This window comes from Halodurantibacterium flavum (genome assembly GCF_042681825.1).
Classification (GTDB): Bacteria; Pseudomonadota; Alphaproteobacteria; order Rhodobacterales; family Rhodobacteraceae; genus Halodurantibacterium; species Halodurantibacterium flavum.
On sequence record NZ_JBHUGH010000003.1, the window covers coordinates 329002 to 384811 of the forward strand.

The 55810-nt window shown below is 66.1% G+C and carries 53 protein-coding genes (2 of these 53 running past the window's edge); 30 read left to right on the forward strand and 23 right to left on the reverse strand.

All coding sequences use genetic code 11. From position 1 onward, the window contains the following. From rpoD to ACFSGJ_RS05460, 7 genes are all read right to left on the reverse strand, one after another. Nucleotides 1-1004 carry the 5' portion of an RNA polymerase sigma factor RpoD gene (gene rpoD / locus ACFSGJ_RS05430; RefSeq protein ID WP_390259973.1) on the reverse strand. The gene continues 979 nt to the left of window position 1, outside the view, so 1004 of the gene's 1983 nt are visible here — the first part of the coding sequence; its start codon is at nt 1002-1004; its stop codon lies beyond the left edge, outside the window. Between the two features lie 84 nt (nt 1005-1088). Continuing rightward, nucleotides 1089-3044 carry a DNA primase gene (gene dnaG, locus ACFSGJ_RS05435; protein WP_390259974.1) on the reverse strand — a complete coding sequence of 652 codons (1956 nt, stop codon included), beginning with the start codon at nt 3042-3044 and terminating at the stop codon, nt 1089-1091. A 61-nt stretch (nt 3045-3105) separates the two neighbouring features. Next, nucleotides 3106-3654 carry a sarcosine oxidase subunit gamma gene (locus ACFSGJ_RS05440; RefSeq protein WP_390259975.1) on the reverse strand — a complete coding sequence of 183 codons (549 nt, stop codon included), beginning with the start codon at nt 3652-3654 and terminating at the stop codon, nt 3106-3108. Then, a complete protein-coding gene (locus ACFSGJ_RS05445) occupies nt 3647-6556 on the reverse strand; it encodes a sarcosine oxidase subunit alpha family protein (protein ID WP_390259976.1) in 2910 nt (969 codons plus the stop codon). Before ACFSGJ_RS05445 ends, ACFSGJ_RS05440 begins: the two co-directional genes overlap by 8 nt. Then, complete coding sequence (locus ACFSGJ_RS05450) at nt 6553-6816, reverse strand: sarcosine oxidase subunit delta (RefSeq protein WP_390259977.1); 264 nt, start codon at nt 6814-6816, stop codon at nt 6553-6555. The genes ACFSGJ_RS05445 and ACFSGJ_RS05450 overlap by 4 nt, the downstream gene beginning before the upstream one ends. A 9-nt stretch (nt 6817-6825) precedes the next feature. Next, nucleotides 6826-8076 carry a sarcosine oxidase subunit beta family protein gene (locus ACFSGJ_RS05455; RefSeq protein ID WP_390259978.1) on the reverse strand — a complete coding sequence of 417 codons (1251 nt, stop codon included), beginning with the start codon at nt 8074-8076 and terminating at the stop codon, nt 6826-6828. Nucleotides 8077-8190: 114 nt separating this feature from the next. Then, entirely contained in the window at nt 8191-8619 is a 429-nt protein-coding gene (locus ACFSGJ_RS05460) for an FKBP-type peptidyl-prolyl cis-trans isomerase (protein WP_390259979.1), read from the reverse strand. Between the two features lie 158 nt (nt 8620-8777). On the opposite strand from ACFSGJ_RS05460, the gene ACFSGJ_RS05465 reads away from it, so the two are divergent. From ACFSGJ_RS05465 to ACFSGJ_RS05520, 12 genes are all read left to right on the forward strand, one after another. Next, the gene (locus tag ACFSGJ_RS05465; protein WP_390259980.1) at nt 8778-9596 is read left to right on the forward strand and encodes an alpha/beta fold hydrolase; all 819 of its coding nucleotides are present in this window, start codon (nt 8778-8780) and stop codon (nt 9594-9596) included. Continuing rightward, nucleotides 9593-10570 (forward strand): threonine ammonia-lyase, encoded by a 978-nt coding sequence (locus tag ACFSGJ_RS05470; protein ID WP_390259981.1) that lies wholly within the window; start codon nt 9593-9595, stop codon nt 10568-10570. The genes ACFSGJ_RS05465 and ACFSGJ_RS05470 overlap by 4 nt, the downstream gene beginning before the upstream one ends. Before the next feature lie 52 nt (nt 10571-10622). Continuing rightward, nucleotides 10623-11792: a 4-hydroxybenzoate 3-monooxygenase gene (pobA, locus tag ACFSGJ_RS05475; RefSeq protein ID WP_390259982.1), complete on the forward strand. Its 1170-nt coding sequence runs from the start codon at nt 10623-10625 to the stop codon at nt 11790-11792. Nucleotides 11793-11815: 23 nt separating this feature from the next. Beyond that, complete coding sequence (pcaD, locus tag ACFSGJ_RS05480) at nt 11816-12604, forward strand: 3-oxoadipate enol-lactonase (protein WP_390259983.1); 789 nt, start codon at nt 11816-11818, stop codon at nt 12602-12604. Further along, nucleotides 12597-13001 (forward strand): 4-carboxymuconolactone decarboxylase, encoded by a 405-nt coding sequence (gene pcaC, locus ACFSGJ_RS05485; protein ID WP_377405188.1) that lies wholly within the window; start codon nt 12597-12599, stop codon nt 12999-13001. Before pcaD ends, pcaC begins: the two co-directional genes overlap by 8 nt. After that, nucleotides 12994-13728: a protocatechuate 3,4-dioxygenase subunit beta gene (gene pcaH, locus ACFSGJ_RS05490; RefSeq protein WP_390259984.1), complete on the forward strand. Its 735-nt coding sequence runs from the start codon at nt 12994-12996 to the stop codon at nt 13726-13728. Before pcaC ends, pcaH begins: the two co-directional genes overlap by 8 nt. A gap of 1 nt (nt 13729) precedes the next feature. After that, nucleotides 13730-14344: a protocatechuate 3,4-dioxygenase subunit alpha gene (gene pcaG, locus ACFSGJ_RS05495; RefSeq protein WP_390259985.1), complete on the forward strand. Its 615-nt coding sequence runs from the start codon at nt 13730-13732 to the stop codon at nt 14342-14344. Next, nucleotides 14344-15081, forward strand: coding sequence for an alpha/beta fold hydrolase (locus ACFSGJ_RS05500; RefSeq protein WP_390259986.1), 738 nt, complete (start codon nt 14344-14346; stop codon nt 15079-15081). The genes pcaG and ACFSGJ_RS05500 overlap by 1 nt, the downstream gene beginning before the upstream one ends. After that, nucleotides 15078-15908, forward strand: coding sequence for a 3-oxoadipate:acetyl-CoA acetyltransferase (locus ACFSGJ_RS05505; RefSeq protein ID WP_390259987.1), 831 nt, complete (start codon nt 15078-15080; stop codon nt 15906-15908). Before ACFSGJ_RS05500 ends, ACFSGJ_RS05505 begins: the two co-directional genes overlap by 4 nt. Further along, nucleotides 15866-17245, forward strand: a complete 1380-nt coding sequence (locus ACFSGJ_RS05510; protein ID WP_390259988.1) for a lyase family protein — start codon at nt 15866-15868, stop codon at nt 17243-17245. The genes ACFSGJ_RS05505 and ACFSGJ_RS05510 overlap by 43 nt, the downstream gene beginning before the upstream one ends. 131 nt (nt 17246-17376) lie before the next feature. Further along, a complete protein-coding gene (locus ACFSGJ_RS05515; RefSeq protein WP_390259989.1) occupies nt 17377-18459 on the forward strand; it encodes a Zn-dependent alcohol dehydrogenase in 1083 nt (360 codons plus the stop codon). A gap of 95 nt (nt 18460-18554) precedes the next feature. Beyond that, nucleotides 18555-18986: a DUF1489 family protein gene (locus ACFSGJ_RS05520; RefSeq protein ID WP_390259990.1), complete on the forward strand. Its 432-nt coding sequence runs from the start codon at nt 18555-18557 to the stop codon at nt 18984-18986. Here ACFSGJ_RS05520 and hisG read toward each other — a convergent pair. Genes hisG through hisS form a run of 3 tightly spaced genes read right to left on the reverse strand, consistent with a single transcriptional unit; the run spans nt 18983 to nt 22319 of the window. Next, a complete protein-coding gene (gene hisG / locus ACFSGJ_RS05525; RefSeq protein ID WP_390259991.1) occupies nt 18983-19705 on the reverse strand; it encodes an ATP phosphoribosyltransferase in 723 nt (240 codons plus the stop codon). The genes ACFSGJ_RS05520 and hisG overlap by 4 nt on opposite strands. Then, nucleotides 19702-20820 carry an ATP phosphoribosyltransferase regulatory subunit gene (locus tag ACFSGJ_RS05530; RefSeq protein WP_390259992.1) on the reverse strand — a complete coding sequence of 373 codons (1119 nt, stop codon included), beginning with the start codon at nt 20818-20820 and terminating at the stop codon, nt 19702-19704. Before ACFSGJ_RS05530 ends, hisG begins: the two co-directional genes overlap by 4 nt. Before the next feature lie 5 nt (nt 20821-20825). After that, nucleotides 20826-22319, reverse strand: a complete 1494-nt coding sequence (gene hisS, locus ACFSGJ_RS05535; protein ID WP_390259993.1) for a histidine--tRNA ligase — start codon at nt 22317-22319, stop codon at nt 20826-20828. A 112-nt stretch (nt 22320-22431) separates the two neighbouring features. On the opposite strand from hisS, the gene ACFSGJ_RS05540 reads away from it, so the two are divergent. Further along, entirely contained in the window at nt 22432-22638 is a 207-nt protein-coding gene (locus ACFSGJ_RS05540) for a SlyX family protein (RefSeq protein WP_390259994.1), read from the forward strand. 103 nt (nt 22639-22741) lie between these two features. Then, nucleotides 22742-23818 (forward strand): AbrB family transcriptional regulator, encoded by a 1077-nt coding sequence (locus ACFSGJ_RS05545; RefSeq protein ID WP_390259995.1) that lies wholly within the window; start codon nt 22742-22744, stop codon nt 23816-23818. Here the strand turns inward: ACFSGJ_RS05545 and dnaE are convergent. Further along, nucleotides 23815-27255: a DNA polymerase III subunit alpha gene (gene dnaE / locus ACFSGJ_RS05550; protein WP_390259996.1), complete on the reverse strand. Its 3441-nt coding sequence runs from the start codon at nt 27253-27255 to the stop codon at nt 23815-23817. The two genes, ACFSGJ_RS05545 and dnaE, sit on opposite strands and share 4 nt — an antisense overlap. A gap of 160 nt (nt 27256-27415) precedes the next feature. Here dnaE and ACFSGJ_RS05555 point away from each other — a divergent pair, with 160 nt between their 5' ends. The 7 genes from ACFSGJ_RS05555 to ACFSGJ_RS05585 are packed head-to-tail and all read left to right on the forward strand — an operon-like array spanning nt 27416 to nt 36678. After that, nucleotides 27416-28762 carry a xanthine dehydrogenase small subunit gene (locus ACFSGJ_RS05555; RefSeq protein ID WP_390259997.1) on the forward strand — a complete coding sequence of 449 codons (1347 nt, stop codon included), beginning with the start codon at nt 27416-27418 and terminating at the stop codon, nt 28760-28762. Next, nucleotides 28759-31044 (forward strand): xanthine dehydrogenase molybdopterin binding subunit, encoded by a 2286-nt coding sequence (gene xdhB, locus ACFSGJ_RS05560; RefSeq protein ID WP_390259998.1) that lies wholly within the window; start codon nt 28759-28761, stop codon nt 31042-31044. The genes ACFSGJ_RS05555 and xdhB overlap by 4 nt, the downstream gene beginning before the upstream one ends. Then, the gene (gene xdhC / locus ACFSGJ_RS05565; RefSeq protein ID WP_390259999.1) at nt 31034-31978 is read left to right on the forward strand and encodes a xanthine dehydrogenase accessory protein XdhC; all 945 of its coding nucleotides are present in this window, start codon (nt 31034-31036) and stop codon (nt 31976-31978) included. The genes xdhB and xdhC overlap by 11 nt, the downstream gene beginning before the upstream one ends. After that, nucleotides 31975-33498 (forward strand): ABC transporter ATP-binding protein, encoded by a 1524-nt coding sequence (locus tag ACFSGJ_RS05570; RefSeq protein ID WP_390260000.1) that lies wholly within the window; start codon nt 31975-31977, stop codon nt 33496-33498. The genes xdhC and ACFSGJ_RS05570 overlap by 4 nt, the downstream gene beginning before the upstream one ends. A gap of 33 nt (nt 33499-33531) precedes the next feature. Further along, complete coding sequence (locus ACFSGJ_RS05575; protein ID WP_390260001.1) at nt 33532-34617, forward strand: ABC transporter permease; 1086 nt, start codon at nt 33532-33534, stop codon at nt 34615-34617. Continuing rightward, the gene (locus tag ACFSGJ_RS05580; RefSeq protein WP_390260130.1) at nt 34617-35549 is read left to right on the forward strand and encodes an ABC transporter permease; all 933 of its coding nucleotides are present in this window, start codon (nt 34617-34619) and stop codon (nt 35547-35549) included. The genes ACFSGJ_RS05575 and ACFSGJ_RS05580 overlap by 1 nt, the downstream gene beginning before the upstream one ends. Before the next feature lie 52 nt (nt 35550-35601). Beyond that, nucleotides 35602-36678, forward strand: coding sequence for a BMP family ABC transporter substrate-binding protein (locus ACFSGJ_RS05585; protein ID WP_390260002.1), 1077 nt, complete (start codon nt 35602-35604; stop codon nt 36676-36678). Between the two features lie 74 nt (nt 36679-36752). Here ACFSGJ_RS05585 and ACFSGJ_RS05590 read toward each other — a convergent pair whose 3' ends face one another. From ACFSGJ_RS05590 to groES, 3 genes are all read right to left on the reverse strand, one after another. Next, on the reverse strand, nt 36753-37178 hold the full coding sequence (locus tag ACFSGJ_RS05590; RefSeq protein WP_390260003.1) for a GFA family protein: 426 nt from the start codon (nt 37176-37178) through the stop codon (nt 36753-36755). Between the two features lie 115 nt (nt 37179-37293). Beyond that, complete coding sequence (gene groL / locus ACFSGJ_RS05595) at nt 37294-38934, reverse strand: chaperonin GroEL (RefSeq protein WP_390260004.1); 1641 nt, start codon at nt 38932-38934, stop codon at nt 37294-37296. Nucleotides 38935-38975: 41 nt separating this feature from the next. Continuing rightward, nucleotides 38976-39263, reverse strand: a complete 288-nt coding sequence (gene groES, locus ACFSGJ_RS05600; protein ID WP_390260005.1) for a co-chaperone GroES — start codon at nt 39261-39263, stop codon at nt 38976-38978. A gap of 200 nt (nt 39264-39463) precedes the next feature. On the opposite strand from groES, the gene ACFSGJ_RS05605 reads away from it, so the two are divergent. The 6 genes from ACFSGJ_RS05605 to ACFSGJ_RS05630 all read left to right on the forward strand — a co-directional run bounded on the left by ACFSGJ_RS05605 (nt 39464) and on the right by ACFSGJ_RS05630 (nt 44418). Then, nucleotides 39464-40381, forward strand: coding sequence for a manganese-dependent inorganic pyrophosphatase (locus ACFSGJ_RS05605; protein ID WP_390260006.1), 918 nt, complete (start codon nt 39464-39466; stop codon nt 40379-40381). A gap of 51 nt (nt 40382-40432) precedes the next feature. Then, entirely contained in the window at nt 40433-41314 is an 882-nt protein-coding gene (locus tag ACFSGJ_RS05610; RefSeq protein ID WP_390260007.1) for a TIGR01459 family HAD-type hydrolase, read from the forward strand. Nucleotides 41315-41424: 110 nt separating this feature from the next. Continuing rightward, entirely contained in the window at nt 41425-41883 is a 459-nt protein-coding gene (locus ACFSGJ_RS05615) for a MaoC family dehydratase (RefSeq protein ID WP_390260008.1), read from the forward strand. Between the two features lie 39 nt (nt 41884-41922). Further along, the gene (locus ACFSGJ_RS05620; RefSeq protein ID WP_390260009.1) at nt 41923-42849 is read left to right on the forward strand and encodes a bifunctional riboflavin kinase/FAD synthetase; all 927 of its coding nucleotides are present in this window, start codon (nt 41923-41925) and stop codon (nt 42847-42849) included. Nucleotides 42850-42907: 58 nt separating this feature from the next. After that, nucleotides 42908-43366, forward strand: coding sequence for a YcgN family cysteine cluster protein (locus ACFSGJ_RS05625; protein WP_390260010.1), 459 nt, complete (start codon nt 42908-42910; stop codon nt 43364-43366). Further along, complete coding sequence (locus ACFSGJ_RS05630) at nt 43366-44418, forward strand: threonine aldolase family protein (protein ID WP_390260011.1); 1053 nt, start codon at nt 43366-43368, stop codon at nt 44416-44418. The genes ACFSGJ_RS05625 and ACFSGJ_RS05630 overlap by 1 nt, the downstream gene beginning before the upstream one ends. Here the strand turns inward: ACFSGJ_RS05630 and ACFSGJ_RS05635 are convergent. Then, nucleotides 44415-45011 (reverse strand): 2-hydroxychromene-2-carboxylate isomerase, encoded by a 597-nt coding sequence (locus tag ACFSGJ_RS05635; protein WP_390260012.1) that lies wholly within the window; start codon nt 45009-45011, stop codon nt 44415-44417. The genes ACFSGJ_RS05630 and ACFSGJ_RS05635 overlap by 4 nt on opposite strands. A gap of 102 nt (nt 45012-45113) precedes the next feature. Here ACFSGJ_RS05635 and ACFSGJ_RS05640 point away from each other — a divergent pair, with 102 nt between their 5' ends. Continuing rightward, nucleotides 45114-46130 carry a ribose-phosphate pyrophosphokinase gene (locus tag ACFSGJ_RS05640; RefSeq protein ID WP_390260013.1) on the forward strand — a complete coding sequence of 339 codons (1017 nt, stop codon included), beginning with the start codon at nt 45114-45116 and terminating at the stop codon, nt 46128-46130. A 19-nt stretch (nt 46131-46149) separates the two neighbouring features. Here ACFSGJ_RS05640 and map read toward each other — a convergent pair whose 3' ends face one another. The 8 genes from map to ACFSGJ_RS05680 form a co-directional block, all read right to left on the reverse strand. Then, complete coding sequence (gene map, locus ACFSGJ_RS05645) at nt 46150-46902, reverse strand: type I methionyl aminopeptidase (RefSeq protein WP_390260014.1); 753 nt, start codon at nt 46900-46902, stop codon at nt 46150-46152. 147 nt (nt 46903-47049) lie between these two features. Beyond that, entirely contained in the window at nt 47050-47448 is a 399-nt protein-coding gene (locus ACFSGJ_RS05650; protein ID WP_390260015.1) for a F0F1 ATP synthase subunit epsilon, read from the reverse strand. Between the two features lie 10 nt (nt 47449-47458). Then, on the reverse strand, nt 47459-48883 hold the full coding sequence (atpD, locus tag ACFSGJ_RS05655; RefSeq protein ID WP_390260016.1) for a F0F1 ATP synthase subunit beta: 1425 nt from the start codon (nt 48881-48883) through the stop codon (nt 47459-47461). Nucleotides 48884-48904: 21 nt separating this feature from the next. Next, nucleotides 48905-49315: an organic hydroperoxide resistance protein gene (locus tag ACFSGJ_RS05660; RefSeq protein ID WP_390260017.1), complete on the reverse strand. Its 411-nt coding sequence runs from the start codon at nt 49313-49315 to the stop codon at nt 48905-48907. Between the two features lie 15 nt (nt 49316-49330). Beyond that, nucleotides 49331-50206 (reverse strand): F0F1 ATP synthase subunit gamma, encoded by an 876-nt coding sequence (locus ACFSGJ_RS05665; protein WP_390260018.1) that lies wholly within the window; start codon nt 50204-50206, stop codon nt 49331-49333. A 24-nt stretch (nt 50207-50230) separates the two neighbouring features. Beyond that, nucleotides 50231-51769 carry a F0F1 ATP synthase subunit alpha gene (atpA, locus tag ACFSGJ_RS05670; protein ID WP_390260019.1) on the reverse strand — a complete coding sequence of 513 codons (1539 nt, stop codon included), beginning with the start codon at nt 51767-51769 and terminating at the stop codon, nt 50231-50233. After that, a complete protein-coding gene (locus tag ACFSGJ_RS05675) occupies nt 51769-52329 on the reverse strand; it encodes a F0F1 ATP synthase subunit delta (protein ID WP_390260020.1) in 561 nt (186 codons plus the stop codon). The genes atpA and ACFSGJ_RS05675 overlap by 1 nt, the downstream gene beginning before the upstream one ends. A 265-nt stretch (nt 52330-52594) precedes the next feature. Continuing rightward, a complete protein-coding gene (locus ACFSGJ_RS05680) occupies nt 52595-53341 on the reverse strand; it encodes a class I SAM-dependent methyltransferase (RefSeq protein ID WP_390260131.1) in 747 nt (248 codons plus the stop codon). 61 nt (nt 53342-53402) lie between these two features. Between ACFSGJ_RS05680 and gloB the strand changes: the two genes are divergently transcribed. Together gloB and clpA are read left to right on the forward strand one after the other, a co-directional pair. Then, on the forward strand, nt 53403-54170 hold the full coding sequence (gloB, locus tag ACFSGJ_RS05685; RefSeq protein ID WP_390260021.1) for a hydroxyacylglutathione hydrolase: 768 nt from the start codon (nt 53403-53405) through the stop codon (nt 54168-54170). A 190-nt stretch (nt 54171-54360) separates the two neighbouring features. Further along, nucleotides 54361-55810 carry the 5' portion of an ATP-dependent Clp protease ATP-binding subunit ClpA gene (gene clpA, locus ACFSGJ_RS05690; protein WP_390260022.1) on the forward strand. Its footprint extends 872 nt past the window's final position, so 1450 of the gene's 2322 nt are visible here — the first part of the coding sequence; the start codon lies at nt 54361-54363; the stop codon falls past the right edge of the window.

Consider the following 55810-nt stretch of genomic DNA (forward strand, 5'->3'; position numbering starts at 1 on the left):
ACCATGCCGCTGTTGATCGACATGATCTTGCGGTTGATCCCGTAAAGCTGGTCGATCAGCGCCTCGATCCGGTTGTTGTGCAGGTGAAGCGAGTTCACCAGCTCTACGATTTCCGACCGCAGCTTCTGATAGGCGGCCTCATCCACGACGGAAAAGCTGCCGACCTCGTTCAGGGTCGCCGACATCCGCTGGTCCTGCATCTCGGCCAGTGAGGAATAGTCGCGCGCGATCCTGTCCAGCGTCTCGAGCACACGCGGCTTGAGCGCGGTTTCCATCGCCGCCAGCGACATGTTCGACTGGTCGTCGTCCTCATCCTCTTCGTCGCCGCGCGACAGCGGGTTGCCATCCGCGTCAAGCTCGGGCTCCGACGACTTGCGGGACTGCGAGGCGCCCGCGTCGAGCCCGTCCACGACGGGTTCGTCCATATCGTCGTCGTCGTCCATCGAGCGGCCAAAGGTCGCCTCCAGGTCGATCACGTCGCGCAGAAGGATATCCTCGCTCAGCAGCTCGTCGCGCCAGATCGTGATCGCCTGAAAGGTCAGCGGGCTTTCGCAAAGCCCTGCGATCATCGTGTTCCGGCCCGCCTCGATCCGCTTGGCGATGGCGATCTCGCCCTCGCGCGACAAAAGCTCGACCGAGCCCATTTCGCGCAGGTACATCCGCACCGGGTCATCGGTCCGATCCAGCGTCTCGGATTGCGTGGTCGCAACAGCGATCTCGCGCGAGCCGGAGGTCTCGACCACGGCGCCGCCCGTTTCGCCTTCCTCGGCCTCTTCGTCCTCGATCACGTTGATGCCCATTTCCGAGAGCATCGACATCACATCCTCGATCTGCTCCGACGACACCTGATCGGGCGGCAGAACCTGATTGAGCTGATCATAGGTGATGTAGCCCCTCTCCCGGGCATCCGCGATCATCTTCTTGACGGCCGTCTGGCTCATATCAAGTGTGATCTCGGTTTCCTGGTCTTCAGGTTTGCCGTCATCGGTATCTTTGGCAGCCATGGATGCTCCTTCGGAAGGGACAGAATCCGAATCGTTTCCCGTGTTTAGCGACTCATTAGCGCGAATCACAGATGCGGAAACCCCTCAGCGGGTTTTCTTTACCCAGATCTGCCCATCGATCAGGCTTTGAAGGTGGCGCGAAAGGGCCGCGCGATCTTCTCCCAGATCGGTTGCGTCGTTAAGGGCAGATCGTTCCGCGCAATGCCGGGCCTGGGCCGCCTGCGACAGGCGCCAGGTCAGGCCCTCGTCTGCAAGTCCGTCCATATCCTCGACAGCGTCGCTGATCTCGCGCTGTGCGCCGCGCCGTGCCTCCAGTTTCGCGAACTCTTCGGCGACGCACATGCGGGCCAGATCGGTATCGCCGGTGTTGCGGACGGGCGGTGCGATCTGCACATGGCCGAGCGCCATCAGTTTTTCAAGGGCGGGGCCCGCATCCTCCCGGATTTTTTGCCGCGCTTTTGCCGGATCCGTTACCGGCCCGAGCGACAGGAGCGTGTGCCGCAGCGCCTCATGATCGGGGTCGTGCAGCTCCACCAGCTCCAGCGGGCCCTCGAATTGCGCGACAAGCTGCGGGTGAACGCACAGCGTCGCGAGGACGATCGCCTCGCGCAGCATATCCTCCACCTGCGCGCCCTGCGCTGCCGCCAGAAGCGAGCTCCGCGTGCTGGCCAGCGGCAGCGCGGGTGCGATCCAGCGCCGCCCGTTGAACCGGCTGCCCGGCGGAAATCCCTGCTCGGACCGCGCCGACTTGCGCCGGTTCCCGAACAGCTCCCACCGCAGGCGGTTGATCTCCTGGCCGTAATGCTCGCGGATGGAACGGTCGCGGATCTGGCCGATCACCTCCCGCAGCCTTTTGTCCAGCGCCGCCTTGCGTTCCGGGCTGTCGAATACCTGCCCTTCGGTCTCGCGCTGCCACAGAAGGCTGACCATCGGCTGCGCCTGATCCAGCAGCCGTTGCATCGCCCCCGGCCCCTGTGCGCGGATCAGATCGTCCGGATCCATATCCTGCGGCAGGATGCAGAAGCGGAGCGATTGCCCCGCCTCCAGCAGCGGCAACGCCAGATCAACCAGCCGCATCGCGGCCCGCAGCCCCGCCTTGTCGCCATCCAGCGTCACGACGGGTTCGGGCGCGATCCGCCACAACATGCGCAATTGATCCTCGGTGATCGCGGTGCCAAGCGGGGCGACCGCGCCCCCGAACCCGGCCTCGACCAGCGCGATCACATCCATATAGCCTTCCGCGACGATCAGCGGCTGGCCCTTGCCCGCCGCCTCGCGCGCGGGGCCGTGGTTGTAAAGGCTGCGGCCCTTGTCGAACAGCTCGGTCTCGGGGCTGTTAAGGTACTTGGCCCGCGCATTCGCATCCATCGCCCGTCCGCCAAGGCCGATGCAGCGGCCGCGCGCATCGCGAATGGGGTAGATGATGCGCCCCCGGAACCGATCAAAGGGCGCGCCGCCATCGTCGGGGCGCGCGGCAAGCCCAGCCTCCACGATCAGGTCTGCCGCGATACCCTTGCCGGTCAGATGATTGAACAGCCCCTGCCGGGCATCCGGCGCAAAGCCGATCTCGAACCGCGCCCGGGCATCCTCGCTCAGCCGCCGGCGGTCCAGATAGTCCCGCGCGGCCGATCCGGCGGCGGTTCCAAGCTGCAGCCGGTAATGGCGCACGGCCTGTTCCATCACCTCGGCCAGCTGGCTGCGGCGGTCGGCCTTTTCGGTGGCACGCGGGTCGCGGGCGGGCATCTGCATGCCGGCCTCGCGCGCCAAAAGCTCCACCGCCTCCATGAAGCCCATGTTCTCCGTCTCGCGCACGAAGGTCAGCGCGTCGCCCTTGGCGTGGCAGCCAAAGCAGTAATAGAACCCCTTGCGGTCATCGACGTGGAACGAGGCCGACTTTTCCTGATGGAACGGACATGGCGCCCACATGTCGCCCTTGCCCTGGTTCGACTTGCGCATGTCCCACATGACCTTGCGGCCGACGACCTGGGCAAGGCTCGTACGGTTGCGCAATTCATCAAGGAAGCCGGGCGGCAGACTCATGCCGCCAATATCCGCCCTGCGGACGCTGCTGTCCAGTCAAGCTCTCGGGCAACCTCTCGCGTCAGGGGTAGGCCGCGACCCGCGCCATCGCCGACAGGATCTCATGCACCGCCGTGCGGGCCATGGATCGCATGACGTAGAATTCCAGCCCCGCCTCGTCCCGCCGGACCACCGTCACCGACATATGGCCCAACAACGTCCGTGCCGCTTGGCCGGGGGCAAAGACCCCCACGCGCAGATCGACGGGCACCAGCCGTGCCAGAACGTCGACATGCGCGCCCCCTTCCAGACGAAAGCCGCGCCAGCCATCGGTCTGGTCCGTCACGGCTGCGGGCATGTCGCGCGGGGCGTCGGTGCCAATCAACATCGCGGCCTCGCGCCCCCACCAGACGATCCGTTCGCCCGCCCGCCCGCCCGGCCCCTCGATCACCCGGTTCGGCGCCGGAAAGCCGAGATCGCAGGACCGCAGCGCCAGATCCACCTCTTCGCGCCGCCCCTGATAGGGCGCGATCAGTGTCAGCCGGTCCTGCGGCAAAAGCGCCAGCCGGCAGCCGCCGATCGTTTCCGGCAACAGCGTCTCCAGCGGCTCGGACGGCAGAAGTTCAGCCACGGGCGCGCCCTCCTTCCGGGTCAAAGAATACAGGGGCCGTGACGTCGCAGATCACGTCGATCCCGCGCATATGGTCCACCAGCCGCACCTCTTGCCCGTGCCGCGCGCGCCCGTCCCGCAGGAAGGCCAGCGCCAGATGCGTCCCCAGTGTCGGCGAGAAACAGGCCGAGGTGACATAGCCCTGATCGTTTTCGCGCCCGACCGGATCGCCGGGGGTGAAAAGATGCGCCCCCGCAGTCAGCACGTCACCGGCCTGCCGCGCCCTGAGGCCGACGAGCTGTTCCCGATCCGGCCCGGTCAGACCGGGGCGCTGGCTGGCCGCCTTGCCGATACAGTCCTTGCGCGCGCTGACCATGCCCTGCAGCCCGACATCGAAGGCCGTCACCCGGCCATGGATTTCCGCATGGGTCAGGAACCCCTTTTCGATCCGCAGGACGTTCAGCGCCTCCATCCCGTAGGGGCCGCCGCCCAGCGTTTCCGCCCGCGCCACCAGATCGCGCCACAGCGCCGCGCCGAACCGCGCCGGCACCGCGATCTCATAGCCCTCCTCGCCCGAGAAAGAGATGCGGAAGAGCCGCCCCTCGACCCCCATGACCCGGACCGGCGCGCACCCCATGAAGGAAAGCGCGCCCATCGGATCGTCAAGCAAGGAGGAGACCAGCCGCCGCGCCAGCGGGCCTGCGACGGCGAACTGCGCCCAGTGGTCGGTGACCGAGGCGATCCGGACCTGCCAGTCGGGCCGCAGCGCCTGCAGCACGAAATCGAGATGGCGCATCACCTGCCCCGCCGCCGCCGTCGTCGTGGTCATCAGGTAATGATGCGGGCCAAGACGCGCCGTGGTGCCGTCATCCATCACATGCCCGTCCTCGCGCAGCATGAGGCCGTAGCGGACCCGCCCCTCGGGCAGGTTGGAGAAGGTATTTGTATATACGAAATCGAGGAAGGCCCCGGCATCCGGCCCCTGAATGTCGATCTTGCCAAGGGTCGAGACATCGCAGACGCCCACCGCCTGCCGGACCATCCGCACCTCCCGGTCGCAGGAGTCTCGCCAGGTCGACTCGCCGGGCTGCGGAAAATAGGACGGCCGATACCAGAGGCCCGCCTCGATCATTGGCGCGCCACGCGCCACCGTGGCCTCGTGCGAGGTCAGGAACCGTTCCGGCGCAAAGCCCTTGCCACGCGCCCCCGCGCCCAAGGCCGCGATCGACACCGGCGAATAGGGCGGGCGGAACGTGGTCGTGCCCGTCTCCGCGATATCGCGCCCCGTCGCGTCCGCCAGAACCGCAAGCGCCGCGACGTTGGAGCTTTTTCCCTGGTCCGGCGCCATGCCCTGCGTCGTGTAGCGTTTCATGTGCTCGACGCTGGCAAAGTTTTCCCGCGCGGCAAGGCGCACATCCTTGACCGTCACGTCATTTGCGAAATCGAGAAAGGCACGGCCCTTGCCCGGCACGGACCAGAGCGGGGCGATTGCGGTTTCTTCCTGCGGCACGTCAGGCACGGCAACCTCGGGCATCGGCCGGCCCAGCGCATCCAGCGCGCGTCCCGCCGCCCGCAGGCCGTCGGCCAGACATTCCGCCGTCGTTTGCGCCCCTGCCGCGGCCCCCGCTGGATGCAGGCCCGGAACAGCATCAGGCGCAGGCAGGAACGCTGCGCGCGCCGCATCCCAGACCGGCCGCGCCCCCAGATGGCAGGTCAGGTGCACCGACGGGTTCCACCCGCCCGAGACGGCAAGGCAATCCGCCTCGACAACTTCTTCGCGTCCGCCATGGCGGATCGTGATATGCGAAAGCCCGCGCCGGCCGCGCGTCGCCACGACCGCACCGCCCGGCCAGCGCCCGATGCCGTCGGGCCGCGCATCGACAACCGCCGTCACATCGACCCCCGCCGCGCGCAGATCGTCCGCCGTCCGCAGCCCGTCGGCATTGTTGGTAAAGACCGCGACCTTGCGCCCCGGTGCCACCCCCCAGCGATTGAGATAGGCCCGCACTGCCCCGGCCAGCATCACCCCCGGCCTGTCGTTGCCGGCAAAGGCCACGGGGCGTTCCAGCGCCCCGGCCGCCAGCACCGCCTGCCGCGCAACGATGCGCCAGAAACATTCCCGCGGGCGTTCCGGCACGGGCGCAAGATGCAGCCCCACACGTTCCAGCGCGCCATAGGTCCCGTGGTCATAGGCGCCGGTGACCGTGGTGCGCGGCATCAGCCGGACGTTGGGCATCGCGCCCAGTTCCGCCAGAACGCCCGCGACCCAGCCCGGCCCGTCGGTGCCGTCCAGCACCACACGCTCCGCCAGAAGGCGGCCGCCCATCCGCGCATCCTCGTCGCACAGGATCACGTCGGCCCCGGCCCGCCCGGCGGCCAGTGCGGCCATCAGACCGGCAGGCCCGGCGCCGATCACCAGGAGATCGCAAAAGGCAAAGGCCTTGTCGTAACAGCTTTCGTCATGCCGCCCCGACAGCCGCCCAAGGCCCGCGGCGCGCCGGATCACCGGCTCATAAAGCCGTTCCCAGAAGGCGCGCGGCCACATGAAGGTCTTGTAATAGAACCCCGCGCCCAGAAAGGGCGCAAAGGCATCGTTCACCGCCAGCAGGTCGAAACCCACCGAGGGCCAGCAGTTCTGGCTGCGCGCGGCAAGGCCGTCGTAAAGCTCTTGCACGGTGGCGCGGGTGTTGGGCGTGACCTGCCCGTCCTCCAGCATCTCGACCAGTGCGTTGGGTTCGGCGGACCCTGCGGTCAGGATGCCGCGCGGACGGTGATACTTGAAGCTGCGGCCGACGAGCCGGACGTCATTCGCCAAAAGCGCCGAGGCGAGCGTATCGCCGGCATAGCCGCCATAGGTCCTGCCGTTGAAGTCGAACCGCAGCGGCTGGCTGCGGTCGATCAGCCCGCGTCCCTCGAGCCTCATGCGACCTCTCCGCCATTGGCAAGGGCGGCGGCGGCCACCTCATGCGTCATGGTGTTGCGGGTGACGACCAGCCATGCGCCGCACCCCCCGTCGTGATACCACAGATCGCGGGTCTCGCCCGCCGGGTTGTCGCGGTTGTGCAGGTAATCGTCCCAGGCTTCGGGCGCATCCTCGGGCGGGCGGGCCAGATAGTCCGCGGCACCGTAATAGGTGAATTCGCGCCGGTCACGAAGGCCGCACAGGGGACAGGGAAGACGCATCGGAAACCCCTAATGCAGGTTGTGCTGACTGCCCGTGCCTTCTTCGTCCAGAAGATGGCCGGTGGCGAAACGATCGAGCCGGAAACGGCGCGCGACCTCATGCGGCTGGTCGGTCGCCATCAGATGCGCCATGCACCAGCCCGAGGCCGGCACGGCCTTGAAGCCGCCGTAGTTCCAGCCGCAGTTGAGATAGAGCCCCTCGATATGGGTGCGGTCGATGATCGGGCTGCCATCGGGCGTCATGTCCATGATCCCGCCCCAGCTGCGCAGCACCCGCGCCCGGCCGATCATCGGCATGAGCGTCATGCCCGCCTCCATCACATGCTCGACCATGGGCAGGTTCCCCCGCGCGGCGTAAGAGGCGTAGAAATCCAGATCGCCGCCGAAGACAAGGCCGCCCTTGTCCGACTGGCTGATATAGAAATGCCCCATGCCAAAGCTGATCACATGGTCGATGCAGGGCTTCAGCCCCTCGGTCACAAAGGCCTGCAGGACATGGCTTTCGACCGGCAGGCGCATTCCGGCCATTGCCGCGACCTGCCCCGACCGCCCGGCGGCGATCATCGCGACCTTGCCCGCGCGGATCGCGCCGCGCGTGGTCTGCACCCCGGTGACGCGGCCGTTTTCCACGTCGATGCCCGTGACCTCGCAGTTCTGGATCAGGTCCACCCCCAGCCGGTCCGCGCCGCGCGCGTAACCCCAGGCAACGGCATCGTGGCGCGCCGTTCCGCCCCGGGGATGGAACAGGCCGCCATAGATCGGAAACCGCGTCTGTTCGTAATCGAGATAGGGCAGCAGTTCGCGCACGCCCTCGCGGTCCAGCAGGATCGCATCATCACCCTGGTTGACCATCGCATTCCCGCGCCGGGCAAAGGCGTCGCGCTGCCCGTCCGAATGGAACAGGTTGATCAGCCCGCGCTGGCTGTGCATGACGTTGTAGTTGAGATCGCTTTCCAGGCCCTCCCACAGCTTCAGGGAGTGGCTGTAGAATTCGGAATTGCCCGGCAGGAAGTAGTTCGCGCGCACGATCGTCGTGTTGCGCCCCACATTGCCGCCGCCCAGATAGCCCTTTTCCAGCACCGCGATGTTGCGCAGCCCGTGGTTGCGGGCAAGATAATAAGCGGTCGAGAGCCCGTGCCCGCCCCCGCCGATGATGACGATGTCGTAATCGGGCCGGGGCGCCGGATCGCGCCAGGCGGGCGTCCAGCCGCGATTTCCCCTCAGCCCTTCGTATAGAACCCGCAGGCCCGAATAACGCATCGTCCATCCCCGTCCGGTCGACTGCAGTCAACCCTTTTGCGGGGCAGTTTTCAACGGCGCGTCGGGCAAACCTTGGCGGGCTGCGACAGAAAGTGTCGCAACCCGCCCATTCCGTCAGACGATTTCGACCATCTTGACCGCAAAGGTCAGGTCCTTGCCCGCCAGCGGGTGGTTCGCGTCCAGAACCACCGTCTCATCGCTGACCTCGGCCACGGTGACGGGCATCGTCTGCCCCTCGGGCAGGGTCAGTTGCAGCGTCGTGCCGATATCGAGCGGGATATCCGCCGGAACCTGATCGCGGGGCACCGACTGGCGTCCGTTAGGGTCGTGTGGTCCATAGGCCTCGGCCGCGGCGACCGTCACGGTCTTTTCCTGGCCGACGGCCATGCCGGGCAGGGCCGCGTCGAGCCCTGGTATGATCTGCCCCGACCCGACCGTGAATTCGAGCGGGTCGCGTCCTTCGGAACTGTCAAAGACGGACCCGTCCTGCAGCGTCCCTGTATAGTGAATGCGCACGGTGTCGCCGGTTTTCACCTCTGTCATCACCCGTGTCTCCTCTGGCTTGCATCTGCGTCGCACAGGCACCCGGGGGCTACCTGCTGGTGATGGGCCCCAGCCTAGCCCCCGGGACCGGAATGTCAAACCAGCCCCCCTTTCGCAGCCCCTGCGGCTGTGCCAGTCTGGCGCCGAAAGGAGGCCCGATGCCCCGGTTCACCACTCCTGACGGCACCGGCATCTGGTATGAGGATACCGGGCGCGGCCAGCCGGTTCTGGCGCTTGCGGGCCTGACCCGCACCACACGCGATTTCGACTATCTCTCGCCGCACCTTTCGGGCTGCCGGCTGATCCGGATGGACTGCCGGGGGCGCGGGCTGTCGGACTGGTCGGGCGCGGCAAGCTACACCGTCGCGCAAGAAGCCGCGGATACGCTTGCCCTGCTGGATCATCTGGGCATCGACCGCGCGGCGGTGATCGGGACCTCTCGCGGCGGGTTGATCGGAATGGTGCTGGCAGCGACAGCCCCGGGGCGGCTGTCGGGTCTCTGCCTCAACGATATCGGGCCGGATATCGCGCGCGACGGGCTGCTACGGATCGCCGATTACGTCGGCCGGCCGCCTGCCGCCCGCACCCATGCCGAGGCCGCCGCAATGCTCGCCCGGCAGGAAGGTTATGCGGATGTGCCCACGATCCGCTGGCAGGCCGAGGCGCGGATCCACTATCGCGCCACACCGCAGGGGTTGCAGATCACCTATGACCCGGCGCTGCGCGAGGCGTTTCTTGCGGGCATGACCACGCCGGCCCCCGATCTCTGGCCGCTGTTCGACGCCTGCGCGGGGCTGCCCCTCGCGCTGATCCGGGGCGCGAACAGCGATCTGTTGTTGCCCGGGACGGTCGCCGAAATGCGCCGCCGCCGCCCCGACATGCTGACGGCCGAGGTGCCCGGCCGCCCGCATATCCCCTTTCTCGACGAGGCCGAAAGCCTGTCCCTGATCCACCGTTTTCTGGAAAGCAGCCGATGACCGACCTTGCCCGAATCCGCGCCGCCGCCGACCGCCTTTCGGGCCATGCCCGTGTGACGCCGCTCTTGTCCTCGCCCTTCCTCGATGAAATCGCGGGACGGCGTGTTCTGGTCAAGCCGGAATGCCTGCAACATACCGGATCATTCAAGTTCCGGGGCGCCTGGGCGGCGCTGACCGCGCTGGACGATGCGACGCGGGCGCGCGGGGTGATCGCCTATTCGTCCGGCAACCATGCGCAGGGCGTGGCGCTGGCCGCTCGGATGCTGGGTGCACCGGCGGTCGTGGTGATGCCCGGAGATGCGCCGCGGCTCAAGATCGACAACACGCGCGCGCTTGGGGCCGAGGTGGTGCTTTACGACCGCGCGACCGAGGACCGGGATGCGATCGGCGCGGAAATCGCCGCGGCGCGGGGGCTGACGCTGATCCCGCCCTTCGACCATCCGGAGGTGATCGCCGGACAGGGCACTTCGGGGTTGGAGATCGCGGCGCAGGCCGCCGCGCTGGGCGTGACCCGCGCCGACGTGATCGTCTGCTGCGGCGGTGGTGGCTTTGCCAGCGGGATCGCGCTGGCGCTGGAAGGAACGGACCTGCGCGTCCGCACCGCCGAGCCGGAGGGGTTCGACGACATGGCGCGGTCGCTCGACGCAGGCGAGATCCGGCGCAACGCCACATTGACGGGGTCGGTCTGCGACGCGATCGTGACGCCCCAGCCCGGCCGCCTGACCTTCCCGGTCCTGCAACGTCTGGCGGGCCCCGGGCTGGTCGTCAGCGACGACGAGGCGCTTCATGCGGTGGCGCTGGCCTTTCAGCGGCTCAAGCTGGTCGTGGAACCGGGCGGCGCGGTCGCGCTGGCCGCAACGCTCTTCCGCGCGCCGGAGATCGAGGGCGACACCGTCATCTGCACCCTGTCGGGCGGGAATGTCGATGCGCCGATGTTCGAGACCGCGCTGAAGCGGTTCCTGTATACATTGTAGTTGACATTGCCAACTAACTGAAGCAATCTCGCACCGGAATCGGGAGGGATTCATGCGCACTCAGGTCTGTATCATCGGCGGCGGTCCGTCGGGTCTCTTGCTTGCCCAGCTTCTGCATATGAAGGGGGTGGAGACCGTGGTTCTGGAACGCCAGACACGGGATTACGTGCTTCAGCGCATCCGCGCGGGCGTGCTCGAATGGGGCTCGGTCGCGATGATGGAAGAGGCCGGCCTGGGCGAGCGGATGCACCGCGAGGGGTTCGTGCATACCGGCACCTATCTCTCGGCGCAGAACCGGGGCTTCCGGATCGACTTTGACGGGCTGATCGGCAAAAAGGTCATGGTCTACGGCCAGACCGAGGTGACGCGCGACCTTTATACCGCACGCGACGCGATGGGCGGCCTGATCGTGCACGAAGCGGCGGGCGTCCAGCCCCATGACCTGCAGACCGATGCCCCCTATGTGACCTATACCAGGGACGGGACGGAACATCGCATCGACTGCGATTTCGTGGTGGGCTGCGACGGCTTTCACGGCGTCAGCCGCAAATCCATCCCCGATACGGTGCTGCGGACCTATGAACGTGTCTATCCCTTCGGCTGGCTCGGCGTTCTGTCGGAAACGCCCCCTGTGGACCATGAACTGATCTATGCCAACCATGAACGGGGCTTCGCCCTCTGTTCCATGCGCAATGACCACCTGAGCCGCTATTACGTTCAGGCGCCGGTCGATGATCCGATCGAGAAATGGACCGATGACGCCTTCTGGGACGAGTTGCGCCGCCGCATCCCGGCCGAGGCCGCGGAACGGCTGATCACCGGGCCGTCCATCGAAAAGTCCATCGCGCCGCTGCGGTCCTTCGTGGCCGAACCGATGCGCTGGGGTCGGCTCTTTCTGGTGGGGGACGCCGCGCATATCGTGCCGCCGACCGGCGCCAAGGGGCTGAACCTTGCATTTTCCGACGTGCATTACCTGTCGCGTGCCCTGATCGCCCGGTTTATCGAGGGCGAGGATGAGGGGATCGACCGCTATTCGGAAACCGCGCTGGCCCGGGTCTGGAAGGCCACGCGGTTCAGCTGGTGGATGACGACGATGCTGCACCGGTTCCCGGATCAGACGGCGTTCGACCAGCGGATTCAGGAAACCGAGCTCGCCTATCTCGAATCCTCGGTTGCGGCGCAGACCGCGCTTGCGGAAAACTACGTCGGCCTGCCCTTCTGATCCCGCAGGCGGGAGGAGTTGACATGAATATCTCCGATCTGGGCGATGTCCGCCTGCACTGGCGCGAGGATGGCGCGGCGGATGGTGCGCCGGTCGTCTTTGCCAATTCGCTCGGCACCGACCTGCGCGTCTGGGACAAGGTCATTCCGCTCTTGCCACGGTCCCTGCGGCTGATCCGCTATGACAAGCGCGGCCACGGGCTGTCGGATTGCCCGCCGGGACCTTACGCGATGGGCGCCCTGGTGCGCGATGCGGAACGGCTGCTCGACAGCCTGGGCGTGCGCGATTGCGTTTTCGTCGGCCTTTCCATCGGCGGGATGATCGCGCAGGGGCTGGCCGTCAAGCGGCTGGATCAGGTGCGGGCGATGGTGCTGTCGAATACGGCGGCCAAGATCGGGACCGCGCAGATGTGGCATGACCGGATCGACGCGATCAATGCCGGCGGGCTGGAACCGATCGCCGATGGCGTGATGGAACGCTGGTTCGCGAAGCCCTTTCGCGCGACCGACGAACTGACAGCCTGGCGCAATATGCTGACCCGCACGCCTGCGGAGGGGTATACGGGCTGCTGCGCCGCCATCGCGGGCAGCGATTTCATCACGCCGACATCGGGCCTGACGCTGCCGACCCTTGCCATCGCCGGGTCCGAGGACGGTGCGACCCCGCCCGATCTGGTGCGGGAAACGGCCGAACTGATCCGGGGGGCGCGGTTTCATCTGATCCGGGGCGCGGGGCATATCCCTTGCGTGGAAAAGCCCGAGGAATACGCCGCAACCCTGACGCAATTCCTGAAGGAGATCGGCCATGTCTGACCAATCTGAAGCCCCGTCGCCGCGCCACGCGCAGGGCATGAAGACCCGGCGCCGCGTCCTGGGCGATGCCCATGTGGACCGGGCCGAGGCCGCCAAGACGCCCTTTGACGCGCCCTTTCAGGAAATGATCACCGAGGCCGCCTGGGCCCATGTCTGGTCGCGCGACACGATCCCGCTGCGGGAACGCTCGATGCTGACCATCGCGCTTTTGGCCGGGGTGGGGAATTTCGAGGAACTCGCCATGCATATCCGCGCCACCGCGAATACCGGGGCAAGCAAGGAAGATGTGCTCGAGGCGCTGATGCATGTCGCGATCTATGCGGGTGTGCCCAAGGCCAACCACGCCTTCAAGATCGCCAAGGAGACCTTCGCCGAGATGGAGAAAGCCAATGACTGAGCCAAGCCCCACAAGCGGCCCGCTGTTCCCGCGCGACCGGTTCTGGCACCCGCCGGCCTATACGCCCGGCTACAAGACCTCGATGACCCGCGCGCCGTCGCGCCCGCTGGTCGCCACCAACTCGACCCTGTCCGAAGAAACCGGCCCGGTCTTTGGCCATGACATGCTGGGCGAACAGGACAACAACCTGATCCTGAACTTTACCGGCCAGCCCGCGATTGGCGAACGGATCATCGTGCATGGCCGCGTGCTCGACCAGTCGGGCCGGCCTGTTCCGCATGTGCTGATCGAGATCTGGCAGGCCAATGCCGGCGGGCGCTATCGCCACAAGAAGGACGGTTACCTCGCGCCGCTCGACCCGAACTTCGGCGGCTGCGGACGCACCATCACCGACGAACACGGCCGGTATGAGTTCCTGACGGTCCGCCCCGGCGCCTACCCATGGCCCAACGGCGTGAACGACTGGCGCCCGATGCACATCCACTTTGGCATCTTCGGGTCGGGCTTTGGCCAGCGGCTGATCACCCAGATGTATTTCGAGGGCGACCCCCTGATCCCGCGCTGCCCTATCGTCCGCACCATCCCGAGCCAGGAGGCGATCGACAGCCTTGTCGCGCCGCTCGACATGAATGCGGGGCTGCCGATGGATGCACTTGCCTACAAGTTCGACATCGTGCTGCGCGGCCGCCGCCAGACGATGTTCGAGAACCGGATGGAAGGACTCTGAGATGGTGCAGAAACTCACCACCCTGATGGAAAGCCCCTCGCAAACGGCGGGGCCGTATGTCCATATCGGCTGCACGCCGAACTTCCTCGGGAATGAGGGGATCTATCCGGTCGATCTGGGCGTCTCGCCGATCCGCGAGGGTGCGCGGGGCGAGATCATCACCATCACCGGCCATGTGCGCGACGGGGCTGGCATGATCCTGCGCGACGCGATGATCGAAAGCTGGCAGGCCGATGCAGATGGGCTTTTCCCGTCGCCGAACGAGACGCGCGGCACGGCAGATCCGAACGTCACCGGCTGGTGCCGTTTTGCCGCGAATTTCGACAGCGGCGACTGGACGCTGCGCACGGTCAAGCCGGGCCGCGTGGCCCATGTCCAGGGGATGATGGCGCCGCATATCAGCCTCTGGATCGTGGCGCGGGGCATCAACATGGGCCTGCAGACCCGCATCTATTTCGAGGATGAGCCCGAGGCAAATGCCGGCTGCCCGATCCTGAACCGGATCGAGCATCGCGAACGGGTGCAGACGCTTCTGGCGAAAAAGACCGGAGAGGGCAGCTATCGCTTCGATATCGTGCTTCAGGGCGACGACGAGACGGTGTTCTTCGACCTTTGATGGCCCGGTTCCTGCTGATCCACGGGTCCTGCCACGGCGCCTGGTGCTGGCGCGATGTCCTGCCGCATCTGCATGCGGCGGGGCACCGGGCGCGGGCCATCGACCTGCCGTCCCATGGTGACGACCCGACGCCCGCCGGGGCGGTGACGCTGGACCTTTACGCCGATGTGATCCTTGCTGCCATCGACGCGGCCTGGGACGATGGCGCCGAGGACGGGCCGCTGGTGCTGGTCGGCCATTCGATGGCCGGCTATCCGGTCTCGCTTGCCGCCGAACGCGCCCCGGAAAAGATCGCGCGGCTCGTCTATCTCTGCGCCTATGTGCCGGCGCAGGGTCTGTCGCTGGCCGATATGCGCCGCGCAGGGCCGCGCCAGCCCCTGCTCGACGCGATCCAGCGGTCGGCAGACGGACTGACCTTTACCATCGACCCGGAAAAGGCGGTCGAGAAGTTCTATCACGACTGCCCCGAGATCGCGGGTTATGCCCTGCCCCGGCTCTGCCCGCAGCCGATCCTGCCGCAGGAAACGCCGCTCATGCTGACGGATGCCTATGGCAGCGTCGGGCGGCACTACATCCTTTGCACCGATGACCGCACGATCCCGCCGGAATACCAGTCCACGATGACCGGGGGCTGGCCGGAAGGGCGCGTTTCGACTATGGATAGTTCGCATTCGCCCTTCTTCTCTGCCCCGGCCGAACTGGCCGCGCGGCTTGTCAGGATCGCCGAGGGACCATGACGAAACCCTGCATCATCTGCGTGGCCATCACGGGATCGCTGCCGACCAAGGCCAACAATCCGGCCGTCCCGATCACCGTGGCCGAGCAGGTCGAGAGCACGCAGGAAGCCTTCGAGGCCGGCGCCACCATTGCCCATTGTCATGTGCGCAACGACGACCAGACGCCGTCGTCGGACCCGGAACGTTTCGCCCGGCTTCTGGAGGGTCTGCGCAAGCACTGCCCCGGCCTGATCGTCCAGTTTTCGACCGGCGGCCGGTCGGGGGCGGGCCATGCGCGTGGTGGAATGTTGTCGCTGCGGCCCGACATGGCCTCGCTCTCCGTGGGCTCGAACAACTTTCCCACGCGGGTTTATGAAAACCCGCCCGACCTGGTGGACTGGCTTGCCTCCGAAATGCTCGCCCATGAGGTGAAGCCGGAGATCGAGGCCTTTGACCTTTCGCATATCGTGCAGGCCACCCGGATGGCGGCCGACGGGCGGCTGAAGTCGCCGCTTTACGTCCAGTTCGTGATGGGTGTCAAAAACGCGATGCCTGCCGACCGGGAGATCTTCGATTACTACATCCAGACGCTGCGGCGGCTCGCCCCCGATGCGGAATGGTGCGGCGCCGGGATCGGGGCGAACCAGATCGTGCTGAACGAATGGTCCATCGCGGCGGGCGGGCATACCCGCACCGGGCTGGAGGATAACGTGCGCCTTGACCGCGAGACGCTCGCCCCGTCAAACGCGGCGCTGGTGCGGCGCGTGACCGAGCTTTGCGACCGCTACGACAGGGAAGTTGCCACTTGGCAAGAAGCGCGGGCGATCCTTGGGCTGGGGACGCCCTGATGGCGGCCTCGGCGCTCGATTCCGCGATTTATCGCGACCTTTTCCATGATGCGGACATCGCGCGGCTTTTCACCGACAGCGCCGAGGTCCGCGCGATGCTGCTGGTCGAGGGGGCGCTGGCCCGGGCGCAAGGGGCCGCGGGGCTGATCCCCGAAACCGCCGCGGCCTTCATCCACCGCGCCGCGATGGAGATGCAGATCGACCCGGCGGGCCTTGCCCCCGATACGGGCACCAATGCCGTGCCGGTGCCCGCGCTGGTCGCGGCCTTCCGCAAGGCGATGGAGGCGCCGGACCACGCGCAGTATCTGCATTGGGGCGCCACCAGCCAGGACATCATGGAAACCGCGTTGATGCTGCGCCTGCGGCAGGTGATCGCCTTGCAGGCCCAGCGGCTGGACCGGACTGTCGCCGCGCTGGCGACCCTGGCGGAGACCCATGCCGATCTGCCGATGGCCGCCCGCACCTACGGGCAGGTCGCGACGCCCACCAGTTTTGGCGCCGTCGTGGCCGGGTGGGGCGCGCCCCTGCTGCGCCATCGCGACCGCCTGCACGAGCTGCAACCCCGGCTGCTGACCGCGAGCCTGTCGGGCGCCGCCGGCACGCTGTCGGTCATGGGCGACCGGGGGCCTGCGGTGCGCGCCGCGATGGCAGAGGGGCTCGGGCTTGCCGATCCGGGCGAAAGCTGGCATCCGGCGCGCGACCGGCTGGCCGAATATGCGGGCTGGATGACGGGGCTGACCGCAAGCCTCGCCAAGATGGGCGAGGATCTGATCCTTCTGACACAGTCGGGTTTTGGTGAGGTGCAGCTTGGCGGCGGCGGGGCATCCTCGACCATGCCGCAGAAATCGAACCCGGTCGTTCCGTCGGTCCTGCTGGCGCTGGGACGGATGATGGTGGGGCTGAACGCGAACATGCAGGGCGCGGCGATCCACCGGCAGCAGCGCGACGGCGCGGCCTGGTTCGTCGAATGGCTGACCCTGCCGCAGATGTGCATGATCGCGGGCCGTGCGCTGTCGCTTGCCGCCGAACAGGCCGCGGCGCTGCGCCCCGTGCCCGACCGGATGATGGCGGGGGTCGACGACGGGCTGGGCCTGATCCATGCCGAGGCGCTGACCTTTGCCCTGACCGACCGGATGTCGCGCCCCGCGGCCGCGGCCGAGGTCAAGGCGCTCTGCAAGCAGGCGATGGCCGAGGGGCGCTCGCTCGTCGCACTTGCCGATGCGCGCTGGCCCGATGCCGGGTTTTCCGCACGCCTGACGCCCGCTGCGCAACTGGGTCGGGCCCCGGCAGAGGCGCGGGCCTTTGCGGCGCGGGCGCGGGCCGCCGGGATCGCATAATCGGGCAGAACGGGGCGCGACAAGGTCGCCGCCGGATTGCGGCGGATCTTGTCGCAAACGCGCGGTCGCGGCCGCGTGGGCCGCCGCATCCTGAGCGCAAAGCAAACCACCTGCGCATCCGGGACATCACCATGCAAACCATCCGCGCCGCCGTCTGCCACAGCTTCGGCGCCCCGCTGACGATCGAGGACGTCACGCTTGCCCCGCCCCGTCCCGGCGAGGTCGAGGTCACGCTGGAGGCCTGCGCGATCTGCCATTCCGACATTTCCTTTGCCGAGGGCGCATGGGGCGGCCATCTGCCCGCCGTCTATGGGCATGAGGCCGCGGGCCGCATAACCGCCCTGGGCGAGGGCGTGACGGGCTATGTGCAGGGGCAGGCCGTCCTCGTGACGCTGATCCGGGCCTGCGGGGGCTGCGCCTCCTGCTCGGGCGGGCAGCCGGTCTTTTGCGAAACGCCCTATGACCGCGTGCATGGCCCGCTGACGCTGGACGGGGCGCCCGTCGAACAGGGGATGGCCTGCGGCGCGTTTGCGGAAAAGGTCGTGGTGCATACCAGCCAGATCGCGCCGCTGGCCGAGGATATTCCGATGGATGCCGCAAGCCTTCTGTCCTGCGGCGTGATCACGGGGGTGGGCGCGGTGGTGAATACCGCAGGGGTCCGGCCCGGTCAGAATGTCGTGGTGATCGGCGCAGGCGGCGTGGGTCTCAACGCGATTCAGGGCGCGCGGATCGCCGGCGCCGCCCGGATCATCGCCGTGGACATGAGCGGCGAAAAGCTGGAGGCTGCGACCGAATTCGGCGCGACGGACGGTATTCTTGCGACCGAGGCGGAACCGTGGAACGCGGTCCGCGCCCTGACGGGCGGGCGTGGCGCCGATGCGGTCTTTGTCACGGTGGGTGCGATCCCCGCCTATGACAGCGCGCCACGCTATCTGGCGCCGGGCGGGCGCGTCGTGATGGTGGGGATGCCCCATTCAGGCGCCATGTCGCAATACGAACCCGTCATGCTCGCAGCACTCGGCCAGGGCATGATCGGATCCAAGATGGGCGATGTGGTGCTGCGCCGGGATATCCCGTGGATGGTCGATCTCTATCGTCAGGGGCGGCTGAAACTCGACGCGCTGATCTCGGGGCGTTACAGTCTGGACCAGATCAACGAGGCCATCGCGGATACCAGGGCAGGACGCGCGCGGCGCAACGTGATCATCTTCTGATGCGACCCGACGGAAGGTGAGTCAGCGGAAGGTGATCCTGCACCCCTTGCCGTTTCTGCGCGAGCCGATAGGTATGCGCGGGAAATGGGGGACCGATGGCCGGGCATGTGAACATCCTGAAACTCTGCGTGGGCGCGGAACGGGTCGAGGACCTGATCGACTGGCAGGCCACGCGCCGCGCCGAAACAGGCCGGACCCACTCGCTGCACATCACCCGCATGTGGCCCAAGCGCAGCGACGAGGTGCTGGCCGGCGGCTCGATCTATTGGGTCTTCAAGGGCGTGATCCTTGCCCGTCAGCGCATCATCGGGCTGGAAGAGATCGCGGGCAGCGACGGCATCCGCCGCTGCGGGTTGCAGCTTGACCCCGAGGTGGTGCGCACCGAGGCCGCGCCGCGCCGTCCGTTCCAGGGCTGGCGCTACCTTGACCCCGCCGACAGCCCGCGCGACCTTTCCCCCGGCCGCGCGCAAGAGGACGCACTGCCCCCCGCACTTTCGGCGGCGCTGGCCGAGATCGGCGTGCGCTAGGTCTCCGGCTCGAATCCCTGCGGCAGCGGCAGGCCAAGCCGTGCCAGCACCTCTTCCAGCGCGATCAGGGGCGCACCCTCCCACCCTGCCGCGCGCGAGGCGAAAAGCATCGCCTGCGACCGGTGGACGGGTGGCGCTTGCAGGATCTTCAGGTGGTTGGCGCGCAGCGTCTCGCCGGTCGAGGTGATATCGGCGATCGCCTCGGCGGTCAGGTTCTTGACCGTTCCTTCCGTCGCGCCCTGGCTGTCGACCAGCTGATAATCGGCGACGCCATTGTCGCGCAGGTAATCCCGCACCAGCCGGTGGTATTTCGTCGCGATCCGCAGGCGAAACCCGTGCCGCGCCCGGAAGGCCGCCGCGACCGCATCGAGATCGTCGAGCGTTTCGACATCCACCCAGGCCATCGGCACCGCGATGATCAGGTCGGCATGGCCAAAGCCCATCGGCGTCAGCTCCGCCACCTGATCGGGCCAGTCGGCCAGCTTTTCCCGGACGAGGTCGGACCCCGTCACGCCCAGATGGATACGCCCCGCCGCCAGTTCGCGCGGGATCTCGCCCGCCGAAAGCAGCACGAGTTCCACCCCTTCGACCCCCTCCACGGCGCCGGAATATTCCCGCTCGGACGCGGCGCGGCGCATCTCTATCCCGCGCGCGCCAAACCATTCGAAGGTCTTTTCCATCAGCCGCCCCTTGGACGGCACCCCGAGCTTGAGCATCACGCCCCCCTCAGAACGGCGGTGATCGCCGGGCGGATGATCCCGCCCACGGCCGGGATCGAACGCCCCTGCCCCAGGACCCGCGTCAGCGCGTCGTACCGCCCGCCGGTCGCCACGGGCGGCAGGTCGGGCCGGGTCTCGGCGTAAAAGCCAAAGACGAACCCGTCGTAATACTCAAGTGTCGTGCGGCCATAGCTTGCCTCGAAATCCAGCGCCGCGACATCGAGACCCCGCGCATCGAGCGCGGCAAGCCGCATCTCCATCCGCTCGACCGCAGGCGAAAGGCTCGGCATGTCCACTGCCAGGTCGCGCAACCGTTCCAGCGCCGCCGGAGATTTGTCGCGCAGGTTCAGAAGATCGTCCAGCAGATCGACCTCGCCCTGGGCAAGGGATGGGGTCGCGGCATCTTCCTGCAACTGCGCCACGCGGGCCGCGATTTCACCCGCGCCGCGCAGGCCGATGAAAGGCCCGGCCTGATCCAGCAGCGTCTCGACCGGAGCCGAGCCGATATGGGCCAGCATCCGCGCCCGCAGTTCCGGCACGGGCGCCCGCCCGCCGAAACGGTCCAGCAGTGCCCGGAACCGGCGCGGACGCCAGATATGGCGCATCAGCGCGGCCTTGCGCGGCGCCGAGGTCCGCAGCCCAGCCACGGCGGCGGTCAGGATGCCCATGTCGCCGGTCGCGGCGCGCAGACCCAAAGGCGCCAGCAGATCGGCAAAGAGCGCGAAGACCTCGGCATCCGCCGAAGAAGGTGCCGCGCGGTCAAAGACCTCATAGCCCACCTGCAAGAACTCCGCCGGGCGGGTGCCACGATGTTCCTGCTTGCGGAACACCTCGCCCAGGTAGCAATAGCGCGCGGGGTCGGCGCCCTCGGCCATATGCATCTGGACGACCGGCACGGTAAAATCGGGCCGCAGCATCATCTCTCCGCGCAGCGGGTCGTTCGTGACATAGGCCCGGCCCCGGATATCCTCGCCGTAAAGGTCAAGGAGTATCTCGGCCGGTTGCAGGATGTCGGCCTCGACCGGCTCGGCGCCCGCCTGACGGAAGGCCGCCAGAAATCCTTCGGCCTCGGCGCGGATGCGGGCCTTTTCAAGGCTCGCCTGAACGGGCGACATGGGACCTAGCCCTCCAGCAGGCGGCGGACGGCGGCCACCAGATCGGCGCGTGGCGCCTCGAACTGCGCGGGCTGCGATTTCCATTCCTCAAGGCTGGCCTCGGAGGCGATTCTGGCACCGAGGATCAGGTCCTTGATCTGCACGACGCCCCGCGCCGCCTCATCCCCGCCCTGAATGATGGCCACGGGCGAATTGCGTTTGTCCGCATATTTGAGCTGATTGCCGAAGTTCTTCGGGTTACCGAGATAGACCTCGGCCCGGATGCCGGCCGCGCGCAACTCGCCCACCATCGCCTGATAGTCGGCCATGCGGTCGCGGTCCATCACGGTCACGATAACGGGGCCGGACTCCTTCCTTTCGGTGCCGGCCTGTTTCCGCTTTTCACGCAGCGCTGCCAGCAGCCGGTCCACACCGATGCTGACGCCCGTCGCGGGCACCGCCTGCCCGGTGAACCGCTTGACCAGATCGTCATAGCGCCCGCCCCCGGCGACCGAGCCGAACTGGCGCGGGCGCCCCTTTTCGTCGAGGATCTCGAAGGTCAGTTCGGCCTCGAACACCGGCCCGGTGTAGTAGCCGAGGCCGCGGACGACGGAAGGGTCGATGTCCACCCGGTCCGGCCCGTATCCCTGCGCCGCAAGAAGCCCGGCGATCATCTCAAGCTCTTCCACGCCCTCAAGCCCTGTGGCAGAGCCCCCGACCAGTTCCCGCAACCGCGCCACCGTCCCCGCTCCGGTTGAGCGTTTTGCGGCCATGAAGCCCATCACGACCCCGGCCTGTTCGTCACCCAAACCCGCGCCCTTGGTGAAATCGCCGCTCTCATCCTTGCGGCCCGCGCCCAGCAGTGCGCGCACGCCGTCCTCGCCCAGCCGGTCCAGCTTGTCGATGGCCCGCAGGACGATGCCGCGCTCGGCAGCGAATTTCTCAGGGTCATTCGGATCGAGGATACCCGCAACCTCCATCACGCCGTTCAGAACCTTGCGGTTGTTGACCCGGATGATGTAGTCGCCGCGCGGGATGCCCACGGCCTCCAGCGTGTCGGCGAGCATGGCGCAGATCTCCGCATCCGCCGCGACCGAGGGCGCGCCGACCGTGTCGGCATCGCATTGATAGAACTGCCGGAATCGCCCCGGCCCCGGCTTCTCGTTCCGCCAGACCGGGCCCATCGCGTAGCGGCGATAAGGGCTGGGCAGGTCGTTGCGATACTGCGCCGCCACCCGCGCCAAGGGCGCGGTCAGGTCATAGCGCAGGGCGAGCCAGTCGCTGTCCTCTTGCCATGCAAAGACACCTTCGTTCGGGCGATCCACGTCGGGCAGGAATTTCCCCAGCGCCTCGACCGTTTCAACCGCACTCGTTTCCAGCGGATCGAAGCCGTAGAGATGATAGACCTCGGCGATCCGGTCCAGCATGGCCTTGCGTTCGGTCACGTCCGCGCCGAAATAGTCGCGAAAGCCCTTGGGCGTTTCCGCCTTCGGTCTGCGGGTGGATTTGTCCTTGGCCATCTGCCTGTCCTCGGCTGGGTTGGTTGCCGACCCCTTAGCGGATGGGGGCCAGAGGGGCAAGGCAGCGCCCGCAGGCAGACGCCCTGTCGCCAACGCCAAAAGCGAGGAAATGATGACCGAACGCCTGACCCAGACCGAAGAACAGATCGCGCACCTGACCCGCATGGTCGAGGACCTGTCCGATGTGGTGGCCGCGCAGGCGCAGGACCTGGAACGGCTGACCCGACGCGTGACCCTGCTGATGGAACGCGAGGCCGAGCGCGAGGCGACCGCCAGCGGCACCATCCCGCTGGCCGATCAGCGCCCGCCGCATTGGTAGCGGCCCCTGCACCTGCCCTTGCCGCCACCCTTGCCGCGCACCCTTGCTCCCGGGCCCATATCCTGACAGAGAGGGGCGAAAGCTCATCGACAGCGGCGGCCGGATGCCTGACCTGCGTCTCACGATCCTCGGCGTTCCGCTGAACGCGATCATCCTCACCTGTGCCATCGGCTGTCTTGGGGCGGTCATCGCCTCGGTGCTGCGGCTGCCGCTGCCGTTCCTGCTTGGCTCGATGCTGGCGGTGGCCGGGGTGGCGGCGGCGGGGATGCGCCCGCTGGGCATCGCGCCGGCGATGCCGCAACGGCTGCGTATGTGGCTGATACCCGTGGTCGGGGTGGCGATCGGCGGCACCTTCACGCCCGACCTGTTGCAGGGGATCGGACGCTGGTGGCCCTCGATTGTCGGGCTCGCGCTGTTTATCCCGCTGGTGCACTGGTGCGGATACCAGCTGTTCCTCCGGGCGGGCGGGTTGTCGCCGCAGACAGCGTTCTTTGCCGCGATCCCCGGCGGGCTGATCGAGGCCATCGCCATGGGCGAGGATGCCGGCGCCGATATCCAGATGCTGACGATGCTTCAGTTCCTGCGGCTGATCCTGTCCATCGTGCTGGTGCCGCTGATCTTCACCATCCTCACCGGGGCGGCGGTCGGCAGCGCTTCGGGTGTGCAGATCGACACCGGCGTGGCCGGGCTCGGGGCCTGGGACGTGGCTGTGCTGATGGCAAGCGGCATCATAGGCTTCGTGCTGGGCCAGCGGCTGCACCTCCCGGGCGGCGTGATCACCGGCCCGATCGTGGTAAGCGGGCTGGCGCATCTGGCGGGCCTCACGGCGGCGGTTCCGCCGGGCTGGATGATCGCCATCACGCAACTGGTGGTCGGCATCAGCCTCGGGGTGCGGTTTCTGGGCCTGCCGCGCGGCACGCTGGGCAAGGCATTCGGGCTGGCGCTGGCAAACTGCGCCCTCACGCTGGGCATCGGGTTCCTGTTCGCGCTGGCGCTGCACGGGGCGGTAGGTGAAAAGACCGGCACGGTCTTTCTGGCCTTTGCCCCCGGGGGCGTGGCCGAGATGTCACTGGTCGCGCTGTCGCTGCAGGTCAGCGTGATCTATGTCACAGCCCACCACGTCCTGCGCATCCTGCTGTCGGTACTGGTCGCGCAGATCTTTGCGGGACGGCTGCGCTAAAGCTCTTCGACCAGTGCGACGCCGCCCAGGGACTTGATCGCGCTTTTTATCTGCGGGTTGACAGGCAGCGGGTCGGGCAGCGTCACGTCGTATTCGCGGCCCGTGTCCCGATCCGCCACGCAAAAGGTGATCGTGCCACGGCTGCGCCCGGCTTCACCCGCCAGCCGCGTCAGCAGCGTCGCGACCGATCCCACGGCACCCTCATGTTCCAGATGGATGCGCAGGCCGGAGCCCCCGGCATCGGCGACCACACCGTCGATCGGCTGCGCGGCCCGGGCCAGCAGCTTGAGCGTGTCGCCCTCCATCGTCGCCTCGACCGTCAGGACGACATTCTGTCCGGGTTCGAGGTATTGGCGCGCGGCCTCCAGCGTGTCGGAAAAGACGGTGACCTCATATAGCCCGGTCGGGTCTGACAGCTGCACGAAGGCGAAGCGGTTGCCCCGCGCCGATTTCCGTTCCTGCCGCGCCGAGACCGAGCCCGCGATCTTGGCCACCAGCGGGCCGCCCTGCGCCTGTGCGGTGACCTCGGTCAGCGTCAGCACGCCCTTGCGCTTCAGGGGCGCGAGGTAATCGTCCAGCGGATGCCCCGAGAGATAGAAGCCCACCGCCTGATGTTCCTGTGCCAGACGTTCGACCGGCAACCAGTCGTCGCAATTCGGCAGGCGCGGTTCGGGCAGATCCTCGCCCGCCTCACCGAACAGCGACACCTGCGAGGAAACCCGCGCCTCATGCACCGCCGCGGAATAGGCGCAAAGCGCGTCCAGCCCCTCGAACACCCGGCGACGGTTCCGGTCGAGCACGTCGAACGCCCCCGCGCGGGCCATCATCTCCAACGGGCGTTTGCCGACACGTTTCAGATCGACCCGCCGCGCCAGATCAAAGAGCGTGACAAAGGGTTTCGCGCCCCGCCCCTCGACGATCAGGCGCATCGCATCGACACCGACGTTCTTGAGCGCGCCCAGCGCATAGACCACGCGCCCGTCCTTCACGCTGAACATCGCCTGCGAACGGTTGACGCAGGGCGGGATCGTCTCGATCCCCAGCCGGTCGACCTCGCGTTTATAGACGTTCAGCTTGTCGGTCAGGTGGATATCGCAGTTCATCACCGCGGCCATGAACTCCACCGGGTGATTGGCCTTCAGCCAGGCTGTCTGATAGCTCACCACCGCATAGGCGGCGGCGTGGGACTTGTTGAAGCCGTAGTTGGCGAATTTCTCCAGCAGGTCAAAGACCTCGGACGCCTTTTTCGCCTCCACCCCGTTGGCCTTGGCGCCGTTCACGAACTTGGGCCGTTCGGCGTCCATCGCCTCCTTGATCTTCTTCCCCATGGCGCGGCGCAGAAGGTCGGCGCCGCCAAGACTGTAGCCCGCCATGACCTGCGCGATCTGCATCACCTGTTCCTGATAGACGATGATGCCCTGCGTTTCCTCCAGGATATGGTCGATGAGCGGGTGCACGGATTCCCGTTCGCGCAAGCCGTTCTTGACCTCGCAATAGGTCGGGATGTTCTCCATCGGGCCAGGACGATACAGCGCCACAAGCGCCACGATATCCTCGATGCAGGTGGGCTTCATCCGCCGCAGCGCGTCCATCATGCCGGAGCTTTCGACCTGAAACACGGCCACGGTCCTGGCACTTGCGTAAAGGTCATAGGTCGGGGCGTCGTCCAGCGGGATCATCGAGATATCGACCTCGACCCCCCGCAGTTTCAGCAGATCGACCGCGTTCTGGATCACCGTCAGCGTCTTGAGGCCAAGGAAGTCGAACTTGACCAGCCCCGCGGCCTCGACCCATTTCATGTTGAACTGGGTGGCGGGCATGTCCGACCGCGGGTCCTGGTACAGCGGCACCAGTTCATCCAGCGGGCGGTCGCCGATCACGACACCCGCGGCGTGGGTCGAGGCGTTGCGCAACAGCCCCTCGATCTGCTGGCCATAGGTCAGCAGGCGTTCCACGACCTCTTCGGCCTTGGCGGCCTCGCGCAGGCGGGGTTCATCGGCCAGCGCCTTTTCGATCGAGACCGGCTTGACCCCTTCGACCGGGATCATCTTGGACAGGCGGTCCACCTGCCCATAGGGCATCTGCAGCACCCGGCCCACGTCGCGCACCGCTGCCTTGGACAGAAGCGCGCCGAAGGTGATGATCTGGCCCACCTTTTCGCGCCCATAGCGTTGCTGGACGTAGTTGATGACCTCTTCCCGCCGGTCCATGCAGAAGTCGATGTCGAAGTCCGGCATCGACACCCGTTCCGGGTTCAGGAAGCGTTCAAAGAGCAGGCTGTAGCGCAGGGGGTCAAGGTCGGTGATCGTCAGGGCATAGGCGACAAGGCTGCCTGCCCCCGACCCCCGGCCCGGGCCGACGGGGATGTCCTGTTCCTTGGCCCATTTGATGAAGTCGGCAACGATCAGGAAGTAGCCCGGAAAGCCCATCCCCTCGATGATGCCAAGCTCGAATTCCAGCCGCTTTTCGTAATCCTCCACCGGCGCGGCATGCGGGATGACTGCCAGCCGTGCGGCAAGCCCCTCCTTGGCCTGCCGGCGCAGTTCCTCGACCTCGTCATCGGCGAATTTCGGCAGGATCGGATCACGTTTATAGGCCTTGAAGGCGCAGCGGCGGGCGATTTCGACCGTGTTCTCGATGGCTTCCGGCAGGTCGGCGAAGAGGGCCACCATTTCCTCGGCCGTCTTGAAGTAGTGCTGCGGCGTCAGGCGGCGGCGCGGTTCCTGCTGGTCGACATAGGCGCCATCGGCGATGCAGATCAGGGCGTCATGCGCCTCATACATCTCGGGCCTTGGAAAATAGACGTCGTTGGTCGCGACCAGCGGCAGGTCCATGGCATAGGCCATTTCCACAAACCCCTGTTCGGTCGCGCGTTCGGCGTCAGGCGTCTGCCCGCCTTCGCCGGGGTGGCGCTGAAGCTCGACGTAAAGCCGGTCGCGGTAGATCGCGGCCAGCCGCTCCATCAGCGCCTGCGCCTTGGCCGTCTGCCCCGCCTGCAGCTGCCGCCCTACCGGACCATCCGGGCCTCCGGTCAGGCAGATCAGCCCCTCGGAATATTGCGCAAGCTCATCCACCGTCACCGCCGGAAGCTGCCCGCCCGCATCAAGATAGAGGCAGGAGTTCAGCTTCATCAGGTTCATGTAGCCCTGTTCGGACTGCGCCTGCAGCACGACCGGCGCGGGCGGGCGCGGCCGCTCGCCGGGCTGGGCCGGGTCATAGTCCACCGCCACCTGGCAACCGATGATGGGCTGCACGCCCGCACCGCTGGCCGTCACCGAAAATTCCAGCGCGGCGAAGAGGTTGTTCGTGTCCGTCACCGCGACCGCCGGCATCCCCTGCGCCTCGCACAGTTTGATGAGCTTCTTGACCGGGACCGCCCCTTCGAGAAGCGAGTATTCGGTGTGCACACGAAGATGGATGAATCGAGCTTTGGCCATGGCGCTACGTTACCGGGTCGGGCCGGGGGGCGAAACATCGAAAAGACTTGCCAAACCCGGGGGCCACGGCTTTGCTTGGCCAAAGGGCGCATTTCCGCTTTCCGCCGCATCGGGCGGGAATGGCGCAACTGAAAGACAAGAGAAAGCGGCAGGTTATCGAATGTCGGAGATAGCGTTTCTTTTGAACGGTGCGCCCGTGCGGGTGCAGGCCGATCCCACGCGCACGCTGCTGGACTGGCTGCGCGAGGATCGTCGCCTGACCGGCACCAAGGAAGGCTGCAACGAAGGCGATTGCGGCGCCTGCACGGTCATGGTGACGGATGCGGACGGGCCAAAGACGCTCAACGCCTGCATCCTGCTGCTGCCGCAGTTGCACGGCAAGGCAGTCCGCACGGTCGAAGGGATCACCGGCCCCGAAGGTCAGCTTCACCCCGTGCAAGAGGCTATGATCGCCCATCACGGCAGCCAGTGCGGGTTCTGCACACCCGGATTTGTCGTGTCGATGGCGGTGGCGCACAAGCTCGGCCGGCAGGATTTCGATGACCAGCTTGCCGGAAACCTGTGCCGCTGCACCGGCTATGCGCCGATCATCCGCGCCGCCGAGGCAGCAAGCGATGCGCCCGTGCCCGAATGGCTTGACGATCCGCTGCCCGAAGTGGCGCCCCTGCCCTTCCGCCCCGAAACCGCCGATGAACTGGCGGACTGGTATCTGGCGCACCCCGATGCGACGCTGATCGCCGGCGCCACCGACGTGGGCCTTTGGGTAACGAAGGAGTTGCGCAACCTTGCGCCGGTCGCCTTCCTGAACGGCGTGCGCGATCTGCGCGGGGTGGCGGTGACGGAGGATGCGATCCGGATCGGCGCCTGCGTGACGATTTCCGAGCTCGGGCGGGTGATCGCGCCGCATTTCGGCGGCTTTGCGGAACTGATCCGCCGCTATGGGTCGGTGCAGGTGCGCAATGCGGCGACGATCGGCGGCAACATCGCCAACGGCTCCCCCATCGGGGACAGCCCGCCGGCACTGATCGCGCTGGGGGCGGTGCTGCATCTGCGGCGGGGAACGGAACGCCGGTCGCTGCCGCTGGAGGAATTTTTCCTCGACTACCGCAAGCAGGACCGCCAGCCCGGCGAATTCGTGGAGGCCGTGACGATCCCTCGCCAGCCCGACCGGCTGGCTTGCTACAAGCTGTCCAAGCGGTTCGACCAGGATATCTCGGCCGTCTGCGGCTGCTTCAACGTGACGGTCGTGGACGGGGTTGTCACGGCTGCCCGTATCGCGTTCGGCGGCATGGCCGGCATTCCGAAGCGCGCCGCTGCAACCGAACGCGCCCTGATCGGCCAGCCGTGGTCCGAGGCCACGATTTCCGCCGCACAGGCCGCACTGGAACTGGATTTCACCCCGATGTCGGACATGCGCGCCAGCGCCGCCTACCGCACCGAGGCGGCGAAGGGGATGCTGATGCGCTATTTCCTGCAACCCCGGCCGGTGCTGGAGGTGGGCGCATGAGCGTCGCGAAACCCCTGCCGCATGACGCAGCGCTTTTGCATGTGACCGGGCAGGCGCGCTATGTCGACGACATTCCGGCGCCCGCCGGGACGCTGCATCTGGCCTTTGGCCTCTCCGGCATCGCGCATGGCCGCATCACCGACATTGATCTGGCGGCCGTGCGCGCGGCGCCCGGCGTCGTCAGGGTGCTGACGGCGGACGACCTGCCCTTTGCCAATGACGTGTCCGCCGGCGCGCATGACGAACCGCTTTTGGCCGACGGGATGGTGCATCACCTTGGCCAGCCGGTCTTTCTGGTCGTCGCGGAAACCCATCTGGCCGCCCGCAAGGCCGCGCGGCTGGGCCGCATCACCTATGACGAACTCCGCCCGATCCTGACGATTGATGAGGCGCTGGAAGCCGGAAGCCGGTTCGAGGAAGGCCCGCGCATCTGGTCGCGTGGCGATGCCGCCACCGCGATCGACGCCGCCCCCCACCATATCGAGGGCCGGATGGAGATCGGCGGGCAGGAACATTTCTACCTGGAGGGTCAGGCGGCCTTTGCCCTGCCCCAGGAAAACGGCGACACCGTCGTCCATTCCTCGACCCAGCATCCGACCGAGATCCAGCACAAGGTGGCCGAGGCGCTTGGCCTGCCGATGTCCGGTGTCCGGGTCGAGGTCCGGCGGATGGGCGGAGGCTTTGGCGGCAAGGAAAGCCAGGGCAATGCGCTCGCCGTCGCCTGCGCTGTGGCCGCGCGCCTGACGGGGCGGCCTTGCAAGATGCGCTATGATCGCGACGACGACATGGTCATCACCGGCAAGCGCCACGATTTCCGCATCAGCTATCGCGTCGGTTTCGACGATCAGGGGCGCGTGCAGGGGATAGAGTTCATCCAGCTTTGCCGCTGCGGCTGGGCGCAGGACCTGTCGCTGGCAGTGGCGGACCGTGCGATGCTTCATGCGGACAACGCCTATTTCCTGCCGAATGTGCGGATTGAATCGCACCGCCTGCGCACCAATACCCAAAGCGCGACCGCCTTCCGCGGCTTTGGCGGCCCGCAGGGGATCGTCGGGATCGAGCGCGTGATGGACCATATCGCGCATCATCTGGGCCGCGATCCGCTGGACATCCGGCAGGCGAATTTCTATGCGCCCGCCGGGGATCAGGTGACGCCCTACGGGATGCCGGTGACCGACAGCATCATCGGCGCGCTGACGGAACGGTTGGCCCGGACGTCCGGTTACCACGCCCGGCGCCGGGCGGCCGCGGAATGGAACGCTGCAAACCCGGTCCTGAAAAAGGGCATCGCGCTGACCCCGGTGAAATTCGGCATCTCGTTCACGCTTTCGCATCTCAATCAGGCGGGGGCGCTGGTGCATGTCTATCAGGACGGGTCGATCCACCTGAACCACGGCGGGACAGAGATGGGCCAGGGCCTGTTCCAGAAGGTCGCGCAGGTCGCGGCGGCCGGCTTCGGCGTCGACGTGTCGCGCGTGCGGATCACCGCGACGGACACGGGAAAGGTGCCCAACACCTCGGCCACGGCGGCCTCCTCGGGGTCGGACCTGAACGGGATGGCCGTCAAGGCCGCCGTCGACACCATCCGCACGCGGCTGGCCGAAATGCTGGCGCAGGAACATCAATGCGCGCCGGGGGATGTGCGCTTTGCCGATGACCGCGTGCAGGTGGGCGGCGCCGACTACGCCTTTGAGGAGGTGGTGCACCGCGCCTATACCCAACGGATCAGCCTGTCGGCCACGGGGTTCTACCAGACGCCCGGCCTCAGCTGGGACCGCATCCGCGGCGAGGGGCGGCCGTTCTTCTATTTCGCCTATGGCGCGGCCGTCAGCGAGGTCGTGCTGGACACGCTGACCGGCGAAAACCGCATCCTGCGGACCGACATCCTGCATGACGCGGGCGCCAGCCTGAACCCCGCGCTGGACAAGGGCCAGGTCGAAGGCGGCTTTGTCCAGGGGGCAGGATGGCTCACGACCGAGGAACTGGTCTGGGACGACAAGGGCCGGCTGCGGACCCATGCGCCATCGACCTACAAGATCCCGGCCTGCGGCGACCGCCCCCGCATCCTGAACGTCGCCCTTTGGGACGGCGAAAACCCGGCCGACACGATCTACCGGTCCAAGGCTGTGGGCGAGCCGCCGCTGATGCACGGTATCTCGGTCCTCATGGCATTGTCGGATGCGGTCGCCGCCTGTGGCGACGCCTATCCCGCGCTTGACGCCCCGGCGACGGCGGAACGGCTCCTCTGGGCCACAAGGCAGGTCGAGGTCGATGAGCTTTGATCTGAGCTCCCTCCGCGCCGCTGTCGCTGACCACGGCGCTGTCATCCGCGTGGTGATGGCCGAGGTGGCGGGCTCCACCCCGCGCGAGGTCGGCACCGCGATGCTGGTCTGGGCCTCGGGCCAGTCGGGCACCATCGGCGGCGGCGCGCTGGAATATGAGGCGACGGCCCGCGCCCGCGCGATGCTGTCCGGGGGGGAACGGCTGCGGCTTGACCGGCAGGCGCTCGGCCCGCATCTGGGCCAATGCTGCGGCGGGTCCGTCACGCTCTTGTCGGAACTCTGGGACCGCGAGACGGTGGAGGCGCTGCAAGGCCCGGTGATCGCGCGCCGGGTGACGGGGACGGATGCGATGCCCTTCGGCGTCCGACGCCTGCTGGCGGGCGCGCGCAGCGGCACACCCCCGCCCCGCCCAGGGCTGATCCAGGGCTGGATGGTCGAACCCCTCAGCCAGCCCGACCGCCACCTTTGGGTCTGGGGGGCCGGCCATGTGGGGCGGGCCCTTGTCGATGTGCTGTCGCCACTGCCCGGGATCGCGATCACCTGGATCGACACCGATGCCGCACGCTTCCCGCCCGTTCCGCCCGGCGTGACGCAACGCATCAGCCCCACCCCGGCAGACCTTGTGAAAGGGGCGCCCGCCACCGCAGAGCACCTGATCCTGACCTATTCGCATGATCTCGATCTGGAGCTTTGCCACCGCCTGCTGGGCCACGGCTTTGGCTGGTGCGGCCTGATCGGCTCGGCGACGAAATGGGCGCGGTTCCGGAACCGGCTGTCGGGGCTCGGTCATACCGATGCACAGATTTTATGCATCGCCTGCCCGATAGGCGATCCGACGCTGGGAAAGCACCCACAAGCCATTGCCGTGGGCGTCGCCGCCGCGCTACTAAGGCGGGAAACCGCCGATCAATCCGCAAGGGACAGCGCCGGGTGACAGGAACGGAAGAGCTTTTGAGGATCGAGGGGCTGGGCAAGGCCTATCCCGGCGTCGTGGCAAACGACGACGTTTCCTTTGCGATCCGCCGGGGCGAGGTTCACGCGCTGCTGGGCGAGAACGGCGCGGGAAAATCCACGCTGGTCAAGATGATCTACGGGCTGGTGCGCCCCGACAGCGGCCAGATGATCCTGCGCGGCAAGCCCTATGCGCCGGCCAGCCCCCATGCGGCTCGTGCCGCGGGCGTGGCGATGGTGTTCCAGCATTTCTCGTTGTTCGAGGCCTTGAACGTCGCCGAAAACGTCGCCCTGGGCATGGAAAACCCGCCACCGCAGCGGCAACTGGCGCGCCGCATCCGTGAGGTTTCGGAAACCTATGGGCTGCCGCTCGACCCGGCCCGGCTGGTCGGCGACCTCTCTGCCGGCGAACGCCAGCGGGTCGAGATCATCCGCTGCCTCTTGCAGGACCCGAAGCTGCTGATCATGGACGAACCGACCAGTGTGCTGACGCCGCAAGAGGTCGAGATCCTGTTCCTGACCCTGCGCAAGCTGTCGGCCGAGGGCACGGCGATCCTCTATATCTCGCACAAGCTGGAGGAGATCCGCAGTCTTTGTGACCGCGCGACGATCCTGCGGCTGGGCAAGGTGGTCGGGCGCTGCACCCCGCGCGAGGTGTCGGCCCGCGACATGGCGGAAATGATGGTGGGGACCGCGCTTCAGACCCCTGCGCGGCCCGACCATACGCCCGGGCCCCCGCTGCTGGAGGTGCGTAACCTGACGCTGCGCCCGGCCAGCCCGTTCGGGACCACGCTGCGCGATATCAGCTTTACCGTCTGCGCGGGTGAGGTGCTGGGCATCGGCGGCGTCGCCGGCAACGGGCAAGACGAACTCCTGTCTGCGCTTTCCGGCGAGGCGCGAGGCGCGGGCGAGGCCGTCAGTCTGCGCGGACGCCCGATCGGACGCCTTGGTCCGACGGAGCGGCGCGGGCTTGCCGTCCTTTCGGCCCCCGAGGAACGGCTGGGCCACGCCGCCGCCCCGGACATGAGTCTGACGGAAAACGCGATCCTGACCGCCGCGCGCCGCGAGGGCCTGCAGAACCGGGGCTTCCTGAGCTGGGGCAAAAGCCGCAGTTTCGCCGAAAAGGTCATCCGCGCCTTCGATGTCCGCACGCCCGGGCCCGGTGTCGCTGCGCGCGCGCTGTCGGGTGGCAACCTGCAGAAATTCGTGATCGGCCGCGAGATATTGCAGCGCCCCGACGTGCTGGTGGTGAACCAGCCGACCTGGGGCGTCGATGCCGCCGCCGCCGCCGCGATCCGGCAGGCGCTGCTCGATCTGGCACAGGGCGGGGCAGCCGTGGTGGTCATCAGCCAGGATCTCGATGAACTGATGGAAATTTCGGATCGCTTTGCCGCGCTGAACGAAGGCAGGCTCAGCGCGCCGCGATCCACCCGTGGCCTGACGATGAAGGAGATAGGGCTGATGCTAGGCGGTGCGCATGACATGGAAGTTGCCCATGTCTGATCCCGTGTCTGAACGGCAATCCGGTGCGCCGGCATGATACGGCTTGAAAAGCGCCCCACCCCGTCGCGGTTCTGGACCGGGGCGACACCCGTTCTGGCTGTGATGCTGACCATGATCGCGGGCGGCGTGATGTTCGCGATGCTGGGCAAGGACCCGGTCGCGGCGATCCGCACGATCTTTTACGACCCTCTCTTCAACCCGACCTTCGCGAGCTATTCGCGCCCGCAGCTTCTGGTGAAGGCCGGACCGCTGATCCTGATCGCGGTGGGGCTGTCGCTCGGGTTTCGAGCTGGCATCTGGAATATCGGGGCCGAGGGCCAGTATATCATCGGGGCGCTTTGTGGCGCGGGCGTAGCGCTGGCGTTTTACCCTGCGGGCGGGTGGTACATCTTTCCCCTGATGGTGATGGCGGGCGCGCTGGGGGGCTGGGCCTGGGCGATGATCCCGGCCATCCTGCGGACGCGGTTCAACACGAACGAAATCCTCGTGTCGCTGCTCCTGGTCTATGTGGCGCAGTCGCTTTTGGCCGCGATGGCGCTGGGGCGGATGCGCAACCCGCAGGGCGGCGGATTTCCCGGTTCCCGCAACCTGTCGCAATATCCGGCCGCCTCGAACCCCGAGTTGATCGCGGGCACCGGGATGCACTGGGGCGTCGTCGCGGCCTTCATCGCGGTGATCGTGGCCTACATCCTGTTGCAGCGCCACATGCTGGGCTTTCAGATCCGGTTGGCGGGGCAGGCGCCGCGCGCCGCCCGGTTCGCAGGGGTCAACACCGCGCGGCTGGTGCTGATCTGCCTTGGCATCTCGGGCGCGCTGGCCGGAATGGCGGGGCTGTTCGAGGTCGCAGGGCCGGCGGGCCAGATCACCATCGACTTCAACTCGGGCTACGGATTCACCGCGATCATCGTGGCGTTTCTCGGGCGGCTCAATCCGCTGGGGATCTTGCTGGCCGGGCTTCTGATGGCGTTGACCTATATCGGGGGCGAGCTGGCGCAGTTCATGTTGGGCATCCCCTCGGCGGCGATTCAGGCGTTTCAGGGGATGCTGCTGTTCTTCCTGCTCGCCGTGGACATGCTGTCCAACTATCGCATCCGGCTGGGCCGGACAGAGGTGGCGTGATGGATCTGTCGTCGATCAACGTTCTGGTTCTCTTTGCCTCGCTCATGGTAGCGGCGACGCCGATCATGCTCGCTGCGATCGGCGAACTGGTGGTGGAAAAGGCGGGCGTGCTGAACCTCGGGGTCGAGGGGATGATGATCACCGGTGCCATCTGCGGTTTCGCCATCGCGGTCGAGACCGGAAGCCCCGCAGCGGGCTTCGTCGCGGCGGCGTTGGGCGGTGCCGCGCTCTCGCTGATCTTCGGGGTGCTGACGCAGGTCCTTCTGGCCAATCAGGTCGCGACGGGGCTGGCGCTGACGCTCTTCGGGCTCGGCCTCTCGGCGCTGATCGGGCAGGGCTATATCGGGGTGCGGCCCCCGGCGCTGGGTCGGATGCCGATCCCGGTCCTGTCGGATCTGCCGGTCCTGGGGCGTGTCCTGTTCCGGCACGACGTCATTGTCTATCTGTCGATCGCGCTGGTGGCGGGTGTCTGGGCGATGCTGAAATACAGCCGGATGGGGCTGATCCTCCGGGCGGTCGGCGAAAGCCATGATGCGGCCCATGCGCTCGGCTACAAGGTGGTGCGCATCCGTATCCTTGCGATCATGTTCGGGGGCGCCTGCGCCGGGCTGGGGGGCGCCTATCTATCGCTCATCCGGGTGCCGCAATGGACCGAGGGGATGACGGCGGGCGCCGGCTGGATCGCGCTGGCCATCGTCGTCTTTGCCAGCTGGCGCCCGTGGCGCGTCATGCTGGGCGCGTATCTTTTTGGCGGGATCGTGGTGCTGCAACTCAACCTGCAGGCCGCGGGCGCGCGCATCCCGGTCGAGTATCTCTCGATGAGCCCCTATGTCATCACGATCCTCGTCCTGGTCATCATGTCCTCCAGCAGGTCGCGCGTGGCACTGAACGCCCCCGCCTCGCTGGGCAAGACCTTCCACGCCGCGCAATGACGCGGCGCAACATCCGGGCCGCCGGCCCCAGAACCCCGAGGGAGACGAAACGATGAAACTTTCGCGCTATCTGGCCAGTGCCGCAGTGGCCCTGGGCCTTGCGGCCACCGCGGCTGTCGCACAGGACGATCCGGTCAAGGTCGGCTTTATCTATGTCGGCCCGATCGGCGATTTCGGCTGGTCCCACGAACATAATATCGGCCGCCTCGCGGTCGAGGAGCATTTCGGCGACGCGGTCGAAACCACCTATGTCGAAAGCGTGCCGGAAGGCGCCGATGCGGAACGCGTGCTGACCCAGATGGCGCTCTCGGGCCATGACCTGATCTTTACCACCTCGTTCGGCTACATGGACCCGACGATCAATGTCGCCGCCCGGTTCCCGGATGTGAAGTTCGAGCACGCGACCGGCTACAAGACCGCCGACAACGTCGCCGCCTACAATGCCCGTTTCTACGAAGGCCGCGCGGTCATCGGCCATATCGCGGGGGCGATGACGGAATCGAACATCGTGGGCTATATCGGCTCCTACCCGATCCCCGAGGTGATCCAGGGCATCAACGCGGCCTTCATCCATGCGCGCAAGGTGAACCCGGATGTGCAGTTCCGCGTCGTCTGGGTCTATAGCTGGTTCGACCCGGCGACCGAGGCTGACGCCGCCAACGCGCTGATCGAGCAGGGCGCCGACGTGATCATGCAGCACACCGATTCCACCGCGCCGATGACCATCGCCGAAGAACGCGGCATCGTCGCCTTTGGCCAGGCCTCGGACATGTCGAACTTTGGCCCGAACGCGCAGCTGACCGCGATCGTGGACAACTGGGCCCCCTATTACATCGAGCGGGTGCAGGCGGTGATCGACGGCACCTGGGAAACCCAGAACATCTGGCACGGCATCGCCGAAGGCATGGTGGAAATCACCCCGATCAGCGATGCCGTTCCCGCCGAAGTGCGCGAGGAAGCCGAAGCGATGGCCGCCTCGATCGCTGCGGGCGAATATCATCCCTTTACCGGCCCGCTCAACTATCAGGACGGCTCGCCCTGGCTGGCCGAGGGTGAAGTCGCCGATGACGAGACGCTGCTTGGCATGAACTTCTATGTCGAGGGCATTCAGGGCGACATCCCGCAGTAAGCAGGGCCTGAAGGCGCGAAACGGAAAGCCCCGCCATGGCGGGGCTTTTTCATGGGGCCAGTGGGTTCATGGGATCAGTGAGGTGCCGGTTCGTATCGCAGAACGCCCGCCACACGCGGACCGCCGCCCTGATCCGACGGATGCGCGATCCCGTCCAGCACCGTAACCTCGGCAAAGTCAAAGGGGCTCACGCCTTCGATGCAGGCGACGTTGATCCCGAACTGGCTCGGGTTCGAACGGCGCTGGTGATGGGTGTAGATCCCGCAGGTGCGGCAGAAATAGTGCTTCGCCGTTCCCGTGTTGAACTGATAAAGCGTCAGGTTTTCGGCCCCCTGGACGAAGACGATGTCGTCAAGCTGGGCCGATACGGCAATCGCGCCCCGCATCCGGCAAAAGGAACAGCTGCAACGGCGCGCGGTGTTGAAACCGTCCGTCAGGCGCACGCGGAAACGGACCGCTCCGCAATGGCAGGCTACGTTATGTTCGGGACGATCATCCATGGCTGCTCTCCTGATCCCCGGCAAGGCTAGCGCTGCACGACGGCATCGGCAAGCCGCGCAAACGAAAACGGGGCCCCCGAAGGGACCCCGCCATGAAGCTCTGCCAGGGGCAGGATTACATCATGCCGCCCATGCCGCCCATGTCGGGCATGCCACCGCCGGCAGGAGCCTTGTCCTGCGGCTTTTCGGCGATCATCGCCTCGGTGGTGATCAGGAGCGATGCAACCGAAGCGGCGTCTTCCAGCGCGGTGCGCACGACTTTGGCCGGGTCGATCACGCCGAACTTGAACATGTCGCCATATTCTTCGGTCTGGGCGTTGAAGCCAAAGGCCTTGTCGGCGCTTTCGCGGATCTTGCCCGCCACGACCGAACCGTCCACACCGGCGTTCTGCGCGATCTGACGCAGCGGAGCCTCGAGCGCCTTGCGCACGATCGCGATACCGGCGTTCTGGTCGGAGTTCGCACCTTCCAGACCTTCCAGCGCCTTGCCGGCCTGGATCAGGGCCACACCGCCACCGACGACGATACCTTCCTGCACGGCTGCGCGGGTCGCGTTCAGGGCGTCATCGACGCGGTCCTTGCGCTCTTTCACTTCGACTTCGGTCATGCCGCCGACACGGATCACGGCCACGCCGCCTGCGAGTTTCGCAACACGCTCCTGCAGCTTTTCGCGGTCGTAGTCGCTGGTGGTTTCCTCGATCTGGGTGCGGATCTGAGCAACGCGGGCCGAGATTTCAGCCTTGTCGCCAGCGCCGTCGACAATCGTGGTCGCGTCCTTGGTGATCGAGACCTTCTTGGCACGGCCCAGCATGTCGATGCCGACATTCTCAAGCTTCATGCCCAGATCGTCCGAGATCACCTGACCGCCGGTCAGGATCGCGATGTCCTGCAGCATGGCCTTGCGGCGATCGCCGAAGCCCGGAGCCTTGACGGCAGCGATTTTCAGGCCGCCACGCAGCTTGTTCACGACGAGCGTGGCAAGCGCCTCGCCTTCGACGTCTTCCGAGATGATCAGCAGCGGTTTTTGCGACTGGATCACGGCCTCGAGCAGCGGGACCATCGGCTGCAGCGACGAAAGTTTCTTTTCGTGCAGCAGGATCAGCGCGTCTTCCAGTTCCGCGATCATCTTGTCGGGGTTGGTGACGAAGTAGGGCGACAGGTAGCCGCGGTCGAACTGCATGCCTTCGACGACCTCGGTCTCGGTCTCCAGGCCCTTGTTCTCCTCGACGGTGATGACACCCTCGTTGCCGACCTTCTGCATCGCGTCAGCGATCTGGCGGCCGATTTCGGCTTCGCCGTTGGCCGAGATGGTGCCGACCTGCGCAACTTCGGCGCTGTCGTTGACCGGACGGGCCGCAGCCTTGATCGCCGCGACGACCTTGGTGGTCGCAAGGTCGATCCCGCGCTTCAGGTCCATCGGGTTCATGCCGGCGGCAACCGACTTCAGGCCTTCCTTGATGATGGCCTGTGCCAGCACGGTCGCGGTGGTGGTGCCGTCGCCAGCCTCGTCATTGGTGCGCGAGGCGACTTCTTTCACCATCTGCGCGCCCATGTTCTCGAACTTGTCGGAAAGTTCGATTTCCTTGGCAACCGACACACCATCCTTGGTGATGCGCGGCGCGCCGAAGGATTTCTCGATGACGACGTTGCGGCCTTTGGGGCCCAGCGTGACCTTGACGGCATCGGCGAGAATGTTCACGCCGCGCAGCATCCGGTCGCGGGCATCGGATTCGAATTTGACGTCCTTAGCAGCCATTTTGCTTGCTCCTGGTAGTCTGGATTACGGGTTTGCGACGATCAGGCGATGATGCCCAGGATGTCGCTTTCCTTCATGATCAGCAGTTCCTGACCGTCGATCGTGACTTCGGTGCCCGACCATTTGCCGAACAGGACACGATCACCAGCCTTGACCGACGGTGCGATCAGTTCGCCCGAGTCCTTGCGCGCGCCTTCGCCAACCGCAACGATCTCGCCCTCGGCCGGCTTTTCCTTGGCGGTGTCGGGGATGATCAGACCGCCCTTGGTTTTTTCGTCGCCTTCGACGCGGCGAACCAGAACACGGTCGTGCAACGGTTTGAATGCCATCTGAGAACGCTCCCTAAAGGTTCCAGGTTATATCTCGTTAGCACTCATGACAGCCGAGTGCTAACGAAGCGAGAGGTAATTAAGAGGCCGGTCGCTGTCAACCGGCCACACGAAAAATCACATCACGGGGAAGAGGTGACAATGCAGGCGCAGCAATCTATAACGCCGCCGAGATGATCCCAACCGGATGGACCCAATCCATGATCAAAGTTTTCGGCCACAAGTCCCCCGACACCGACTCGACCGGGTCGCCCATCATCTGGGCCTGGTATCTGTCAGAGGTAAAGGGCACCCCCGCCAAAGCCGTCCTTCTGGGCGAACCCAATACCGAGGCGCTTTATGTCCTCAACCGCTGGGGTCTGGAAAAGCCGGAGATCATCGCCGATGTCAGCGCCGACGATACCTGCGTCATCGTCGACACCAACAACCCCGCCGAGCTTCCCCCTTCGGTGAATGATGCGAAGGTGCTGGAGGTGATCGACCACCACCTGCTGACCGGCGGTATCAAGACCAAGACGCCGATCAACGTGACGATCCGCCCGCTCGCCTGCACGGCGACGATCATGCACGACCTGATGGGCGATGCGACCGACCGGATGCCCGACGCGATCCGGGGCGCGATGCTGTCCTGCATCCTGTCGGACACGCTGGAATTCCGCAGCCCCACCACCACCGATCACGACCGTGACCTGGCGCTCAAGCTGGCGGCACAACTGGGGATCGATATCCCCTCCTACGCGGCGGAAATGTTCGAGGCGAAATCCGATATCTCGGCCTTCGGCGATGCCGAACTGCTGCGGATGGATTCCAAGGAATACGAGGTTGCGGGCACGCAGTTCCGCGTCTCGGTGCTGGAAACCACGGCGCCGCGCCTTGTGCTGGACCGCAAGGACAGCCTGATGGCCACGATGCCCGCGGTTGCCGCCGAGGACGGGGCGCATCAGGTCCTGCTGTTTGTGGTCGACATCCTGCGCGAAGAGGCGACGCTGCTCGTCCCGAACGAACTGGTCAAGACGATCGCGGAAAAGAGCTTCGGCGTTCCCGTCACGGGCGACACCGTGGTCCTGCCGGGCATCATGAGCCGCAAGAAGCAGATCATCCCGGCGCTGACGCTCTGACCCCCTTGGGCGCCCGTGTCGGGCGCCCCCTTCCCCCAGAGGACGACCGACATGACCCGCATCATCCGCGCGCTGGCCGAGATTTCCGACAGCTATGACGCGCTCTTCTGCGACCTCTGGGGCTGCGTGCATAACGGCCATGCCGCCTATCCGGCTGCTGTCGCAGCGCTTCAGGCATTCCGGGCCAAGGGCGGAACGGTCATCCTGATGACCAATGCCCCGCGTCCGGCGCCGGCGATCATCGCGACCTTCGGCCGCCTCGGCATCCCGGACGACGCCTATGACGCGGTCGTCACCTCGGGCGATGCGGCGCAGGCGGGCATGGTGATGGGCGTGGTGGGCCGCAAGGTATACCACCTGGGTCCCGAAAAGGACCTGCCCTTCTTCACCGAGATCCCCGACGACCTGCGCGCCTTGGGTGAGGTGACGCGGGTGCCCCTGCAAGAGGCCGAAGGCATCGTCTGCACCGGCCTCTTTGACGAGATGACGGAAACGCCGGACGATTATCGCGCCACGCTGCTTCACGCCAAGAACGAGGGGATGAAGCTTTTGTGCGCCAACCCCGACATCGTGGTGGATTACGGCGAAACGCGGATCTATTGCGCGGGCGCGCTGGCCGAGCGCTACACCGAGATGGGCGGGCAGAGCCTTTACTTCGGCAAGCCGCATCCGCCGATCTACGATCTGGCGCGACGCCGGCTTGCGGCGATGGACAAGGTGATCGACGACCGCCGGATCCTTTGCGTCGGCGACGGGATCTTTACCGATGTGCAGGGCGGCGTGAGCGAGGGGATCGACGCGCTGTTCATCACCGGCGGTCTGGCGGCGAATGAATTCGGCGATGACCCCGAACACCCGCATGAGGCGCTGCTGCTGCCGTGGCTCGATGAACGACAGCTGACGCCTGCCGCGGCGATCGGCAGGCTCCGGTAACTTCTGGCTAGGCCAAGGCATCCGATTGAAATTTTATTGCGCGCAGGATTGCCGCAACTGCAAAATGTGCTATATCCCGGGCGGGACCTGACCCGCAGCGGGAGGCACGAATGTTCGACAGGACCGGGACCGACAATCTGCCGCGCGGCACGATCTGCATCGAGGATCTCGAGATCGGGATGTCGCGCCATCTGCGCAAGCAGGTGACCGACCGGGATATCGAGCTTTTTGCCGAGGTCTCAACCGACCGGAACCCGGTGCATCTGGACGAAAGCTATGCGCAGGACACGATCTTTGCCGGGCGGATCGCCCATGGGATGCTGACCGCGGGGCTGGTTTCCGCTGTGATCGGCGAACAGCTTCCGGGCCATGGGACGGTCTATCTTGGCCAGAGCCTCAGGTTCATGGCGCCGGTCCGCCCCGGCGACGTGGTTCTGGCCGAGGTGACGGTGACCGCCATCGACCATTCCCGGCGCCGTGTCACCCTTGAAACCCGCTGCGCCGTGGGCGATACCACCGTCCTGAAGGGCGAGGCGCTGGTGCTTGCGCCCAGCCGCAAGTTCGACTGACGGCATGTGACAGCGGCGGGCGCCCCGCCCGGGGGGACGATGCGGATCATCAGGCAGTGGACCGGGCTGGCGGACACAGACCGGGGCGCGTCGGTCGCCATCGGCAACTTCGACGGTGTGCATCGAGGGCATCAGGCGGTTCTGGATCTCGCACGGCAGGGAACCGGCCATCCCGGCGTCGTCACGTTCGAGCCACATCCGCGCGAAGTCTTCAGCCCCGATGCGCCGCCCTTCCGGCTGATGAACGCCGAGGCGCGGGCGAACCGGCTCGCAAAACTGGGCGTCACGCATCTGTATGAACTCCCCTTCGGGCCCGATCTTGCGCAGCTGGAGGCCGAGGCCTTTGCCCGCGACGTCCTGCACCGTGGCCTTGGCGTGACGCATGTGACCATCGGCGCGGATTTCTGTTTCGGCAAAGGCCGGCGCGGCACTGCGGACGATCTGCGCAGGTTCGGCGCCACCTTCGGGTTCGGTGTCACCGTCGCGGAACTCCTCGGGGCGGGCGAACAGTCGATCTCTTCCACCGCGATCCGCGAGGCGCTGACCGAAGGCCGGACCCGCGACGCACGCGCGATGCTGGGCCACTGGCACCGGATCGAGGGCGAAGTGATCCACGGAGAGAAGCGCGGGCGCGACCTTGGGTATCCGACGGCGAACATGTCCATCGCGGGCCTGCACCCGCCGCGCTTCGGCGTCTATGCCGTGCATGTGGACGTGCTGACGGGGCCGCAGGCGGGCAGCTATGGCGGCGCAGCGTCCCTGGGGGTGCGGCCGATGTTCGGGCAGAACCTGCCGAATATCGAGACCTTCCTCTTTGATTTCCAGGGCGATCTCTACGGCCAGCATCTCTCGGTCGCGCTGGTCGAATTCCTGCGCCCCGAGATGACCTTTGACGGCCTGCCCGCCCTCATCGCGCAGATGGATGCCGATTGTGCCCGCGCGCGGGCGATCCTCGCGGCCGAGTGACCACCACTTGGCGCAGGCCCCCTTTCCTTTGCCGGCGATCCGCGCAACTGTCCCGCGCATGAGTCCCGATACCCTCCGACCCCGTTTCTGGGAACGCCTGCCGCTGAGCAAGCTGAACGCCGCCGAGTGGGAGGCGCTTTGCGACGGCTGCGGCAAATGCTGTCTCAACAAGCTCGAGGATGCCGATACGGGCGAGATCGCCTTTACCCGGATCGGCTGCCGTTTGCTGGACGATGCGACCTGCCGCTGCGCGCAGTATGAGCAGCGCAAGCAGTTCGTGCCGGAATGTGTCGTCCTGACGCCCAGGAACATCGGCGAAATCGCTTATTGGATGCCCCGCACCTGCGCCTATCGGCTGCTGCACGAAGGGCGCCCGCTGCCCGACTGGCATCCCCTGCTGACGGGCGATCCCGAAAGCGTCCATGCGGCCGGCATGTCCGTCCGCGGGCGCACCGTGCCGGAATTCGAGATCGCCGAAGAAGACTGGGAAGATTACATAATTGATGAGGAGCCCTGATGTTCTTTGCCTCTGACAACAGTTCGCCCGCCGCCCCCGAAGTGCTGGAGGCCATCGCCCGCGCGAACGAGGGCTATGCGATGCCCTATGGCAACGACCCCATCATGGAGCGTGTGCGCAGCCGCATCCGCGAGATATTCGAGGCGCCCGAGGCCGCCGTTTACCTGGTGGCCACCGGGACTGCGGCGAACTCGCTTGCGCTGGCGATCTTCAACCCGCCCTGGGGCAGCGTCTATTGCCACCGCAACGCCCATATCGAGGAAGACGAATGCGGGGCGCCCGAATTCTACATGGGGGGCGGCAAGCTGGTTCTGCTGGACGGCGACCATGCGCGGATGACGCCCGAGGGGCTGGAAAAGGCCATCGGCTTTACCGGCCGCGCAGGCGTTCACAACCTGCAAAAAGGGATGCTGTCGCTGACCAACGCGACCGAGAACGGCACGATCTACCGCCCGGGGGATGTGGCGCGGCTTACGGCCATTGCGCGCGCGCATGGGCTGCCCAGCCACATGGACGGCGCCCGGTTTGCCAATGCCGTCGTCTCGGCCGGATGCACCCCGGCCGAGATGACGTGGAAGGCCGGGATCGACGTCCTGTCCTTTGGCGGCACCAAGAACGGGCTGATGGGGGTCGAGGCAGTGGTGATATTCGACCCCGCCAAGGCATGGGAATTCGAGTTGCGGCGCAAACGGGGCGGGCATCTCTTTTCCAAGCACCGCTACCTTTCGGCACAGATGGAGGCCTATGTGACCGATGACCTCTGGCTGCGGCTTGCGGGTCAGGCGAACCGGGCAGCGGCGCGCCTGTCGCAGGGTATCCTGAGCGTTCCGGGGGCAAGCCTCGTTCACCCGACCGAGGCGAATGCCGTCTTTGCAAGCTGGCCGCGCGGTGGGCACCGCAAGGCGCAGGAGGCAGGCGCGGCCTATTACTTCTGGCCCTTCAACCAGTCGCTGGACGGCCCCGACCATGAACCGCTTTCGGCGCGTCTGGTGTGCAGCTGGTCCACGACCGATCAGGACGTGGACCGCTTCCTGGAGCTGATCCGGGGCTAGAGCTTGCCGGAGAGATGGGCGTCAAGATCGGCAAGCCGGTCTTGACCCCAGAACTTTTCGTCCCCCACGACGTAAAAGGGCGCGCCAAAAACACCTGCCGCCACGGCCTCTTCAAGGTTCGTGGCATAGGTCTCGGCCGCCATCAGCAGCCCGCGATCGGCGATCCCCGGGTCGAACCCCGCCGCCGCCAGAACGTCGCGGATCACGCTGTCTTCGGCAATGTCGCGCCCTTCGGCCCAGCAGGCCCGCCCGAACCCATGGACCAGCGCGCCCAGATCACCGCCGCCCGCAGCCTGCGCGGCGATCACCGCATAATTCGACGGCGCGCCATTGGTCGGCCAGAACATCGGTTGCGGGTCGAGCTTCAGCCCGGCCTTGGCGGACTGGCGCCGGAGTTCCTGCAACCGGTAATCCTTGCGGGCCTGATGACGGTCCGCCAGAACCTGCCCGCCCGTCCGCCCGAAAAGCGCCGTCGTATCCACGGGCTTGTAGCGGATGGTTGCCCCATGACGTGCTGCGATCTCCTCCAGCCGCGTCCCGGCAAGATAGACATAGGGCGACAAGGTCGTGAGATAGTAGTCGATATGCGCCATGGCCGCTTCTCCTTGCCGTGCCGAGGTTTGCAAGACCGTAGCCGGGTGATAAGCGGTGTCAACGCCGCGAATCCGTCACAAGCTGCTGCCCAAGGACAAGCCATGCCCGCCATGAACGAACCCAAGCTGATCGCCGGAAATGCCAACCGGACGCTTGCCAATGCCATTGCCCGGCGCATGTCGATGCATCGCGGCATGTCCGTCAGCCTTGTGGACGCGCGGGTCGAACGCTTCAATGACCAGGAGATCTTTGTCGAGGTCTACGAGAACGTGCGCGGCGAGGACATGTTCATCATCCAGCCGACCTCCAACCCGGCCAATGACAACCTGATGGAGCTGCTGATCATCGCGGATGCGCTGCGCCGGTCCTCGGCCGACCGGATCACCGCGGTCATCCCCTATTTCGGCTACGCGCGTCAGGATCGGCGCACCAAGGCCCGCACGCCGATTTCGGCCAAGCTCGTCGCCAATCTTCTGACCGAGGCGGGCATCGAACGTATCCTGACGCTCGACCTGCACGCGGCGCAGATCCAGGGATTTTTCGACATCCCGGTGGACAACCTCTATGCCGCGCCGATCTTTGCGCTGGATGTGGAACACAACTTTCGCGGCCGCCTGCAGGACGTGACCGTCGTTTCCCCCGATGTGGGCGGCGTGGCCCGGGCGCGCGAGCTTGCGAAACGGATCGGTTGCGCGCTGGCCATCGTCGACAAGCGCCGCGAAAAACCCGGCGAGATCGCCGAGATGACCGTGATCGGTGAAGTTCAGGGCAAGACCTGCATCATCGTCGATGACATCTGCGACACCGCCGGCACGCTCTGCAAGGCCGCCGAGGTGCTGATCGAGAACGGCGCGACCGAGGTTCATTCCTACATCACCCACGGCGTCCTGTCCGGCCCCGCGGTGGAACGGATCACCAAATCGGTCATGAAAAGCCTTGTCATCACCGACTCGATCGAACCGACCGAAGCCGTTCGCGCCGCCCCGAACATCCGTATTGTCCCCACGGCCCCGATGTTTGCGCAGGCGATCCTGAACATCTGGAACGGCACCTCGGTCTCGTCGCTCTTCGAGACGGATACGCTCTGGCCGATCTATGAGGGGATGTATTCCCGCTGAGCGCAGGGCGTCGTTGCGGTCATCCCGGCAATGTGACGATGATCGCCCCGCTTCGCGTCGCGACGACCGTATGTTCATATTGCACGACCGGTGCCGCAGGCTCGCTGAAAAGCGTCCATTCATCCTGGGCTCCTGACGTGGCCCAGACCCCGCCCCGTGACAGGAACGGCTCTACCGTCAGCACGAGTCCGGCGTTGATCCGGCGCTTGTCCCTTTTCGTCGGCCAGGTCGGGATTTCCTCGGGCGCTTCATGCAGCGCACGCCCGACCCCGTGGCTGGCGAGGTTCCGGATCAATGTATAGCCCCGCTGCGCGGCAAAACGCCCGATGGCATTTCCAATGCCCGCCAGCGGCCGGCCATGCCCCACCTGTGCGATCCCGATCTGCGTGGCGCGTTGCCCATCCCGGCAAAGCCGGTCAAGGGCGGGGGCCACGGGCCCCACGGTAAAGGTCGCACCCGTGTCGGCAAAATATCCGTCGCGCGAGGCCGAGACGTCGATATTCACCAGGTCCCCCTGCGCGAGCACTCGTTCTCCCGGTATGCCATGGGCGATCTCTTCGTTGACGCTGATGCATGTCGCACCCGGAAAGTCATAGGTTTCCTGAGGCGCTGAAACGGCCCCTTCCCTTTCCAGAAGCTCGTGCCCGATCCCGTCAAGCTCTCGCGTTGTCATGCCCGGCTCCATCGCCGCGGCCATGGACTGCATCGTGTTGGCGACAATCCTGCCGATCCTGCGCAGGCCTTCCAGTTCTTCCTCATGGGTGATCGTCATTGTCGGACCTCTTCAGGGGTGCCACCGACGCAACAAGCAATAGCGCTTTGTCGCACAGGCCTCGTTCCGCCATCTAGTTTATCAATGGCAAATAAAAAAGCCCCGGCGCATCACGCACCGGGGCTTTCCCTGTTCTCAACGTGACTGTCAGACGCCGACGGCCGTCCGAAGAGCGCGGTAGTCCGAGACCAGAAGCTCCGCATCCGCGCGGGCTTCGGGGGCGGCGCGGTCGGCCGCGGCCTGGGCCTCGGCGATCATGCCGTCCATGATTTCGGCCGTGACCTCAGCCACCGGCAAGGCGCGTTCGGCAAGAACCGAGGTCGCCGCCGGGGTGATCTCGGCGAAACCGCCGGTCACCGCATATTCCGCCGTGCCCTCGGTGCTGCGCACGCGCAGGACGCCCGGACGCAGCGTCGCGATGGTCGGCGAATGATCGGGCATTGCCGTCATGTAGCCTTCCGCCGCCGGGATCTGCACCTCGGTCGCCTGGACGGAGGTCAGCCTCCGTTCAGGGGATACGAGGTCGAACTGCATGGTCTTGGCCATGTCTCCCCCCTCAGGCCGCTGCTGCGGCGAGACGCTCGGCCTTGGCGATCACGTCGTCGATGTCGCCGACCATGTAGAAGGCGGCCTCGGGCAGGTGGTCGTATTCGCCGGCCACAACCGCCTTGAACGACGCAATGGTCTTTTCCAGCGGCACCTGAATACCGTCGGCACCGGTAAAGACCTTGGCCACGTCGAAGGGCTGCGACAGGAAGCGCTGGATCTTCCGGGCGCGCGACACGGTCAGCTTGTCCTCTTCCGACAGTTCGTCCATGCCGAGGATGGCGATGATGTCCTGCAGCGACTTGTAACGCTGAAGGATACCCTGAACGTCGCGTGCAACCTGATAGTGCTCTTCGCCCACGATGACCGGATCAAGGATCCGGCTGTTGGAGTCGAGCGGATCGACCGCCGGGTAGATGCCGAGCTCGGAGATTGCGCGCGACAGAACGGTCGTGGCGTCGAGGTGGGCGAACGAGGTGGCCGGTGCGGGGTCGGTAAGGTCGTCGGCCGGGACGTAGATCGCCTGCACCGAGGTGATCGAGCCCGCCTTGGTCGAGGTGATGCGTTCCTGCAGCGCGCCCATGTCGGTGGCCAGCGTCGGCTGGTAGCCCACCGCCGAAGGGATACGACCCAGAAGCGCCGACACCTCGGACCCCGCCTGCGTAAAGCGGAAGATGTTGTCGACGAAGAACAGAACGTCCGTTCCCGACTGGTCGCGGAACTGCTCGGCCAGCGTCAGGCCGGTCAGCGCCACGCGGGCACGTGCCCCCGGAGGCTCGTTCATCTGCCCGTAGACAAGGGCCACCTTGGATTCGCCCAGATTGTCGACGTTGATAACGCCCGACTCGATCATCTCATGGTAAAGGTCGTTGCCCTCACGGGTCCGCTCACCCACGCCCGCGAACACGGAATAGCCCGAGTGCACCTTGGCGATGTTGTTGATGAGTTCCATGATGAGAACGGTCTTGCCCACGCCGGCACCGCCAAAGAGGCCGATCTTGCCGCCCTTGGAATAGGGTGCGAGCAGGTCGATCACCTTGATCCCGGTCACGAGGATTTCGGACTCGGTCGACTGGGCGACGAAATCCGGCGCCTGCTGGTGGATCGCGCGGGTCTCGGTTGCGGCGACGGGGCCTTTTTCGTCGATCGGCTCGCCGATCACGTTCAGGATCCGACCCAGCGTCGCGTCGCCGACCGGAACCGAGATCGGCTCTTCCAGGTCGTTGACCGCGGCGCCGCGGACCAGACCTTCGGTCGAGTCCATGGCGATGGTGCGCACCGTGTTCTCGCCGAGATGCTGCGCCACCTCGAGCACGAGGCGCTTGCCGTTGTTCTCGGTCTCCAGCGCGTTCAGAATGGCCGGAAGCGCGCCCTCGAACTGAACGTCGACGACGGCGCCGATGACCTGCGTGACTTTGCCGACTGATTTGGCCATGTGGATCTCCTGAGTATCCCGTTACGCCACTGCGATGGTGACGTCGATGTTGTTCCGAGTGGCCCGCGAATACGGGCAGATTTCATGGGCGGCCTCGGCCAGCGCCTCGACCTTGGACCGGTCGGCACCGGGCACCGAGACCGTGATCTTGACGCCGAGCATGAAGCTGATGTCGTCCTTGGACAGCGAAACCTCGACCGTCACGCGGGCCCTGGACCCGTCAACGTCATGCTTCTTGCCAAGTGCGAGGACGGCCTGCCCGAAGCAGGACGCCCAGCCCATGGCGAAAAGCTGTTCGGGGTTCATCCCGTCGCCCGAGCCGCCCATCTCCTTGGGCAGGGACATCGCAAAGGCCGCGCCCCCGTTGTCGAGCGCGACCCGTCCGTCACGTCCGCCGCGGGAAGTCGCCGAGACTGTCATCAACTTCTGCATCGTCTATCCCCTCTGTCAGAGCGCCTCGGCACCCGAGATGATTTCGATAAGCTCTTTGGTGATCGCGGCCTGACGCGAGCGGTTGTATTCGATGGTCAGTCGGTCGATCATGTCGCCGGCGTTGCGCGTGGCGTTGTCCATCGCGCTCATGCGGGCGCCCTGTTCGGAGGCCGCGTTTTCCAGCAGCGCGGTGAAGATCTGCGTCGCGACCGCCCGCGGCAGCAGGTCGGCCAAGATCGCCTCTTCGCCCGGCTCATAGTCATAGAGAGCCGAGGCGCCCTGACCTTCGACCGCATCGAACTGCGCCGGGATGATCTGCTGCGCGGTCGGGATCTGGCTGATCACCGACTGGAAGCGGTTGTAGAAGATCGTCGCGACGTCGAATTCGCCCGCGTCGAAGCGCGTCAGAACATCCTGCGCGATCTCATGGGCATTGACATACCCGATCCGCTTGACCTCCGAGAGGTCCACATGGCCGATGAAATACTGCGAGAGATCGCGCTTGATGATCTCGCGCCCCTTCTTGCCGACCGTGAGGATCTTGACCTCTTTGCCCTGCGCCAGAAGTTCCTGGGCACGCAGCCGGGCAAGACGCGCGATCGACGAGTTGAAGGCACCCGCAAGCCCCCGCTCGGCCGTCATGACGACCAGAAGGTGCACCCGGTCCTGCCCCGTCCCGGTCAGAAGCCGGGGTGCGTTGTCGGACTGGCCGACCGAACCCGCAAGCCCGCCCAGAACGGCGTTGATCCGTTCGGCATAGGGGCGCGCGGCCTCGGCGGCTTCCTGGGCGCGGCGGAGCTTTGCCGCCGCGACCATCTGCATCGCCTTCGTGATCTTCCGCGTCGACTTGACGCTTCCGATCCGGTTTTTCAGGTCCTTAAGGCTAGGCATCTACCTTGTCCTCTCGTCCCGCCCTCAGGCGAAGTCTTTCGCGAACTCGTCGAGCGCCGCCTTGATCTTGTCTTCCAGCTCACCCTTCACCTTGCGGTCGTTGAAGGTGATGTCGTCCAGCAGGGCACGGTGGTTGTTGCGCAGGTGGTTCAGCAGCGCCTGCTCGAACCGGCCGACATCCCTGACGGCGATCTTGTCCAGATAGCCCTTGGTGCCGGCATAGATCACGCAGACGATTTCAGCGTTGGTCAGCGGCGAGTATTGCGGCTGCTTCATCAGCTCGGTCAGGCGCGCGCCACGGTTCAGCAGGCGCTGGGTCGAGGCGTCGAGGTCCGAACCGAACTGGGCGAAGGCCGCCATTTCGCGATACTGCGCCAGTTCCAGCTTGACCGGGCCGGCGACCGACTTCATCGCATCCGTCTGGGCCGAAGACCCCACCCGCGAGACCGACAGACCGGTGTTCACGGCCGGGCGGATACCCTGGTAGAAGAGTTCGGTTTCAAGGAAGATCTGGCCGTCGGTGATCGAGATCACGTTGGTCGGGATATAGGCCGACACGTCGCCTGCCTGGGTCTCGATGATCGGCAGCGCGGTCAGCGAGCCTGCGCCGAAATCCTCGTTCAGCTTGGCCGAACGCTCCAGCAGGCGCGAGTGGAGGTAGAACACGTCGCCCGGATAGGCTTCGCGGCCCGGCGGACGGCGCAGCAGCAGCGACATCTGACGGTAGGCGACGGCCTGCTTGGACAGGTCATCATAGATGATCAGCGCGTGGCGGCCGTTGTCGCGGAAATATTCCGCCATCGCGGTCGCCGAATAGGGCGCCAGGAACTGCATCGGCGCCGGGTCCGAGGCGGTCGCGGCCACGACGATCGTGTATTCGATCGCGCCGGTTTCCTCGAGCTTTTTCACCAGCTGCGCCACGGTCGAACGCTTTTGCCCGATCGCGACATAGATGCAGTAGAGTTTCTTGGACTCGTCGTCGCCAGCGGCCTCGTTGTAGGACTTCTGGTTGAGGATCGTGTCCATCGCGATGGCCGACTTGCCGGTCTGGCGGTCGCCGATGATCAGTTCGCGCTGGCCACGGCCTACAGGGATCATCGCGTCCACCGATTTGAGGCCGGTCGCCATCGGCTCATGCACCGATTTCCGCGGGATGATGCCAGGGGCCTTCACGTCGGCCACACGACGCTCGGTCGCGGCGATCGGGCCCTTGCCGTCGATGGGATTGCCGAGACCGTCCACAACCCGACCCAGAAGCGCATCACCGGCGGGGACGTCCACGATCGACTTGGTGCGCTTGACGACGTCACCTTCCTTGATCGAGCGGTCGTCGCCGAAGATCACGATACCGACGTTGTCGACCTCAAGGTTCAGCGCCATGCCGCGGATGCCGCCGGGGAACTCGACCATTTCGCCAGCCTGAACGTTGTCGAGGCCGTGGACCCGGGCGATACCGTCACCGACCGAGAGCACGCGGCCCACTTCGGCGACTTCGGCTTCCTGACCGAAGTTCTTGATCTGCTCCTTGAGGATCGCAGAGATCTCAGCTGCTTGGATACCCATTATCCGACCTCTTTCATGACATTCTGGAGGGCTGCGAGCCGGGAGCGGATCGAGGTATCGATCATCTTCGAGCCCACTTTGACGACGAGACCGCCGATGAGACCTTCATCGACGGTGGTGTGGAGTTTCACGGTCTTGCCGACCGAGGCCGAGAGCGAACTGGCAAGCGCCTCGGACTGCGCGGGCGTCAGCGCCTTGGCCGAGGCCACCTCGGCGGTCACCTCGCCCTTTTCCACGGCGATGCGTTCGCGCAGGGCCGCGACGAACTGCCGCAGCACGAAAAGGCGCCGCCGTGTCGCCATCAGCGCAAGGGTGTTGCGGCTGAGGGTCGAAAGCCCCATCGCCGCCGCAACCGCATCAACCGCCTTGCCCTGATCGGCGCGGCTGTAGACCGGCGATGCAATCAGTTCGCGGAAATCCGGGCTGTCGGCCAATGCAGCCGACAGGGCCTCGGCATCGTTCTCGATTGCGGAAATCTGGTTCGCTTCTTTGGCCAGCTCAAAGAGGGCCGTGGCATAGCGCAGAGCGATGCCGGAGGAAATCGAAGCTGGTTCGGACACGTCCACCCTTTCGATGTCTTCGCCCGTGCGCCCCTTGTGGACGGCACAAGCCTGCCAATAGAGGATGCGGTCGCATCCACCCGAATTGCGCGTGGGTGTAGCAGAGGTGTGCACCCCTCGCAACTGCGGAGCACACGCCTTATTCACCATTTGATGGCTAAATGCTGCGGCAACATCGCGCCAGTCACGGTTCCGTGCTCTCGCCGGCCCAACCGGCCGCGAAGGTGATTCTGCACTGCGGCGCGCGATGACGGCGTGGGCGGGATCACGCGGGCTGGTGGCCCGGCTGCGGCAGCGCGTCCAGAACCCGCAGCGGGCGACGCACGGCCGCACGCAAACCGGGGCGGATCGGGGCATGGACCTGCTTTGATGCCTCGACGATCAGCACCCCGCCGGCAAAGCGGGTCGAAAGGCTCAGACCCACCTTTTCCCACATCCGCGCCGTGCGCAGCCAGAACCGCTGCTGCGACGGCGGCAGGTATAGCGCCGCCTGATGACGTTCGGGCACGAATGCGTGGCGCCGCAGCTGCGCATCAAGCTGCCCGAGCGTGTAGGGCCGTCCAAAGCCGAACGGCGTTCCTTCGCGCCGGGACCAGAGCCCGGACCGGTTCGGTACGACGATCAGCGCCCGGCCGCCCGGTCCCAGCGCGCGCCAGCATTCCTCCAGCAGGGCCGAGGGTTGTTCGGATGTTTCCAGCCCGTGCATCAGAATCAGCCGGTCCACGATCCCCGTGGGCAGCGGCCAGTTGGTTTCCTCGCACAGCACCGAGACGTTCGGCATCCCGGCGGGCCAGGCCATCACCCCCTGCGGCCCCGGCATCAGCCCGATGACCCGGCGCGAGACGGACAGATAGGGGCGCAGCAGAGGCACCGCAAAGCCGAAACCCGCAACGGTATGCCCCTTTTGCGGCGGCCAGAGCGTGACGACCTGATCGCGGATGGCCTTCTGCGCCGCCCGGCCAAGGCCGGTGCGATAATAGAAGTTTCGCAGATCGAGCACGTCGAGATGCATTGCCCCCTGCCCCGCTATCGTAAAGACTGGGATCACCATACAAAAGACGAAGGGAAAGACCATGCCGCTGACGCTCGTCACGATCCCCTGCCTCTCGGACAACTATGCCTATCTGCTGCATGATGAGGCAAGCGGCGCCACCGTCGTCGTCGATGTCCCCGAGGCCGCACCCCTCCTCGGGGCGTTGCGGGACCGGGGCTGGGGCGTGGACCTGATCCTGATCACGCATCACCATGACGACCACATTGCCGGAGTGGATGAACTGCGGGCGGCGACCGGGGCAAAGGTCGTGGGGGCGGCGGCGGATGCGCACCGGCTCCCCGCGCTCGACCATGCCGTGACCGAAGGCGACCGGATCGCGTTTGGGGGCGAAGAGGCGCAGGTGATCGACGTTTCCGGCCACACGCTCGGCCATATCGCGTTTTACTTCGCGGCCTCGCGCATCGTCTTTACCGCCGACAGTCTCATGGCGCTTGGCTGCGGGCGCCTCTTCGAAGGGACCGGCGCACAGATGTGGCAAAGCCTCGCAAAGCTCGCCGCGCTGCCGCCCGAGACCCTGGTCTGTTCGGGGCACGAATACACGGCGTCGAATGCACGTTTCGCCCTGACCATTGAACCGGACAATTCCGCGCTTATCTCTCGTGCCGGAGAGGTGGAACGGGCGCGCGCCGAAGGTCGGCCCACTGTTCCGTCGCTCTTGTCGGAAGAACTGGCGACGAATCCCTTCCTGCGCGTGAACGATCCTTTGCTCCGGCGGCACCTCCGGATGGAGGGCGCAAGCGATGCCGAGGTTTTCAGCGAAGTGAGGGCGCGCAAGGACCGCTTCTGACCGATCCGGCCTCACACCGGTGACATAAAATGCGGAGTTGCGTTCACGTTTTCCACATCAGGGACAATTCGGACCCCTGATCTCAAAATATCACTTGAAGCGTGGGAAATATCACCGAACTTTAACTCCATGGGGACACGGTCTGAGGGGGGCTCTTCCCCCTCCTACCCTAAGGAAAGGAGCACGCATCGTGCCATCGTTCTCGAACACACTTGAGCAGGCCATCCACGGCGCCCTGGCGCTCGCCAATGCGCGACGCCACGAACTCGCAACGCTGGAGCATCTGCTTTTGTCGCTGATCGACGAGCCGGACGCCGCCAAGGTGATGCGTGCCTGCGGTGTTCAGCTCGATGACCTGCGCAAGACCCTGGTCGAATTCATCGACGACGATCTTTCGACCCTCGTCACGGATATCGAAGGCTCCGAGGCTGTGCCGACGGCCGCCTTCCAGCGCGTGATCCAGCGCGCGGCGATCCATGTCCAAAGCTCCGGCCGGACCGAGGTTTCGGGGGCCAACGTGCTCGTCGCGATCTTTGCCGAACGGGAATCGAACGCCGCCTATTTCCTGCAGGAACAGGACATGACGCGCTATGATGCGGTGAACTTCATCGCCCATGGCGTGGCCAAGGACCCGAGCTTTGGGGAAACGCGCCCCGTCAGCGGCGCCGAGGAGAGCGAGCAGGTGGCACAGAATGCCTCGACCGCGGAATCGGGAAAGGAATCTGCCCTTTCAAAATACTGCGTGGACCTGAACGCCAAGGCGCGCAAGGGTGAGGTCGATCCCCTGATCGGCCGCCACCATGAGGTGGAACGCTGCATCCAGGTGCTGTGCCGCCGGCGCAAGAACAACCCGCTTCTGGTGGGCGATCCGGGCGTGGGCAAGACGGCGATCGCCGAAGGGCTTGCCTGGAAGATCGTCAAGGGCGAAACTCCGGACGTTCTCGCCTCCTCCACGATCTTTTCGCTCGATATGGGCGCGCTTCTGGCTGGCACCCGGTATCGCGGCGACTTCGAGGAACGTCTCAAGGCCGTCATGAAAGAGATGGAGGATCATCCGGACGCGATCCTCTTCATCGACGAGATCCACACGGTGATCGGTGCCGGCGCGACGTCGGGCGGGGCGATGGACGCTTCGAACCTGCTGAAGCCCGCTTTGCAGGGCGGCAAGCTGCGCTGCATGGGCTCCACCACCTACAAGGAGTTCCGCCAGCACTTCGAAAAGGACCGCGCGCTCAGCCGCCGGTTCCAGAAGATCGACGTGAACGAACCTTCGGTCGAGGATGCGATCAAGATCCTGATGGGCATCAAGCCTTATTTCGAGGAACATCACGACATCCGCTACACCAACGACGCGATCAAGACTGCCGTGGAACTGGCCGCGCGCTACATCCATGACCGCAAGCTGCCCGACAAGGCGATCGACGTGATCGACGAGGCCGGCGCGGCGCAGCATCTGGTCGCGGAGTCCAAGCGCCGCAAGACCATCGGCCCGAAAGAGATCGAGGCCGTCGTGGCCAAGATCGCCCGTATCCCGCCCAAGAACGTGTCCAAGGACGATGCGGAGGTTCTGCGCGATCTGGAAAAATCGCTCAAGCGGGTGGTGTTCGGTCAGGATGCGGCGATCGAGGCGCTGTCTTCGG

What these genes read in the sequence shown, in the direction of transcription:
- dnaG (WP_390259974.1), bottom strand. Translation starts at nt 3,044, where the DNA reads ATGAGTCTGCCGCCCGGCTTCCTTGATGAATTGCGCAACCGTACGAGC.
- ACFSGJ_RS05445 (WP_390259976.1), bottom strand. Translation starts at nt 6,556, where the DNA reads ATGAGGCTCGAGGGACGCGGGCTGATCGACCGCAGCCAGCCGCTGCGG.
- ACFSGJ_RS05450 (WP_390259977.1), bottom strand. Translation starts at nt 6,816, where the DNA reads ATGCGTCTTCCCTGTCCCCTGTGCGGCCTTCGTGACCGGCGCGAATTC.
- ACFSGJ_RS05455 (WP_390259978.1), bottom strand. Translation starts at nt 8,076, where the DNA reads ATGCGTTATTCGGGCCTGCGGGTTCTATACGAAGGGCTGAGGGGAAAT.
- ACFSGJ_RS05460 (WP_390259979.1), bottom strand. Translation starts at nt 8,619, where the DNA reads ATGACAGAGGTGAAAACCGGCGACACCGTGCGCATTCACTATACAGGG.
- ACFSGJ_RS05465 (WP_390259980.1), top strand. Translation starts at nt 8,778, where the DNA reads ATGCCCCGGTTCACCACTCCTGACGGCACCGGCATCTGGTATGAGGAT.
- ACFSGJ_RS05470 (WP_390259981.1), top strand. Translation starts at nt 9,593, where the DNA reads ATGACCGACCTTGCCCGAATCCGCGCCGCCGCCGACCGCCTTTCGGGC.
- pobA (WP_390259982.1), top strand. Translation starts at nt 10,623, where the DNA reads ATGCGCACTCAGGTCTGTATCATCGGCGGCGGTCCGTCGGGTCTCTTG.
- pcaD (WP_390259983.1), top strand. Translation starts at nt 11,816, where the DNA reads ATGAATATCTCCGATCTGGGCGATGTCCGCCTGCACTGGCGCGAGGAT.
- pcaC (WP_377405188.1), top strand. Translation starts at nt 12,597, where the DNA reads ATGTCTGACCAATCTGAAGCCCCGTCGCCGCGCCACGCGCAGGGCATG.
- pcaH (WP_390259984.1), top strand. Translation starts at nt 12,994, where the DNA reads ATGACTGAGCCAAGCCCCACAAGCGGCCCGCTGTTCCCGCGCGACCGG.
- pcaG (WP_390259985.1), top strand. Translation starts at nt 13,730, where the DNA reads ATGGTGCAGAAACTCACCACCCTGATGGAAAGCCCCTCGCAAACGGCG.
- ACFSGJ_RS05500 (WP_390259986.1), top strand. Translation starts at nt 14,344, where the DNA reads ATGGCCCGGTTCCTGCTGATCCACGGGTCCTGCCACGGCGCCTGGTGC.
- ACFSGJ_RS05505 (WP_390259987.1), top strand. Translation starts at nt 15,078, where the DNA reads ATGACGAAACCCTGCATCATCTGCGTGGCCATCACGGGATCGCTGCCG.
- ACFSGJ_RS05515 (WP_390259989.1), top strand. Translation starts at nt 17,377, where the DNA reads ATGCAAACCATCCGCGCCGCCGTCTGCCACAGCTTCGGCGCCCCGCTG.
- ACFSGJ_RS05520 (WP_390259990.1), top strand. Translation starts at nt 18,555, where the DNA reads ATGGCCGGGCATGTGAACATCCTGAAACTCTGCGTGGGCGCGGAACGG.
- ACFSGJ_RS05530 (WP_390259992.1), bottom strand. Translation starts at nt 20,820, where the DNA reads ATGTCGCCCGTTCAGGCGAGCCTTGAAAAGGCCCGCATCCGCGCCGAG.
- hisS (WP_390259993.1), bottom strand. Translation starts at nt 22,319, where the DNA reads ATGGCCAAGGACAAATCCACCCGCAGACCGAAGGCGGAAACGCCCAAG.
- ACFSGJ_RS05540 (WP_390259994.1), top strand. Translation starts at nt 22,432, where the DNA reads ATGACCGAACGCCTGACCCAGACCGAAGAACAGATCGCGCACCTGACC.
- ACFSGJ_RS05545 (WP_390259995.1), top strand. Translation starts at nt 22,742, where the DNA reads ATGCCTGACCTGCGTCTCACGATCCTCGGCGTTCCGCTGAACGCGATC.
- dnaE (WP_390259996.1), bottom strand. Translation starts at nt 27,255, where the DNA reads ATGGCCAAAGCTCGATTCATCCATCTTCGTGTGCACACCGAATACTCG.
- ACFSGJ_RS05555 (WP_390259997.1), top strand. Translation starts at nt 27,416, where the DNA reads ATGTCGGAGATAGCGTTTCTTTTGAACGGTGCGCCCGTGCGGGTGCAG.
- xdhB (WP_390259998.1), top strand. Translation starts at nt 28,759, where the DNA reads ATGAGCGTCGCGAAACCCCTGCCGCATGACGCAGCGCTTTTGCATGTG.
- xdhC (WP_390259999.1), top strand. Translation starts at nt 31,034, where the DNA reads ATGAGCTTTGATCTGAGCTCCCTCCGCGCCGCTGTCGCTGACCACGGC.
- ACFSGJ_RS05575 (WP_390260001.1), top strand. Translation starts at nt 33,532, where the DNA reads ATGATACGGCTTGAAAAGCGCCCCACCCCGTCGCGGTTCTGGACCGGG.
- ACFSGJ_RS05580 (WP_390260130.1), top strand. Translation starts at nt 34,617, where the DNA reads ATGGATCTGTCGTCGATCAACGTTCTGGTTCTCTTTGCCTCGCTCATG.
- ACFSGJ_RS05585 (WP_390260002.1), top strand. Translation starts at nt 35,602, where the DNA reads ATGAAACTTTCGCGCTATCTGGCCAGTGCCGCAGTGGCCCTGGGCCTT.
- ACFSGJ_RS05590 (WP_390260003.1), bottom strand. Translation starts at nt 37,178, where the DNA reads ATGGATGATCGTCCCGAACATAACGTAGCCTGCCATTGCGGAGCGGTC.
- groL (WP_390260004.1), bottom strand. Translation starts at nt 38,934, where the DNA reads ATGGCTGCTAAGGACGTCAAATTCGAATCCGATGCCCGCGACCGGATG.
- groES (WP_390260005.1), bottom strand. Translation starts at nt 39,263, where the DNA reads ATGGCATTCAAACCGTTGCACGACCGTGTTCTGGTTCGCCGCGTCGAA.
- ACFSGJ_RS05605 (WP_390260006.1), top strand. Translation starts at nt 39,464, where the DNA reads ATGATCAAAGTTTTCGGCCACAAGTCCCCCGACACCGACTCGACCGGG.
- ACFSGJ_RS05610 (WP_390260007.1), top strand. Translation starts at nt 40,433, where the DNA reads ATGACCCGCATCATCCGCGCGCTGGCCGAGATTTCCGACAGCTATGAC.
- ACFSGJ_RS05615 (WP_390260008.1), top strand. Translation starts at nt 41,425, where the DNA reads ATGTTCGACAGGACCGGGACCGACAATCTGCCGCGCGGCACGATCTGC.
- ACFSGJ_RS05620 (WP_390260009.1), top strand. Translation starts at nt 41,923, where the DNA reads ATGCGGATCATCAGGCAGTGGACCGGGCTGGCGGACACAGACCGGGGC.
- ACFSGJ_RS05625 (WP_390260010.1), top strand. Translation starts at nt 42,908, where the DNA reads ATGAGTCCCGATACCCTCCGACCCCGTTTCTGGGAACGCCTGCCGCTG.
- ACFSGJ_RS05630 (WP_390260011.1), top strand. Translation starts at nt 43,366, where the DNA reads ATGTTCTTTGCCTCTGACAACAGTTCGCCCGCCGCCCCCGAAGTGCTG.
- ACFSGJ_RS05635 (WP_390260012.1), bottom strand. Translation starts at nt 45,011, where the DNA reads ATGGCGCATATCGACTACTATCTCACGACCTTGTCGCCCTATGTCTAT.
- ACFSGJ_RS05640 (WP_390260013.1), top strand. Translation starts at nt 45,114, where the DNA reads ATGCCCGCCATGAACGAACCCAAGCTGATCGCCGGAAATGCCAACCGG.
- map (WP_390260014.1), bottom strand. Translation starts at nt 46,902, where the DNA reads ATGACGATCACCCATGAGGAAGAACTGGAAGGCCTGCGCAGGATCGGC.
- ACFSGJ_RS05650 (WP_390260015.1), bottom strand. Translation starts at nt 47,448, where the DNA reads ATGGCCAAGACCATGCAGTTCGACCTCGTATCCCCTGAACGGAGGCTG.
- atpD (WP_390260016.1), bottom strand. Translation starts at nt 48,883, where the DNA reads ATGGCCAAATCAGTCGGCAAAGTCACGCAGGTCATCGGCGCCGTCGTC.
- ACFSGJ_RS05660 (WP_390260017.1), bottom strand. Translation starts at nt 49,315, where the DNA reads ATGCAGAAGTTGATGACAGTCTCGGCGACTTCCCGCGGCGGACGTGAC.
- ACFSGJ_RS05665 (WP_390260018.1), bottom strand. Translation starts at nt 50,206, where the DNA reads ATGCCTAGCCTTAAGGACCTGAAAAACCGGATCGGAAGCGTCAAGTCG.
- atpA (WP_390260019.1), bottom strand. Translation starts at nt 51,769, where the DNA reads ATGGGTATCCAAGCAGCTGAGATCTCTGCGATCCTCAAGGAGCAGATC.
- ACFSGJ_RS05680 (WP_390260131.1), bottom strand. Translation starts at nt 53,341, where the DNA reads ATGCATCTCGACGTGCTCGATCTGCGAAACTTCTATTATCGCACCGGC.
- gloB (WP_390260021.1), top strand. Translation starts at nt 53,403, where the DNA reads ATGCCGCTGACGCTCGTCACGATCCCCTGCCTCTCGGACAACTATGCC.